Below are 55,273 nucleotides of genomic sequence, written 5' to 3' on the forward strand. Positions count from 1 at the left end.
CGATCTTGCGGCGGATGTCGCCCTGGATCTCGCGGCGAAGGTCACCCTCGGTGCGGAGGTTGGCGTCCACGTACTCGCGGATCTTGACCAGGTCCTCTTCGGCCAGGTCACGAACGCGGGTGTTCGGGTTCACACCCGTGGTGGCAAGGATCTCCTTGGACCGGGTGCGCCCGATACCGAAGACGTAGGTGAGGGCGACCTCCACGCGCTTTTCGCGCGGGATGTCAACACCTGAAACGCGTGCCATTCAATGGCTCCAGTTGTTATTTCGGGGGTCTTCCGCAGTGCCACTCCCGGCCGCCGACCGCTCCGAGGAAGGAGAGGTGGTACGTCCGGGTCCCCGGCCCCCGCCGGAGGTGTCGTCAGCCGTGGCTTGGACGGGCTCTGCGTATGTACGTATTACGTGCGTCGCGCGAAGTGCTGCGAGATGCAGGGGGTCGTGCGTCAGCCCTGGCGCTGCTTGTGGCGCAGGTTGTCGCAGATGACCATGACCCGACCGTGACGGCGGATCACCTTGCACTTGTCGCAGATCTTCTTGACGCTCGGCTTGACCTTCATGGGATGTCAGGTTCTCCGGGTCAGTGCCACCACTCTGCCGAAGCAGGGTGTGGGCAAGATCTACTTGTATCGGTAGACGATCCGGCCACGCGTCAGGTCGTACGGAGAGAGCTCCACCACGACCCGGTCGTCCGGGAGGATTCGGATGTAGTGCATCCGCATCTTGCCGGAGATGTGCGCGAGGACCTTGTGACCGTTCTGGAGTTCCACCTTGAACATGGCGTTCGGGAGGGACTCGATCACGGTGCCCTCAATTTCGATGGCACCTTGCTTCTTGGCCACGCTTCGCCTTTCGAATCGGCTACCTTGATCGACCCTCTGCCCCGTATGTGGACACACGGATGCACGAGAGCCGACGAGTCAGTCTACGTCAGCGGACCCCAAAAGACGAATCCGTCAAGTTTGCCCACCAGAGTAGATCCTTAGACCTGCCCGGGCGCGCGTTCTCGGCCCGGCGGGTCCGGGGCCGCCTCGATGCCGACCCACAAGCTTCGGCCCGCTGCGCCGGACTCCGTCCGTCGGGTCGGCGATCAGCCCAGCGGGTCCGGGGCCGCCTCGACGCCGTACTGCGCGAGCTTCGCGCGGCCGCAGTCGGGGGCCGTCAGGACCAGGGGGCCCTGCTCGGTGAGGGCGATCGAGTGCTCCCAGTGGGAGGACCAGGTGCCGTCCGTCGTGATGACCGTCCAGTCGTCCTGGAGAACCTCGGTCTGCGCCGTACCGAGCGAGACCATCGGCTCGATCGCCAGGCAGACGCCGGGTACGAGCTTGATGCCCTTGCCGCGCTTGCGCGCGACATAGTTCAGCAGGTGCGGGTCCATGTGCATCTCGGTGCCGATGCCGTGGCCGCCGTAGTCCTCGATGATCCCGTACTTACCGGTGGCGGGGCGGGGCTGGCGGCGGATGTAGGACTCGATCGCCTTCGAGATGTCGACGAGGCGGTTGTTCACCTTCATCGCGGCGATCCCGGCCCACATGGACTCCTCGGTCACCCGGGACAGCTCGATGAGCTCCGGAGCGTGACCGGTGCCGACGAACGCGGTGTACGCGGCGTCGCCGTGCCAGCCGTCGACGATCGCGCCGGCGTCGATGGAGATGATGTCGCCGTCCTTGAGGACGGTCTTGTCGTCCGGGATGCCATGGACGACGACCTCGTTGACCGAGGTGCAGATGGTCGCGGGGAACCCGCCGTACCCGAGGAAGTTCGACTTCGCACCGTGGTCGGCGATCACCTTGCGCGCGACCTGGTCCAGGTCCTGGGTGGTGGCACCGGGCACCGCCGCTTCCCGCGTGGCCGCGTGAATGGCAGCGACCACCAGCCCTGCCTCACGCATCTTCGCGATCTGCTCGGGGGTCTTGATCTGCACCATTACGCGGCGCCTCTCTGCATCGGACGGGTATCGAAGGGTGACGGGTGCTGCGGCGTACTCCACGATACGGCGCAAACAGAGCCGGCCGCGGCGCCCAAGGACGCCGCGGCCGGCCGTACAGCTACTACGGGTGTTTCCTCAGTCCTCGCCGGACTTCTTGAGGGCCTCCATCGCCCGCTCGGTCACGTCCGTGACCTTGCCGAGCGCGGAGATCGTGACCACCAGGCCCTGGGACCGGTAGTAATCGATGATCGGCTCGGTCTGCGTGTGGTAGACCTCGAGCCGGGTCCGGACCGTGTCCTCCGTGTCGTCGTCACGCTGATACAGCTCGCCGCCGCAGATGTCGCAGACACCCTCGGTCTTCGGCTGGTTGTACGTGACGTGGAAGACGTGCGAACCGTCGTTCCGGCAGATGCGGCGGCCGGCGATGCGCTTGACCACCTCGTCCTCGGGGACCTCCAGGTCCAGGACCGCGTCCAGCTTGGCGCCCTCGTCCTTGAGCATCGCGTCAAGGGCCTCGGCCTGTCCCACGTTGCGGGGGAAGCCGTCGAGCAGGAAACCGTTCGCGGCGTCCGGCTGGGCCATGCGGTCCTTGGCCATCCCGATGGTGACCTCGTCCGGCACCAGCTGGCCTGCGTCCATGTAGGCGCGGGCCTGCTTGCCAAGGTCAGTGCCCTGGCTGATGTTGGCGCGGAAGAGGTCGCCCGTGGAGATCTGCGGAATCGACAGGTTCTTGGCAAGGTACGCAGCCTGCGTTCCCTTGCCGGCACCGGGCGGCCCGACGAGGACGATTCGCATCAGCGGAGGAACCCTTCGTAATTGCGCTGCTGGAGCTGACTCTCAATCTGCTTCACGGTCTCCAGACCCACACCCACGATGATGAGGATGCTCGTCCCGCCGAACGGGAAGTTCTGGTTAGCGCCACCGAAGCCTGCCAACGCCATCGTCGGCACCAGAGCGATCAGACCCAGGTACAGCGAGCCCGGCCAAGTAATCCTGTTGAGCACGTAGCTCAGGTACTCGGCAGTAGGTCGACCAGCCCGGATACCCGGGATGAAGCCACCATACTTCTTCATGTTGTCGGCGACTTCCTCGGGGTTGAACGAAATCGCCACATAGAAGAAGGCGAAGAAGACGATCAACAGGAAGTACGCCGTGATGTAGTACGGGTGGTCGCCCTTGACGAAGTGGTCCTTGATCCATGTGGCCCAGCCCGCCGTGGAGTTGGAGAACTGGACGATCAGGGCCGGGATGTAGAGCAGCGAAGAAGCGAAGATGACGGGAATCACACCCGCCTGATTCACCTTCAGCGGGATGTACGTGGAGGTACCCCCGTAGGACCTGCGGCCGATCATGCGCTTCGCGTACTGCACCGGAATCCGACGCTGGGCCTGCTCGACGAAGACCACGAGGGCCACCATCACGAAGCCGACCAGGATGACGGTGCCGAACTCGATCCAGCCGTCGGCCAGCTTGCCGCTCTGCTTGATGGCCCACAGGGCGCCGGGGAAGCTGGCGGCGATCGAGATGAACATCAGGATCGACATGCCGTTGCCGATGCCGCGGTCGGTGATGAGCTCACCGAGCCACATGACGGCGGCGGTACCCGCGGTCATCGTGACCACCATGACGATGGTCGTGAAGATGGAGTGGTTCGGAACGATCTGGTCGGCGACCGGGCAGCCGCTGAACAGTGCACCGCTGGTGGCGGTGGCCACCAGGCCGGTGCCCTGGAGGATGGCGAGCGCGACGGTCAGATAACGCGTGTACTGCGTGATCTTGGCCTGGCCGGACTGCCCCTCCTTCTTGAGCGCCTCGAGTCGGGGAATAACCACGGTCAGCAGCTGAAGAATGATGCTGGCCGTGATGTACGGCATGATGCCGAGCGCGAAGATCGTGATCTGCAGCAGTGCACCACCGCTGAACATGTTCACCAGGCCGAAGAGGCTGTTGTTGCCCTTGCTTGCCTGGTCAACACAGGTCTGGACGTTCTCGTAGCTCACTCCCGGTACCGGGATGTGTGCCCCGAGCCGGTAGAGCACGATGATGCCGAGCGTGAAGAGCAGCTTCTTGCGCAGGTCGGGCGTCTTGAACGCCCGGGCGAACGCGGTGAGCACGGTGCCTCCTGCGACCCCCGCGCAGAGCGAGAGGTGACGGTCTTGAGGATCGACGAATACGTAACAGTCAAAGATTCCTGGGCGTGGGCCCAGGGGTTACCACAGCAACAGTGCTGGCCACCTTACCGGCGACCATGCCCCCCTAGGAACGACCAACCGGGGATGCCCCAAATAAGAGGCATCCCCGGTCGGATGTTCAGGCCATCGAGTTGTCCGAGTTGTCTCAGACGAGCTCAGTGACGGTGCCGCCGGCGGCGGCAATCTTCTCCTTGGCGGAGCCGGAGACGGCGTCAACCGAAACCTGCAGCGCCACGGAGATCTCGCCCTGTCCGAGGACCTTGACGAGGTGGTTGTTGCGCACCGCACCCTTGGCGACCAGGTCGGCCACGGTGACCTCTCCACCCTCGGGGTAGAGCGTCGCGAGCTTGTCCAGGTTCACGACCTGGTACTCGGTGCGGAACGGGTTCTTGAAGCCCTTGAGCTTCGGGAGACGCATGTGGAGGGGCATCTGGCCACCCTCGAAGCGCTCCGGAACCTGGTAGCGGGCCTTCGTGCCCTTGGTACCACGACCAGCGGTCTTACCCTTGGACGCCTCACCACGACCCACACGGGTCTTGGCGGTCTTGGCGCCCGGGGCAGGCCGGAGGTCGTGAGCCTTCAGCGGCTTGTTCTCCGCCATGTCAGTCGACCTCCTCAACCGTCACGAGGTGGCGGACGGTGTGAGCCATGCCGCGGAACTCGGGACGGTCCTCCTTGACAACCACGTCGTTCAGGCGCTTGAGCCCGAGCGAACGAAGGGTGTCGCGGTGGTTCTGCTTGCTGCCGATGTACGACTTCGTCTGCGTGATCTTGAGGCGAGCCATTACGCACCCGCTCCCGCACGTGCACGAAGCAGAGCCGCGGGGGCGACGTCCTCGAGGGGCAGACCACGGCGAGCCGCGATCTCCTCGGGACGCTGCAGGCCCTTGAGGGCCGCCACGGTCGCGTGCACGATGTTGATCGCGTTGGACGAGCCAAGCGACTTCGACAGGATGTCGTGAACGCCGGCGCACTCCAGAACGGCGCGCACCGGGCCACCGGCGATAACACCGGTACCGGGGGAAGCCGGCTTCAGCAGCACGACACCCGCGGCCCGCTCACCCGTGATCGGGTGAGGGATGGTGCCCTGGATACGCGGAACCTTGAAGAAGTTCTTCTTGGCTTCTTCCACGCCCTTGGCAATGGCCGCGGGAACTTCCTTGGCCTTGCCGTAACCGACACCGACGGTGCCGTCACCATCGCCCACCACGACCAGCGCGGTGAAGCTGAAGCGACGACCACCCTTCACAACCTTGGCGACGCGGTTGATCGCGACAACGCGCTCAACGTACGCGGTCTTCTCGGCGGCAGCTGCGCCGCCGTCACGGCCCTTCCGGTCCCGCCGCTCGCCGCCACCGGCACCGCTTCCGCGGCGCTGGGGTCCAGCCATTGGATTTACCTCTCTCTGTTACGTCCGCTGTGCGTAGGAACCGGGGCTTAGAACTTCAGCCCGGCTTCACGGGCGGCGTCAGCCAGAGCGGCAATCCGCCCGGCGTACTGGTTGCCACCGCGGTCAAACACGACGGCCTCGACGCCTGCAGCCTTGGCGCGCTCGGCGACCAGGGCGCCGACCTGCTTGGCCTGGGCGCTCTTGTCACCCTCGCCACCACGGATGGACACGTCCAGGGTCGACGCCGACGCGAGCGTGTGGCCCGCGATGTCGTCGATGACCTGAGCGACCATGTGGCGGTTGGAACGCGTCACGACCAAGCGGGGACGCTCCGGCGAACCGGAGATGTGCTTGCGGACGCGGATGTGGCGACGCTTGAGGGCAGCGCGCTTGTACGCGTCGCCCTTGGCGATCTTTACGCCGTATGCCATGGCTACTTACCAGCCTTTCCGACCTTGCGGCGGATGACCTCGCCGGCGTACTTGACGCCCTTGGCCTTGTACGGGTCAGGCTTCCGCAGCTTGCGGATCTTGGCCGCGGTCTCGCCGACCTTCTGCTTGTCGATGCCCTCGACGGAGAACTTCGTGGGGGACTCCACCTTGAAGGTGATGCCCTCCGGGGCCTCGATCAGGATCGGGTGGCTGTAGCCCAGGGCGAACTCCAGGTTGGAGCCCTTCGCCTGGACTCGGTAACCGACACCACTGATCTCGAGCGCCTTGGTGTATCCCTGGGTCACACCGGTGATCATGTTCGCCACCAGCGTGCGGGACAGGCCGTGAAGGGCCTTGTTCTGACGCTCGTCGTTCGGGCGGACGACGTTCAGGACGCCGTCCTCACCCTTGGTGACCTCGATCGGCGACGCAACGGTGTGCGAGAGGGAACCCTTGGGGCCCTTCACCGCGACCGTACGGCCATCGATGGTGACGTCCACACCGGCGGGAACCTGGATGGGGAGCTTGCCGATTCGCGACATTAGCTATTCCTCCGTTCCCGACTACCAGACGTAGGCGAGGACTTCCCCACCTACGCCCTTCTTCTGAGCCTGCTGGCCGGTCAGGAGACCGTGGGACGTGGAGATGATCGCCACGCCCAGGCCGCCGAGGACCTTCGGCAGGTTGGTGGACTTTGCGTATACACGCAGACCCGGCTTCGAGATTCGCTTGATGCCGGCGATCGAGCGCTCGCGGTTCGGGCCGAACTTCAGCTCGAGGACGAGGTTCTTGCCAACCTCGGCGTCCTCGACCTTCCAGCCCGTGATGAAGCCCTCCTGCTGGAGGATCTCCGCGATGTGCGACTTGATCTTGCTGTGCGGCATCACGACGGAGTCGTGGTACGCCGAGTTCGCGTTACGCAGACGCGTGAGCATGTCTGCGATGGGATCAGTCATGGTCATGAATTGGCCTTCGGCCTCTCTCGCCGGGGTTTCCTGTATGCGCCATCCCTCTCCCCACTCAGTGGCGGGACGGGTGCGGTGCGGGGACCTACGGCGTAGTAAGTCGGTCTTGGGCGGCAGGCGCCCAACCCCACAAGCCTACGGCATGTGAGGCCGGGCTCCTGCCGACCAGATGCTTACCGAGAGCTTCCGTCAATTCCCAACGCCCAGAGGGCGAAGAAGAATTACCAGGAACTCTTGGTCACGCCCGGCAGCTCGCCACGGTGAGCCATCTCACGAAGGCACACGCGGCACAGGCCGAACTTGCGGTAGACGGAGTGGGGCCGGCCGCAGCGCTGGCAGCGGGTGTACCCGCGAACGCCGAACTTCGGCTTACGGGCGGCCTTAGCGATCAGAGCCTTCTTCGCCACGGTCAGTTCTCCTTGAACGGGAAGCCGAGGTGACGAAGGAGGGCACGACCCTCGTCGTCATTGGTCGCCGTGGTGACCACGGTGATGTCCATGCCCCGGACCCGGTCGATCTTGTCCTGGTCGATCTCGTGGAACATGACCTGCTCCGTGAGACCGAAGGTGTAGTTGCCACGGCCGTCGAACTGCTTCGGCGACAGGCCACGGAAGTCACGGATACGCGGCAGCGCGAGCGACAGCGTACGGTCCAGGAACTCCCACATCCGGTCACCACGGAGGGTGACGTGGCAGCCGATCGGCTGACCCTCGCGCAGCTTGAACTGCGCGATGGACTTGCGGGCCTTGGTGACGGCCGGCTTCTGGCCGGTGATCGTGGTGAGGTCGCGCACGGCGCCATCGATCAGCTTGGAGTCGCGGGCGGCGTCGCCCACACCCATGTTGACCACGATCTTGACCAGACCGGGAACCTGCATGACGTTCTCGTACGAGAACTCCTCACGCAGCTTGCCAGCGATTTCCTCGCGGTAGCGCGTCTTCAGACGCGGCGCAGTGGTGGCAGTCATCAGATGTCCTCACCGGTCCGCTTGGCAACGCGGATCTTCTTGCCCTCGTCGTCAAAGCGGTAGCCGACGCGGGTGACGACCTTCTTGCCGTCCTTCTCCACGATCAGCTGAACGTTGCTGACGTGAATCGGGGCCTCGGTGGTGACAATGCCACCGGTCTGCGAGCCGCGAGCCGTCTGACCGGCCTTCGTGTGCTTCTTGACCCGGTTGACACCCTCGACGAGGACACGGTTCTGCACGGGATAGGCCACGATGACCTTGCCCTGCTTGCCCTTGTCCTTACCGGTGATGACCTGAACCAGGTCGCCCTTCTTGATCTTCATGCTTACAGCACCTCCGGCGCGAGCGAGATGATCTTCATGAACTTCTTCTCGCGCAGCTCACGGCCCACCGGGCCGAAGATACGGGTGCCGCGGGGGTCGCCGTCGTTCTTCAGAATGACGGCGGCGTTCTCGTCGAAGCGGATGTACGAGCCATCCTGACGACGACGCTCCTTGACGGTGCGAACGATGACGGCCTTGACGACGTCACCCTTCTTCACGTTGCCACCGGGGATCGCGTCCTTGACGGTGGCGACGATGACGTCACCGATGCCCGCGTAGCGGCGACCCGAACCACCGAGAACACGGATGGTGAGGATTTCCTTCGCACCCGTGTTGTCGGCGACGCGAAGTCGCGACTCCTGCTGGATCACGTCTATCTCCTGATCGTCTGCCGGTTCCCGGCGGGGTTCGGACCTGTGTGGATCCGAACCCCACCGAGCCTGGCGGAACTTGCCTGAGGGGAGTGCCCCTCAGGAATTACTTGGCCTTCTCGAGGATCTCGACGACGCGCCACCGCTTCGTGGCGGACAGCGGCCGGGTCTCCATGAGGAGGACACGGTCGCCGACGCCGGCGGCGTTCTGCTCGTCGTGCGCCTTGAGCTTGTTCGTACGGCGGATGACCTTGCCGTACAGCGCGTGCTTGACACGGTCCTCGACAGCGACGACGACGGTCTTGTCCATCTTGTCGCTGACGACCAGACCCTCACGGGTCTTGCGGAAACCGCGGTCGGTGTTCGTCTCAGTCACAGTCTTCTCGCTCATCAGGCGCTCTCCACCGTCTCGATGCCCAGCTCGCGCTCGCGCATCAGGGTGTAGATCCGGGCGATGTCCTTACGGACGGACTTGAGCCGGCCGTGGTTCTCGAGCTGACCGGTCGCCGCCTGAAAGCGGAGATTGAACAGCTCTTCCTTGGCCTCGCGGAGCTTGTTGAGGAGCTCCTCGTTGCCCAGCTCGCGCAGCTCGGACGCCTTGGTACCGGCCGACATCACGACTCACCTGCCTCGCGCCGAACGATCCGGCACTTCATCGGAAGCTTGTGAGCAGCGCGGGTAAGCGCCTCACGAGCAATCTTCTCGTTCGGGTAGGACAGCTCGAACATCACCCGACCGGGCTTGACGTTCGCGATCCACCACTCGGGAGAACCCTTACCGGAACCCATGCGGGTCTCGGCAGGCTTCTTCGTCAGGGGGCGGTCCGGGTAGATGTTGATCCAGACCTTGCCGCCACGCTTGATGTGGCGGGTCATCGCGATACGAGCTGCCTCGATCTGGCGGTTCGTCACGTACGCCGGGGTCAGCGCCTGGATGCCGTACTCGCCGAACGCAACCTGCGTGCCACCCTTGGACATACCGCTGCGCTTCGGGTGGTGCTGCTTGCGGTGCTTGACCCTACGGGGGATCAGCATTTCGGTCAGGCCTCCGTTCCGGTGCTCTCAGCCGGAGCAGCGGCGGCGGGAGCCTCGGCCTTGGGGGCCTCGGCTGCCGGCGCGGACTGCTGCGGCTTGCGACCGCGACCGCCACGCTCGCCACCACGGCCACCACGGCCGGCCGGGCGGTCAGCGCCGCCACGGGCCGGGCGGTTGCCAGCGCGGGCAGCAGCGTTCTCGGCGCGGACCTCGGCGATGTTCTTGACGTCGCCCTTGTAGATCCAGACCTTCACACCGATGCGGCCGAAGGTCGTCTTGGCCTCGAAGAAGCCGTAGTCGACGTTCGCACGGAGCGTGTGCAGGGGCACACGGCCCTCGCGGTAGAACTCCGAGCGGGACATCTCGGCGCCGCCGAGGCGGCCACCGCACTGGATCTTGATGCCCTTGGCGCCGGCCTTCATCGAGCTCTGCATGCTCTTGCGCATTGCACGACGGAAGGAGACGCGGGAGGAGAGCTGCTCGGCGACGGCCTGGGCCACCAGCTGAGCGTCCACCTCGGGGTTCTTGACCTCGAGGATGTTCAGCTGGACCTGCTTGCCGGTCAGCTTCTCCAGCTCGCCACGGATGCGGTCGGCCTCGGCGCCACGGCGACCGATGACGATGCCCGGGCGGGCGGTGTGGATGTCAACGCGGACGCGGTCGCGGGTGCGCTCGATCTCAACCTTCGAGATGCCGGCCCGCTCCATGCCCTTCGTCATCATGCGACGAATGGCGACGTCTTCCTTGACGTAGTCCTTGTACAGCTTGTCGGCGTACCAACGGGACTTGAAGTCCGTGGTAATGCCGAGCCGGAACCCGTGCGGGTTTACCTTCTGGCCCATTACCGGGTTCCTTCCTTGCTGCTGACGACCACGGTGATGTGGCTGGTCCGCTTACGGATCCGGTAGGCACGGCCCTGAGCACGCGGACGGAACCGCTTCAGGGTCGGGCCCTCGTCCACGTACGCCTCGCTGATGACCAGCGAAGAGGCGTCGGTGTGGTCGTAGTTGTGTGCAGCGTTGGCAATGGCGCTGTCAAGCACCTTGCCAACCGGCACGCTCGCGGCCTGCGGGGCGAAACGCAGGACCGCCTGAGCCTCCGTGGCATCCATGCCACGGATGAGGTCCACCACGCGGCGGGCCTTCATGGGCGTGACGCGGATGTACCGCGCCTGGGCCCTGGCTTCCATGGTTGTCCCTTCGGTGTAAGTCATAGTCAGTCACCCCGCGTTAGCGGCGCTTCGACTTCCGGTCGTCCTTGACGTGGCCGCGGAAGGTGCGAGTCGGCGAGAACTCGCCGAGCTTGTGGCCGACCATCGACTCGGTGACGAACACCGGGACGTGAATCTTGCCGTTGTGCACCGCGATGGTGTGACCCAGCATGGCCGGGACGATCATCGAGCGACGGGACCAGGTCTTGATGACGTTCTTGGTGCCTGCCTCGTTCTGTACGTCCACCTTCTTGATGAGGTGGCCGTCGACGAAGGGCCCCTTCTTGAGACTGCGCGGCATCTAAACCCGCTCCTAGCGCTTCTTGTTCGTCTTGCGGCGGCGGACGATGTACTTGCTCGATGCCTTCTTCGGCGAGCGAGTACGACCCTCCTTCTGACCCCACGGCGAGACCGGGTGGCGACCACCGGAGGTCTTGCCTTCACCACCACCGTGCGGGTGGTCAACCGGGTTCATCGCGACACCGCGGACGGTCGGGCGAACGCCCTTCCAGCGCATGCGGCCGGCCTTGCCCCAGTTGATGTTCGACTGCTCGGCGTTGCCGACCTCGCCGATCGTGGCGCGGCAGCGGGCGTCGACCAGGCGGATTTCACCCGACGGCATACGAAGGTGGGCCATGGTGCCCTCCTTCGCCAGCAGCTGCACGGAGGCACCCGCGGAACGGGCGAACTTCGCGCCGCCGCCGGGCCGCAGCTCGATGGCGTGGAGGGTCGTACCGACCGGGATGTTGCGCAGCGCCAGGTTGTTGCCGGGCTTGATGTCGGCGGCCGGGCCGTTCTCGACACGGTCGCCCTGCGACAGTCCACGCGGCGCGATGATGTAGCGCTTCTCGCCGTCCGCGTAGTGCAGGAGCGCGATGCGCGCGGTGCGGTTCGGGTCGTACTCGATGTGCGCGACCTTGGCCGGCACGCCGTCCTTGTCGTGACGACGGAAGTCGATCACTCGGTAGGCGCGCTTGTGGCCACCGCCCTGGTGGCGAACGGTCACACGACCGGCGTTGTTACGGCCGCCCTTGCTGTGCAGGGGGCGGACCAGCGACTTCTCCGGCGTGGACCGCGTGATCTCGACAAAGTCGGCGACGCTGGAGCCACGACGGCCCGGGGTCGTCGGCTTGTACTTGCGGATACCCATTTCTCAGTCCTCGTCCGATTTCGGACGATCCAGACCGCCCTTAGGCGGTCGGACCGCCGAAGATGTCGATACGGTCGCCCTCGGCGAGGGTCACGATGGCGCGCTTGGTGTCGGCGCGCTTGCCGAAACCGGTCTTGGTGCGCTTGCGCTTACCCTGCCGGTTGATCGTGTTGACCCCGGTGACCTTGACCGAGAAGACCGCTTCCACGGCCTGCTTGATCTGGGTCTTGTTGGAGCCGGGCGCGACGATGAACGTGTACTTGTTCTCGTCGAGCAGCGCGTAGCTCTTCTCGGAAACGACCGGCTTGACGAGAACGTCGCGCGGGTCCGTGAAGGTCTTGCTGGTTACGGTCGCCTCGCTCATCAGGCGTCGCTCCCTTCGGTCTCATCGGCCTTGGGGCCAGACACGAAGGACTCGAAAGCGGCCTGGGTGAAGACCACGTCGTCGGAGACGATCACGTCGTACGTGTTGAGCTGGCCCGGCTCCAGGATGTGCACCTGGGGCAGGTTGCGGGCGGACAGCCACGCGGCCTCGTCGGCGCGGTCGACGACCAGGAGCAGGTTCTTGCGCTCCGAGATCTTGCCGAACAGCGTCTTGGCTGCCTTCGTGGAGACTGCACCGTCGACCACGCCGGTGACGACGTGGATGCGGGAGTGGCGTGCCCGGTCGGAGAGGGCACCGCGCAGGGCGGCGGCCTTCATCTTCTTCGGGGTGCGCTGCGAGTAGTCACGCGGCTGCGGGCCGTGGACGACGCCACCGCCGACGAACTGCGGCGCACGGGTCGAACCCTGGCGGGCGCGGCCGGTGCCCTTCTGGCGGTACGGCTTGCGGCCACCACCACGGACTTCGCCGCGACGCTTGGTCTTGTGCGTGCCCTGACGGGCAGCAGCCAGCTGAGCGACAACGACCTGGTGGATCAGCGGAACGCTGGTCTTCGCGTCGAAGATCTCCGCGGGGAGCTCGACGGTACCGGCCTTGTCGCCTGCCGGCGAAAGGATGTCAATGGTGCTCATTACCTCAAGCCCCCTTGGCCGCGGTACGGACCAGGACGAGGCCGCCGTTCGGACCGGGGACTGCGCCCTTGATGAGGAGCAGACCCTTCTCCGCGTCAACCGCGTGGATGGTCAGGTTCTGGGTGGTGACGCGCTCGTTGCCCATGCGACCCGCCATGCGCATGCCCTTGAAGACACGGCCGGGGGTGGCACAGCCACCGATGGAGCCGGGCATGCGGTGCACACGGTGGGCACCGTGGGACGCCTTGCCACCCTTGAAGTTGTGGCGCTTCATCACACCGGCGAAGCCCTTGCCCTTGCTCTTGCCCGTGACGTCAACCTTGACGCCGGACTCGAACACTGCGGCAGTGACCTCCTGGCCCAGCGTGTACTCGCTGGCGTCAGGGGTGCGGAGCTCCACCAGGTGGCGGCGCGGGGTCACGTCGGCCTTGGCGAAGTGGCCCTTGAGGGGCTTGTTCACCTTGCGCGGGTCGATCTCGCCGAAGGCGATCTGGACCGACTCGTAGCCGTCGCTGTCGTTCGTGCGGACCTGGGTGACGACGCAGGGCCCGGCCTTGACGACGGTCACCGGGACAACCCGGTTGTTCTCGTCCCAGACCTGGGTCATGCCGAGCTTCTCGCCCAGGACGCCCTTAATGTTCTTAGCCATCTCGCGCGTCACCTCAGAGCTTGATCTCGATGTCGACGCCGGCCGGCAGGTCGAGACGCATGAGCGAGTCAACCGTCTTCGGCGTGGGGTCGAGGATGTCGATGAGGCGCTTGTGCGTGCGCATCTCGAAGTGCTCGCGCGAGTCCTTGTACTTGTGCGGCGACTTGATGACGCAGTACACGTTCTTCTCAGTGGGCAGCGGCACCGGGCCCGCGACCGACGCACCAGTGCGGGTCACCGTCTCGACGATCTTCTTCGCCGAGGAGTCGATGACCTCGTGGTCGTAGGCCTTGAGCCGGATGCGGATCTTCTGTCCCGCCATGGCTACTAGTAGTCCTGTCTCTCGTAACGCTCTGGAACCCGAGGGCTCTCGTAACCCCACCTCCGACCCACGCGGTCGGGCGTGTCGCATCCCCTCTACGCAGAACTCCCGAAGGAATTCCCAACCAAGGGGGTGCGGGCCATGAGACCGCGGAACCGGGGGCGGAACACCCACCGGGTGCCTGGTCGGCGCCCCACTGTCACTTCCCGGAAGATTCCCGTACGTCCGGCCCGCATGGGGCCGACGAGTACTGTGGGACTCGCTTCCAGTCCTCCCGGCGGGAGGCGCGCAGCATTGACACTCAACCGAGCAACCTGGTCAGTGTGCCATATGCGGCACGGCGCTGGCCAATCGGGCGGAGGATCTTACCCCCCGTGGCCGACCGGTCAAACGCAGCCGGACGTCGCCAGGGAGCTGCGGCGACGTCGACAGGTCCGCACACGCCCACTCCGGCCCGGCCCGCCACCGTGACCAACAGCACGCCGCACGCCCGTGACCGGGCCCGATCCGGCCTGCCGCACGGCCGCTGGAATACTCCGGCCATGGATACGATCACCAAGCCGGCCTGGACGCTGCGCCCGGCGGAACCGGCGGATCTCGAGGCCATGACCGAACTCCGGGCCCTCGTCATGCGCCCGGATCTGGAGCGCCTCGGCCGGTACGACGAACATCGCGTACGGCAACGGCTGCGGGACATCTTCGCGCCCGAGCACACCTCGGTCGTCCTCGCGGACGGCGAGTTCGCCGGCTGCGTCACCATGCGTCCGGTCGCGAACGGTTGGTGGCTGGAGAACTTCTACCTCTCCCCCGCGATCCATGGCCGGGGGATCGGCTCAGCCGTCCTGCGGACCCTGCTGGAGCGCGCCGACGAGGACGGGGCGGACGTCCGCCTCGATGTCTTGCAGGGCAGCGCGGCACGTCGGCTGTACGAACGTCACGGGTTCACGCTGGAGCACGAGGACCCGATCGATGTCTATCTGGTGCGCCGCTCCGGCGTGTAGCAGCGACACTCACCGTCAGCGCCCCGATCGCCGTCTAATCTGCCGCGGGAAGCGGCACCCGACCGGCCGCTCGGACGGGGTGAGCGGACGGAGTACGGCGCGTGACGGATCGATCCGGCCCTGAATGGGGCAGTGGCGGGGTGCGCCGGCGCAGCATCGTCCGAGCCGCCGCCGCAGCCGCTCTGATGGGCGTCGGCGCCTGTTCCGTACCGGCTCCGCGGCGCAGCGGTCCCATGGCGGACCCGGCCCCCGGCCTCCCGGTCGCCGGCCCCCGGCCGGCCCTGATGATGCAGATCCTCGCCCACCCGGACGACGACCTGTACTTCATGAACCCGGACACCCAGCAGGCCCTGGCCGCCGGGACCCCGCTGGTCTGTGTGTACCTCACCGCCGGTGAGGCCGCCGGCCTCAACAGGATCCCCGGCCGGGCACGGCCCGCCCCCGACAAGGCCGCGTACTCCTCGGCCCGGCACCAGGGGCTGCGCCAGACCTACGCGGCCCAGCTCGGACTGCCGATGTTCACCCGCTGGCACAAGTCCGTCCTCGGTCTGGCCGGCGGACATCGGGCGGAGATCAACACCCTGGTGGGCGGCGGCCGACGGGTCGAGCTGATCTTCCTCAATACGGCGATGCACATCGGCCGCGGCCGGCTCGGCCTGCCCAGCCTCTGGCACGACCGGGCGCTGAACCTGCGCACCGTCGTCGCCGCCGACTCACCGCTGGAGCGGGCGGGTGCGTACACGTACGACGGGCTGATCGATGCCCTCGTCGGGCTGCTCGACCGGTACCGGCCGACCGTCGTCCACACACTCGACCCGGACCCGGACATCCAGCACAGCACCGAGGCCGTCCGCCGGCAGGACATCGAGCAGCCCGGCTACTCCGACCACGCCGACCACACCGCGACCGCCTCGTTCGCCTGGGCGGCGCTGATCCGTTGGGTGGCCCGCGCGACCGAGGACGGCGGGGGCGTGCCGCGGTTCGTCACCACCGCCTTCCGCGGCTACTACAACCGGCACTGGCCGAAGAACCTGCCGGAAGGGGTGCTGAGGGAGAAGGCCGCGCGCCTGGTCCCGTACGGCGGCGAGGCCGACTGGCAGTGCGGGAACCAGGCGGGATGCGGTGACTACAACGTGGGCGGCGACCGGCCCCTGACCAACAGGAAGGGCTGGGTCCGCTCCACCCGCTACCGCTACCCCGGCCCCCGCCCCACCGTCTCCGCCGAATCGGACGGGCGGCTCGCCGTCTACGGGGTACTGGGGCTGCGGTTGGTGCGGTGGCGCGAGAGCGCCCCCGGCAGCGGGGTCTGGGACGGGCCCGACGATCTCGGCGGCGGGCCCTTCGCGCCGGTACTGGGCCAGGCCGTGACGGCGGACGGCAGGCTGCTCCTGTTCGGGCTGCGCTTCGCGGCGCTCGGCGGGCACGGGGCGGCGAACCAACGGGAGATCGCGCTCCTGGAACAGAGCTCCCGGGGCGGCGCCTTCCGCGCCTGGCGCGGACTGGGCAACCCGGAACCGGCACCGGACCGGGGCCGCCGGATCGGCGTCCCGGTGGCGGTGACCGCACCCGACGGGCGGGTCCATCTCTTCGTACGGAACGCCGACAAGGGCGTGAGCACACGGGTACGGGCCGCGTTCGGCCGGTGGGGCGAGTGGACGGACCTGGGCGGCGGCGAGGTCCAGGACGGGTTGAGCGCCGTGGTGGACGGCCACGGCCTGGTCCATGTCCACGGCGCCGGTCATCACGCGGTGCACCACTGGAGGCAGGAGACACCCGGAGCGCGGCTGACCGTCCAGCGGCAGATCGACGGGGCGCCGGTGCCGGGCGACGGGCCCGCCGCTCGCATCACCACGGACGGTTCCGTCGAACTGCTGTACCGGGCGGCGGCGCGGGCTCGGCTGACGGCCGTCACCGGGGGTGCGGCGGTGGAGCGGACGGACTTCGACGGGTACGGGCCGGTGAGCGTCGCCGACTCGCCGCTCGGGCCGGTGCTGCTGGGCCGCACCGAGGAGGGCCGGATCCAGTTGCGTACGAGCGAACGGCTGTCGGTACGCGTGGAAGGGCCGGTGGCACTGGACGGTCCCGCCCTGTACGTCGCGGGCCTGGGACGCCCGGCAGTCGTCGGCCTGGGCCCGGACGCCGCCCCCCGGCTCTGGCGTCCGTGACCGCGTGCACCGGGGAATGACGAAGGGCCCCGGTCCACCGCTTGCGCGGCGGGCCGGGGCCCTCCTCGGTGCTCTGTGCGGAGCAACCAGGTCAGACCGTCAAGTAATTACTTGAGGATCTTGGTGACCTGGCCGGCGCCCACGGTCCGGCCACCCTCACGGATGGCGAACTTCAGGCCCTCTTCCATGGCGACCGGCTGGATCAGCACGACGTTCATGACGGTGTTGTCGCCCGGCATGACCATCTCGGTGCCCTCGGGAAGGGTCACAACGCCCGTCACGTCCGTGGTACGGAAGTAGAACTGCGGGCGGTAGTTGTTGAAGAACGGGGTGTGACGGCCACCCTCGTCCTTCGACAGGATGTACGACTGGGCCTCGAACTCGGTGTGCGGCGTGACCGAACCGGGCTTGATGATGACCTGGCCGCGCTCGACGTCCTCGCGCTTGATGCCACGGAGGAGCAGACCGACGTTCTCACCGGCCTGGCCCTCGTCGAGCAGCTTGCGGAACATCTCGATGCCGGTGACCGTGGTGGTGGTCTTCTCCTGCTTGATACCGACGATGTCGACGGTCTCGTTGACCTTCAGGACACCACGCTCGATACGACCGGTGACGACGGTGCCACGACCGGTGATCGTGAAGACGTCCTCGATCGGCATCAGGAACGGCTTGTCGACGTCACGCTCGGGCTGCGGGATCGCCTCGTCGACGGCGGCCATCAGGTTCAGGACCGACTGGCCCCACTCCTTGTCGCCCTCGAGCGCCTTGAGCGCCGAGACCTTGACGACCGGCAGGTCGTCGCCCGGGAACTCGTACTCGGAGAGGAGCTCACGGACCTCGAGCTCGACGAGCTCCAGGATCTCCTCGTCGTCCACCATGTCGGCCTTGTTCAGGGCGACAACGATGTACGGAACGCCGACCTGGCGGGCCAGGAGCACGTGCTCCTTGGTCTGCGGCATCGGGCCGTCGGTGGCGGCGACCACGAGGATGGCGCCGTCCATCTGCGCCGCACCCGTGATCATGTTCTTGATGTAGTCGGCGTGACCCGGGCAGTCGACGTGCGCGTAGTGACGCGACTCCGTCTGGTACTCGACGTGCGCGATCGAGATCGTGATACCGCGCTGGCGCTCCTCAGGAGCCTTGTCGATCTGGTCGAAGGCCGAGGCCTCGTTCAGGTCCGGGTACGCGTCGTGCAGCACCTTGGTAATGGCGGCCGTGAGGGTCGTCTTACCGTGGTCAATGTGACCGATGGTGCCGATGTTGACGTGCGGCTTAGTCCGCTCGAACTTCGCCTTCGCCACTGGGTCCTCCTGTGGAGTGGTTCTGTACGCCTTGCTTCATCGGCGCCAGGTGATCTTTGCTGGGATGCCGGGGCCGGGGGCATTCACCGCATTGCTTGCGCTCTGCGGCGAATGCCCCACCAGGCTCCGGTGACAAGCCTAAAGCGTGAGCTCGGGAGAGTTACTCGCCCTTGGCCTTCGCGATGATCTCCTCGGCGACGTTCCGCGGAACCTCGGCGTAGGAGTCGAACTGCATCGAGTAGCTTGCGCGACCCGAGGTCTTGCTGCGGAGGTCTCCGACGTAGCCGAACATCTCCGAGAGGGGCACGAGGCCCTTCACGACGCGAGCGCCGCTGCGCTCCTCCATGGCCTGGATCTGGCCACGGCGGGAGTTGAGGTCACCGATGACATCGCCCATGTAGTCCTCGGGCGTGGTGACCTCGACGGCCATCATCGGCTCGAGGAGCACGGGGGACGCCTTGCGGGCACCCTCCTTGAACGCCTGCGAACCGGCGATCTTGAAGGCGAGCTCCGAGGAGTCGACCTCGTGGTAACCACCGTCGAGGAGGGTGACGCGAACGCCGACCATCTCGTAACCGGCCAGGATGCCGAACTGCATGGCTTCCTGAGCACCCGCGTCCACCGAGGGGATGTACTCACGGGGGATGCGGCCACCGGTGACCTTGTTGACGAACTCGTAGGACGCGTCGCCACCCTCGATGGGCTCAAGGGCGATCTGCACCTTCGCGAACTGGCCGGTACCACCAGTCTGCTTCTTGTGCGTGTAGTCGATGCGCTCGACGGCCTTGCGGATCGTCTCGCGGTACGCGACCTGCGGCTTGCCGACGTTCGCCTCGACGCGGAACTCGCGCTTCATGCGGTCGACGAGCACCTCGAGGTGAAGCTCGCCCATACCACCGATGATGGTCTGGCCGGTCTCCTCGTCGGAGTGCACCTGGAAGGACGGGTCCTCCTCGGAGAGGCGCTGGATGGCGACACCCAGCTTCTCCTGGTCACCCTTGGACTTGGGCTCGATGGCGACCTGAATGACCGGCGCCGGGAAGTCCATGGACTCCAGGATCACCGGGTTCTTGTCGTCACACAGCGTCTCACCGGTGGTGGTCTGCTTCAGGCCCATGACGGCGATGATGTCACCGGCGCCCACCGACGCGATCTCCTCACGCTTGTTCGCGTGCATGCGGTAGATCTTGCCGATGCGCTCCTTCTTGCCCTTGACCGAGTTCAGCACCGCGGTGCCGGCCTCGAGGCGACCGGAGTAGATCCGGACGAAGGTGAGCTTGCCGAGGTGCGGGTCGCTAGCGATCTTGAACGCCAGGCCGGAGAACGGCTCGTCGTCCGAGGGCTTGCGCTTGACGACAACCTCGGGGTCCTTGACGTCGTGGCCCTCGATGGCCTCGACGTCCAGGGGGGAAGGCAGGTAGCGGACGACCGCGTCGAGCAGGGGCTGGACGCCCTTGTTCTTGAACGCCGTGCCACAGAACACCGGGGTGACGGTGACGGAGCCCGCGCCGCCCTTCGATGCGAGGGTGATCCGACGGATCGCCTCGTGCAGCTGCTCCTCGGTGGGCTCGACGCCCTCCAGGTACAGCTCCATCATCTGGTCGTCGTTCTCGGAAACGGCCTCGAGCAGCTTGCCGCGCCACTCCTGAGCCGCCTCGATGTGGGTGTCCGGGATGTCGACGGTGTCGTACATCTCGCCCTTGATGGCCTCTTCCGGCCACACGAAGGCCTTCATCGACACGAGGTCGACGACGCCCTTGAAGTCGGCTTCGGCACCGATGGGGAGCTGCATGACGAGCGGGACCGCACCGAGGCGGTCGACGATCATGTCGACGCAGCGGTGGAACTCGGCACCCGTGCGGTCGAGCTTGTTGACGAAGCAGATACGCGGCACGCCGTAGCGGTCCGCCTGACGCCAAACGGTCTCGGACTGCGGCTCGACGCCGGCAACACCGTCGAACACGGTGACAGCGCCGTCGAGGACGCGGAGCGAACGCTCCACCTCGACGGTGAAGTCGACGTGACCCGGGGTGTCGATGATGTTGATGGTGTGGTCAACATCATTGAGCGGCCAGTGACAGGTCGTCGCGGCGGACGTGATCGTGATGCCGCGCTCCTGCTCCTGCTCCATCCAGTCCATCGTGGCAGCGCCGTCGTGGACTTCACCGATCTTGTACGAAACACCGGTGTAGAACAGGATCCGCTCAGTGGTGGTCGTCTTGCCCGCGTCGATGTGGGCCATGATCCCAATGTTGCGGACCTTGGCCAGGTCAAGCGAAGTGGTGGCCATAAGGCTCAATCTTCTCTCGGTCTCGATGTGGGTAGCGACTACCAGCGGTAGTGCGCGAAGGCCTTGTTGGACTCGGCCATCTTGTGGGTGTCCTCGCGCTTCTTGACGGCAGCGCCAAGACCGTTGGAGGCGTCGAGCAGCTCGTTCATGAGGCGCTCGGTCATCGTCTTCTCGCGGCGGGCGCGGGAGTAACCCACGACCCAGCGGAGCGCGAGGGTGGCGGCGCGACCGGGCTTGACCTCGATCGGCACCTGGTAGGTGGCGCCACCGACACGGCGGGACTTGACCTCGAGCGAGGGCTTGACGTTCTCAAGCGCGCGCTTCAGCGTGATGACCGGGTCGTTGCCGGTCTTCTCGCGGAGGCCTTCCATGGCGCCGTACACGATCCGCTCGGCAGTGGAACGCTTGCCGTTGAGCAGGATCTTGTTGATCAGCGAGGTGACAAGAGGAGAACCGTAGACCGGGTCGATGATGACCGGGCGCTTCGGGGCGGGGCCCTTACGAGGCATTCTTACTTCTCCTTCTTGGCGCCGTAGCGGCTGCGGGCCTGCTTGCGGTTCTTGACACCCTGGGTGTCAAGGGAGCCGCGGATGATCTTGTAACGAACACCCGGCAGGTCCTTCACACGGCCACCACGCACGAGCACGATGGAGTGCTCCTGCAGGTTGTGTCCCTCACCCGGGATGTAGGCCGTGACCTCGATGCCGGAGGTCAGACGCACACGCGCGACCTTACGGAGTGCCGAGTTCGGCTTCTTCGGGGTGGTCGTGAACACACGCGTGCAGACGCCGCGGCGCTGGGGCGAACCCTCGAGCGCGGGCGTCTTGTTCTTCTCGACCTTGTCCTGCCGGCCCTTCCGGACCAGCTGCTGGATCGTAGGCACTACTTCTCCGGTTTCTGTGTGCCGTTCGTGAAACTAACCTGGAACGTCGCCGACCCACGCGGTCGGGTGTGTCGAATGCTGCAGGCTTCTGCCCTGGGGCAGAAGGGGCGCAGATTGCGGTGGCCAAAGACAGGCTCGCCATGCGGTTGAGGACACGCACACGAGCCCAGGCACACCCCAGGCACAAGGTCTGAGCGTACCTACCTCACGGACTCCGGTCAAAACAAATGCTGTCCACGACGACGGGGCCGCGCGTGACATTCCCGACAGTACCTCTGTTCCGGTACCGACGGGCAACGCCGCAGGGCGGCCACCCCGTACGAAACGGAGTGACCGCCCTGCGGACGGGACATGCGCCTTACTGGTTGTACGGACCGTAGTCGTAGTCCTCCAGCGGAACGGCCTGGCCGGAGCCCGTGCCGAACGGCGAGTAGTCGATGTCGTCGTAGCCGACGGCCGAGTACATCGCGGCCTTGGCCTCCTCGGTCGGCTCGACCCGGATGTTGCGGTAGCGGGACAGGCCCGTACCGGCCGGGATGAGCTTACCGATGATGACGTTCTCCTTGAGGCCGATCAGGGAGTCCGACTTGGCGTTGATCGCCGCGTCGGTCAGAACCCTGGTCGTCTCCTGGAAGGACGCCGCCGACAGCCACGACTCGGTGGCGAGCGAGGCCTTGGTGATACCCATCAGCTGCGGACGGCCGGAGGCGGGGTGACCGCCCTCGGTGACCACACGACGGTTCTCGGTCTCGAACTTCGAGCGCTCGACGAGCTCGCCCGGCAGCAGCTCCGCGTCGCCGGACTCGATGATCGTCACCCGGCGCAGCATCTGCCGGATGATGATCTCGATGTGCTTGTCGTGGATCGACACACCCTGCGAGTTGTAGACCTTCTGGACCTCGCCGACCAGGTGGACCTGGACCGCGCGCTGACCGAGGATCCGCAGCACGTCGTGCGGGTTGGTGGCACCCACGGTGAGCTTCTGGCCCACCTCGACGTGGTCGCCCTCGCCCACCAGCAGACGGGCACGCTTCGAGATCGGGAACGGCGTCTCGTCGCTGCCGTCGTCCGGGGTGACGACGATCTTCTTGGTCTTCTCGGTCTCCTCGATACGGATGCGGCCGGCCGCCTCCGAGATCGGGGCGACACCCTTGGGCGTACGGGCTTCGAAGAGCTCGACGACTCGGGGCAGACCCTGGGTGATGTCGTCACCGGCCACACCACCGGTGTGGAAGGTACGCATCGTCAGCTGGGTACCGGGCTCACCGATGGACTGGGCGGCGATGATGCCGACCGCCTCACCGATGTCGACCAGCTTGCCGGTGGCGAGCGAGCGTCCGTAGCAGAAGGCACAGGTGCCGACCGCGGACTCACAGGTCAGGACCGAACGGGTCTTGACCTCCTCGACGCCGGCGCCCACCAGGGCGTCGATCAGGACGTCACCGAGGTCGACGTTGGCAGGCGCGATGACCTTGCCGTCGACGACGACGTCCTCGGCGAGCATGCGGGCGTAGACCGAGGTCTCGACGTCCTCCGTCTTGCGGAGCACACCGTCCGCACCCTTGACGGCGATCTTCAGCTTGAGGCCACGGTCGGTGCCGCAGTCCTCCTCGCGAATGATCACGTCCTGCGAGACGTCCACCAGACGACGGGTCAGGTAACCCGAGTCGGCGGTACGCAGGGCGGTGTCCGCCAGACCCTTACGGGCACCGTGCGTGGAGATGAAGTACTCCAGAACGGTCAGGCCCTCACGGAACGACGCCTTGATGGGACGCGGGATCGTCTCGTTCTTCGCGTTCGACACCAGACCACGCATACCCGCGATCTGACGCATCTGCATCATGTTTCCTCGGGCACCCGAGTCAACCATCATGAAGATGGGGTTCGTCTTCGGGAAGTTCGCGTTCATCGCCTCGGCAACCTCGTTGGTCGCCTTGGTCCAGATCGCGATGAGCTCCTGCGTGCGCTCGTCCTTGGTGATCAGACCGCGCTCGTACTGCTTCTGGACCTTCTCGTCCTGCGCCTCGTAGCCTTGGACGATGGCCTTCTTGGCCTCCGGCACGACGATGTCCGAAACGGAGACCGTGACGCCGGAACGGGTCGCCCAGTGGAAACCGGCCGCCTTCAGGTTGTCGAGCGTCGCCGCCACGATGACCTTGGGGTAGCGCTCGGCCAGGTCGTTGACGATCTCGGAGAGCTGCTTCTTGCCCACCGAGTAGTCGACGAACGGGTAGTCCTCGGGCAGCAGCTCGTTGAAGAGCGCGCGGCCCAGGCTCGTACGCAGCCGGAAGGTGTCACCCGGCTGGTACTCCGGCTCGCCCTCTTCAGCGACCGGCGGCACCCAGCCGCGCGGCGGGATGGTGCCCACCGGGAAGCGGATGTCGACCTGCGTCTGGAGCGAGAGCTCCCGGGCGTCGAAGGCCATGATCGCCTCGGCGGTGGAACCGAACGCTCGGCCCTGACCGATGACCTTGCGCTCCTCCTCGTCCGTGGTGAGGAAGAACAGGCCCAGCACCATGTCCTGGGTCGGCATGGTGACGGGACGACCGTCGGCCGGCTTCAGGATGTTGTTCGAGGACAGCATCAGGATGCGGGCCTCGGCCTGCGCCTCCGCGGAGAGCGGCAGGTGCACGGCCATCTGGTCACCGTCGAAGTCCGCGTTGAACGCGGTGCAGACGAGCGGGTGGATCTGGATGGCCTTGCCCTCGACCAGCTGCGGCTCGAAGGCCTGGATGCCGAGGCGGTGCAGGGTCGGTGCACGGTTCAGCAGCACCGGGTGCTCGGCGATGACCTCTTCGAGGACGTCGTACACCACGGTGCGGCCACGCTCGACCATGCGCTTGGCCGACTTGATGTTCTGCGCGTGGTTCAGGTCGACCAGGCGCTTCATCACGAACGGCTTGAAGAGCTCCAGCGCCATGGCCTTCGGCAGACCGCACTGGTGCAGCTTCAGCTGCGGACCGACGACGATCACGGAACGCGCGGAGTAGTCCACACGCTTACCGAGAAGGTTCTGACGGAATCGACCCTGCTTGCCCTTGAGCATGTCGCTCAGGGACTTCAGCGGGCGGTTACCCGGACCGGTGACCGGGCGACCACGGCGGCCGTTGTCGAACAGCGCGTCGACGGCCTCCTGCAGCATCCGCTTCTCGTTGTTCACGATGATCTCGGGGGCACCGAGGTCAAGGAGACGCTTGAGGCGGTTGTTGCGGTTGATCACACGGCGGTACAGGTCGTTCAGGTCGGAGGTCGCGAAGCGGCCACCGTCCAGCTGCACCATCGGACGCAGGTCCGGCGGGATGACCGGCACGCAGTCGAGCACCATGCCCTTGGGGCTGTTGCTGGTCTGCAGGAACGCGGAGACGACCTTGAGGCGCTTGAGCGCACGGGTCTTCTTCTGGCCCTTGCCGGTACGGATGATCTCGCGGAGGCGCTCGGCCTCCTCGTTGAGGTCGAAGGACTCCAGGCGCTTCTGCAGGGCAGCGGCACCCATGGAGCCGTCGAAGTACGTGCCGAAACGGTCACGCAGCTCGCGGTAGAGCAGCTCGTCGCCCTCGAGGTCCTGGACCTTGAGGTTCTTGAAGCGGTTCCACACCTCGTCGAGACGGTCGATCTCGCGCTGCGCACGGTCGCGCAGCTGCTTCATCTCACGCTCGGCACCTTCGCGCACCTTGCGGCGCACGTCGGCCTTGGCGCCCTCGGCCTCGAGCTCGGCCAGGTCGGTCTCGAGCTTCTTGGCACGAGCCTCCAGGTCGGAGTCGCGACGGTTCTCGACCTGCTGACGCTCGACGGAGACGTGCGCCTCCAGCGAGGGCAGGTCACGCGTACGGCGCTCCTCGTCCACGAACGTGATCATGTACGCGGCGAAGTAGATGACCTTTTCGAGGTCCTTCGGCGCGAGATCAAGCAGGTAGCCGAGGCGCGACGGAACGCCCTTGAAGTACCAGATGTGAGTGACGGGAGCGGCAAGCTCGATGTGGCCCATGCGCTCACGACGCACCTTGGCGCGCGTGACCTCCACGCCACAACGCTCACAAATGATGCCCTTGAAGCGGACACGCTTGTACTTGCCGCAGTAGCACTCCCAGTCCCGGGTCGGACCGAAGATCTTCTCGCAGAAGAGTCCGTCCTTTTCGGGCTTGAGCGTGCGGTAGTTGATGGTCTCCGGCTTCTTCACTTCGCCGTGCGACCAGGTCCGGATGTCGTCCGCGGTGGCAAGGCCGATCCGCAGCTCGTCGAAGAAGTTGACGTCGAGCACTTGTCGTCAATCCCTCTTTCGGGGTCGAGTCTCAATCAATGGTCTGAACGGGTCCGGGGCAGGGCCGGGGCCTCATGAGCGAGGCCCCGGCCAGACCCGTCAGACCTCTTCGACGCTGCTCGGCTCGCGCCGGGACAGGTCGATACCGAGCTCCTCCGCCGCGCGGAAGACGTCCTCGTCCGTGTCACGCATCTCGATGGACATGCCGTCCGAGGAGAGCACCTCCACGTTGAGGCAGAGCGACTGCATTTCCTTGATGAGCACCTTGAAGGACTCGGGGATGCCCGGCTCGGGGATGTTCTCGCCCTTGACGATGGCCTCGTAGACCTTCACGCGGCCGGTCACGTCGTCGGACTTGATCGTCAGCAGCTCCTGGAGGGCGTAAGCGGCGCCATATGCCTCCAGCGCCCACACCTCCATCTCACCGAAGCGCTGTCCACCGAACTGAGCCTTACCACCCAGCGGCTGCTGGGTGATCATGGAGTACGGGCCCGTCGAACGAGCGTGCAGCTTGTCGTCGACGAGGTGGTGGAGCTTGAGGATGTACATGTACCCGACCGAAACCGGGTCCGGGAACGGCTCGCCGGAGCGGCCGTCGAACAGGTGGGCCTTGCCGGAGGGCTGCACCAGGCGGTCGCCGTCGCGGTTCGGGATCGTGGCCTCGAAGAGACCGGAGATCTCGTCCTCGCGCGCACCGTCGAAGACGGGCGTGGCGACGTTGGTGCCGGGGGCGACCTGGTCGGCGCCGATGGCCTGCAGGCGCTTGGCCCACTCGTCACCGAGGCCGGAGACGTCCCAGCCACGGCTGGCGAGCCAGCCGAGGTGGATCTCCAGGACCTGTCCCGGGTTCATTCGGGACGGGACACCCAGCGGGTTGAGGATGATGTCGACCGGGGTGCCGTCCTCCAGGAACGGCATGTCCTCGATCGGGAGGATCTTCGAGATGACGCCCTTGTTGCCGTGACGGCCGGCGAGCTTGTCACCATCGGTGATCTTGCGCTTCTGCGCGACGTAGACGCGGACCAGCTGGTTCACGCCCGGCGGCAGCTCGTCGCCCTCTTCGCGGTCGAAGACGCGGACGCCGATGACCTTGCCGATCTCGCCGTGCGGGACCTTCAGCGAGGTGTCGCGCACCTCGCGCGCCTTCTCACCGAAGATCGCGCGGAGCAGGCGCTCCTCGGGGGTCAGCTCGGTCTCACCCTTGGGCGTGACCTTGCCGACGAGGATGTCACCGGCGACGACCTCGGCACCGATACGGATGATGCCGCGCTCGTCGAGGTCGGCGAGGACCTCTTCGGAGACGTTCGGGATGTCCCGGGTGATCTCCTCCGGGCCGAGCTTGGTGTCACGGGCGTCGACCTCGTGCTCCTCGATGTGGATCGAGGAGAGGACGTCGTCCTGCACGAGGCGCTGCGACAGGATGATCGCGTCCTCGTAGTTGTGGCCCTCCCACGGCATGAACGCCACGAGCAGGTTCTTGCCGAGCGCCATCTCACCGTTCTCGGTGGCCGGCCCGTCGGCGAGGACCTGGCCCTCGATGACCCGGTCGCCCTCGGAGACGACGACCTTCTGGTTGACCGAGGTGCCCTGGTTGGAGCGCGAGAACTTGGCGATGCGGTACGTGGTGTACGTGCCATCGTCGTTGGTGACGGTGATGTAGTCCGCGGAGACCTCCTGGACGACACCGTCCTTCTCGGCCTTCAGGACGTCACCGGCGTCGGTGGCGCAGCGGTACTCCATGCCCGTGCCGACGAGCGGGGCCTCCGACTTAATCAGCGGCACCGCCTGACGCATCATGTTCGCGCCCATGAGGGCACGGTTGGCGTCGTCGTGCTCCAGGAAGGGGATCATCGCGGTGGCGACGGACACCATCTGGCGCGGCGAGACGTCCATGTAGTCGACGTCGTCGCCCGGGATGTAGTCGACCTCTCCGCCACGACGGCGGACCAGGACGCGGGGCTCGGTGAACCGCATGTCCTCGGAGAGCGTCGCGTTCGCCTGGGCGATCACGAAGCGGTCTTCCTCGTCGGCGGTGATGTAGTCGACCTCGTCGGTGACCTGGCCGTCGACGACCTTGCGGTACGGCGTCTCGATGAAGCCGAACGCGTTGACACGTCCGTACGAGGCGAGCGAACCGATCAGACCGATGTTCGGGCCTTCAGGGGTCTCGATCGGGCACATGCGTCCGTAGTGGGACGGGTGCACGTCACGGACCTCGAAGCCGGCCCGCTCACGGGAGAGACCACCCGGGCCAAGCGCCGACAGACGGCGCTTGTGGGTGAGACCCGACAGCGGGTTGTTCTGGTCCATGAACTGCGACAGCTGGCTGGTGCCGAAGAACTCCTTGATGGAGGCGACGACCGGCCGGATGTTGATCAGGGTCTGCGGCGTGATCGCCTCGACGTCCTGAGTCGTCATGCGCTCACGCACGACGCGCTCCATACGGGCCAGACCCGTACGGACCTGGTTCTGGATGAGCTCGCCGACGTTACGCAGACGACGGTTGCCGAAGTGGTCGATGTCGTCGGTCTCGACGACGATCGAACGACCGGACTCACCGACCGTCTCGGTCTCCCCGGCGTGCAGCTTGACCAGGTACTTGATGGTCGCGATGACGTCGTCGGAGGTGAGCACGCCGGCGTCCAGCGGCTCTTCGGCGCCGAGCTTCTTGTTCACCTTGTAGCGGCCGACCTTCGCGAGGTCGTAGCGCTTCGGGTTGAAGTAGAGGTTCTCGAGCAGCGTCTGAGCAGCCTCGCGGGTGGGCGGCTCGCCCGGGCGCAGCTTGCGGTAGATGTCGAGCAGCGCGTCGTCCTGGCCCTGGGTGTGGTCCTTCTCCAGGGTGGCGCGCATGGACTCGTACTCGCCGAACTCCTCGAGGATCTGCTCGGTGGTCCAACCGAGAGCCTTCAGGAGGACGGTCACGGACTGCTTGCGCTTGCGGTCGATACGGACACCGACCATGTCGCGCTTGTCGATCTCCATCTCCAGCCAGGCACCCCGGGACGGGATGATCTTGGCGGAGAAGATGTCCTTGTCGGACGTCTTGTCGATCGAGGAGTCGAAGTAGACACCCGGCGAGCGCACGAGCTGCGACACGACGACACGCTCGGTGCCGTTGATGACGAAGGTGCCCTTGTTGGTCATGAGCGGGAAGTCGCCCATGAAGACCGTCTGGGACTTGATCTCGCCGGTCTCGTTGTTGGTGAACTCGGCCGTGACGAAGAGCGGGGCGGCGAACGTGAAGTCGCGCTCCTTGCACTCGTCGATCGAGTTCTTCGGGGGCTCGAAGCGGTGGTCGCGGAACGTAAGCGACATCGACCCGGAGAAGTCCTCAATCGGTGAAATCTCCTCGAAGATCTCCTCCAGGCCGGACTTGGTGGGGACGTCTTGTCCACTGTCCAGAGCAGCCTCGACGCGAGCCTTCCAGGCGGCATTGCCGAGGAGCCAGTCAAAGCTCTCGGTCTGCAGCGCGAGGAGGTTCGGAACCTCGAGGGGCTCCTTGATCTTTGCAAAAGAGATGCGCAGCGGGGCGGTGCTGGCACCGTTGTTCGTATTCGCGGTCGAGGCGTTGCGCGAGGCGGCCAAGAGGGGGTCCTTCCGAGGGCTCGGACTCACTACGCGCGTACCGGTCCCAAGTTGGACACGGTGACGGAAATCCCAGGTCAGGGACGATCAGTCATCGGTGTTCAAACATCGGGCATGCCCCTGGTGACGGGCAGGAGGCAGCTAACAGGCAGCGCAAAGGGTCAGTGTAGCCAAACGGCACACTGATGTCCAGTCCGGGTTCTCAGAGACCCTCGAAGCTCGCAACAGCTGTTCTCAACACCTATGAATCGCCCTCGCGCGGATGCGCTCTTCTTTACTGCCCTCTTCGCCAACGATCCATGCATCGGATCCGGATCGAGTGACGACGCGTCCTGAGAATTGCGCGCCGCGTGCGGTTCGTCAAGGCCCCCCTGCCGGACAGAGCCCCGAGACCCTCATCCGCCGCCTCTCGGCACCGGCCGCAAGCCCCCGTCGGAGGCGTACGGCGAAGATCACCATACTCGTCAGCCACGGAAGAGCAAGGCGAGCGCCTCGGGTACGCCGAAGGGCGACCACCCGGATGGGTGATCGCCCTTCGCGATGAGACGTCCGTGCCGTGCGGCACGAGCAGTCCAGACGAGTCAGAAGACTCGCAGGGTCACTTGACCTCGACCGAGGCGCCAGCGGCCTTGAGGGACTCGGCAGCCTTCTCGGCGGCCTCCTTCGCGACCTTCTCGAGGACCGGCTTCGGGGTGCCGTCGACGAGGTCCTTGGCCTCCTTCAGACCCAGGGAGGTCAGCTCACGCACGACCTTGATGACCTGGATCTTCTTCTCGCCGGCGCCGGTGAGGATGACGTCGAACTCGTCCTGCTCCTCGACGGCCTCGGCGGCGGCAGCAGCGCCACCGGCGGCGGCAACGGCGACCGGAGCGGCAGCCTTGACGTCGAACTTCTCCTCGAACGCCTTGACGAACTCGGAGAGCTCGATGAGGGTCAGGGTCTCGAACTGCTCGAGCAGCTCGTCCTGGGACAGCTTCGCCATGATGGCGTCCTTCCACTAAGTCGGCAGGTGCCGGGTGTATATGAAGGCGGGCGTACGGGCCCGCTGCGAGCCGTGGGGCGGAGTGTTACTCCGCCACCTCGGCGTCGGCGGGAGCCGGCGTACCGGCACCGCCCTGCTCGACCTTGGCGCGAAGGGCGTCCGCAGTGCGGACGAACTCCGACAGAGGGGCCTGGAAAGTCGCCGCGGCCTTGGCCATCGACGCCTTGATTCCACCGGCCACCTTGGCGAGCAGAACCTCGCGGGACTCGAGGTCCGCAAGCTTCTTGATCTCATCGGCGGACAGCGCCTTACCGTCAAGGACACCGCCCTTGATGATGAGGTTCGGGTTGTCCTTGGCGAAGTCACGAAGACCCTTCGCCGACTCCACCGGGTCACCGGTGACGAAGGCAACCGCCGTCGGGCCTGCGAACAGGTCGTCCAGCGTGTCGATCCCGGCCTCGTTGGCCGCAATCTTGGTCAGCGTGTTCTTCACCACGGCGTACTGGGCGTTCTCACCGAGCGAACGGCGCAGCTGCTTGAGCTGTGCCACGGTGAGACCCCGGTACTCGGTCAGCACAGCGGCGTTCGAGCTGCGGAACTGGTCCGCGAGCTCGGCTACCGCGGCAGCCTTGTCGGGCCTTGCCATGAGCGTCGGCCTCCTTCCGGGTGATGAGGACCGCTCAGAAGGGGCCGGGAAAAACGAAACGCCCCAGCACAAGTGCCAGGGCGCAGCTCGACCGGACAAAGTCCGGGAGCGTTCCACAGTCACCTGCGCAGGTCGTCCGCACTCAACGGATCCTTCGGTCACTGCACCCTCTTGCGAGAACACAGCAACGACCAGCGGTCTTTGGCTTCTGTAGGAGAGTACGCGACCGGGGTCGCGCCGAGCAAATCCGTCCCGGTTCGGGCGGTGCGGGAGGTTTAAGAAGTGCCCGCAGCGCTGCCCTGCCGCCGCTCCAGGGGCTTCTGGAGGTCGACGATGTGGGAGGCCGGGGCTCCTCGACGGTGACGTCGGTGCGGCCGGCCTGGCCAGGGCGTCGCAGGAGTGACGGATCCAGCGCCTGCCTGCCTGCCCGGCGAGCGCCTCGCCCATGTCGGCGGACTCCGTACGGTCGCCTCACGCCGACGCACGGCGCGGACAGCCACTGCTGCGCACGAGAACGAGGACGGGCCCCGCACCTCGAAAGGTTGCGGGGCCCGCCCATGTCACACGAGACGCGGCTTTCGTACGAGCGCGGAGGCTCAGACGGCGGCCGGGTCCTCCTCGACGAGGAGGTTACGGGTGCGGTTGGCGTCCAGCGGGATGCCGGGGCCCATCGTGGTGGCCAGCGTGGCCTTCTTGATGTAGCGGCCCTTGGCGGCGGACGGCTTCAGACGGAGGATCTCCTCCAGCGCCGCGGCGTAGTTCTCGACCAGCTTCGTGTCATCGAAAGAGACCTTGCCGATGATGAAGTGCAGGTTCGAGTGCTTGTCGACGCGGAACTCGATCTTGCCGCCCTTGATGTCGTTGACAGCCTTCGCGACATCGGGGGTGACCGTACCGGTCTTCGGGTTCGGCATCAGACCACGCGGACCGAGCACGCGGCCGAGGCGGCCGACCTTGCCCATGAGGTCCGGAGTGGCGACGACGGCGTCGAAGTCCAGACGGCCCTTCGCCACCTCGTCGATGAGCTCGTCGGCGCCGACGATGTCGGCGCCCGCGGCTTCCGCGGCCGCAGCACGGTCACCGGTCGCGAAGACCAGGACCCGGGCGGTCTTGCCGGTGCCGTGCGGGAGGTTCACGGTGCCACGGACCATCTGGTCGGCCTTGCGCGGGTCTACACCCAGGCAGAACGCGACCTCGACGGTGCCGTCGAACTTGGTGCTGGCGGTGTCCTTGGCGAGACGGACGGCCTCGAGGGGGGCGTAGTTGCGCTCCCGGTCGATCTTGGCGTCCGCAGCGCGGAGGTTCTTGCTGCGCTTCACTGCTGCTCCTGTGGTTTCAAGTGTGGAGGCGTGGTGCGGGCCAGCGCTTGGCCCTACCACTGAGGGACTACGGGGCTGATCAGCCCTCGACCGTGATGCCCATGGAACGGGCGGTGCCGGCGATGATCTTCGACGCGGCGTCCAGGTCGTTGGCGTTCAGGTCGGGCAGCTTGACCGTGGCGATCTCGCGGACCTGGGCGCTCGTGAGCTTCGCGACCTTGGTCTTGTGCGGCTCGCCGGAGCCCTTGTCCACACCTGCGGCCTTGAGGATGAGCTTGGCAGCCGGCGGGGTCTTCGTCACGAAGGTGAAGGAGCGGTCTTCGTAGACCGTGATCTCCACCGGCACGACCATGCCACGCTGCGACTCGGTCGCGGCGTTGTAGGCCTTGCAGAACTCCATGATGTTGACGCCGTGCTGGCCGAGCGCGGGGCCGACCGGCGGGGCCGGGTTGGCCGCACCGGCGTTGATCTGGAGCTTGATAAGCCCCGTGACCTTCTTCTTCTTGGGAGGCATTGCTCTCTCCGGGTCCTAGTGAGAGTTTTTCGCCATCATCCGGATCATCCGGATGCAGGCATACCGCACAACGATAACGGGTATAGCTGCGCGACCAAAAACCGAGCAGGTCAGACAGGCTGTAGAGCCTGTCTGACCTGCTCGGTAGGCATGTGTCCAGAAGTCGGCGAAAACCGTCAGTTCTTCTGGATCTGGTCGAAGCTGAGCTCGACCGGGGTCTCGCGACCGAAGATCTCGACGAGGCCCTTGACCTTCTTCGAGTCGGCGTTGATCTCGTTGATCGTCGCCTGCAGCGTCGCGAACGGGCCGTCGGTGACGGTGACCGAGTCGCCCACCTCGAAGTCCAGCACCTGGACCTCGACCTTGCGGGACGGAACCGGCTTGCCCTCGGCCTCTGCGGCCTCGCGGGCGGCCTTCTCCTCGGCCTCCGGGGCGAGCATCTTGACGATCTCGTCCAGGGTCAGCGGGTACGGGTCGTAGGCGTTGCCCACGAAGCCGGTGACACCGGGCGTGTTACGCACGACGCCCCAGGACTCGTTCGTCAGGTCCATGCGCACCAGGACGTAACCCGGGAGCTTGTTCTGACGGACGTTCTTGCGTTCGCCGTTCTTGATCTGGACGATCTCTTCCTCGGGCACTTCGGCCTGGTAGATGAAGTCCTCGACGTTGAGCGAGACGGCGCGCTGCTCCAGGTTGGCCTTCACACGCTTCTCGTAACCGGCGTACGTGTGGATGACGTACCACTCGCCGGGGAGACCGCGGAGCTCGTCACGCAGAGCGGTGACGGCGTCGACCGGAGCGGCCGGCTCGGCCTCTTCCTCGGTCTCGTCGTCGCCCTCGGCGGCCTCGTCCTCGCCGGACTCCTCATCGGAGTCGGCCGCAGCGGCCTCGTCCTCGACGTTCACGGCGGCCTGCTCGGCGGGCTCACCCGCGGCGTCGGCGTCGGCAGCTTCGGCCTGGTCCGGCTCCACAGCGTCAGCCGCCTCGACGATCTCGGCCTCGGCCTCGGCGGACTCGAAGGCGCCCGCCGTCGGCTCGACGGCGTCGTTCAGGTTCGGGTCAGACACGGTGGCTGCTTCTTCCTGGATACATATGGGTGGAACATGCGAAAGGGGCGCCCATGAGGCGCCCTCCGCGGGATCAGCCGAAGACGTACTTGATGACCCGCTGGAATCCGAAGTCAATCACGGTCACAAGACCAATCATGACGACCACGAAAACAATCACCACGGACGTGTACGTCGTCAGCTGATTGCGAGTCGGCCAGACAACCTTGCGCAACTCGGCGACGATCTGGCGGTAGAACAACGCGAGGCGACCCATGGGGCCCTTCTTTCCGCGCTTGCCGCCCTTCCGAGTCCTCTTCTTCGACTCGGGTACTTCATCCTCGGCATCAGGCATGTCGATGGAGCCCACGGCGTCCGTCACGCTTCTCACCTGATTCCGGGTCATGGCCGTGCCGCGCCCGGTGGAGCCGCACGGCGGTGCATTGAAGTACGTACATGCGCACACATCCTGGCGAAGGAGTGTGTAGCAGGGCCGGAGGGACTTGAACCCCCAACCGCTGGTTTTGGAGACCAGTGCTCTACCAATTGAGCTACGACCCTTTGTGGTTTCCACCAACCTACCGCATCTTCCCCGATGCTCCGGGTGCAGGAACGGTGCGGCTGGTGAAGGCCAACGACAGGTGAGTGTACGTGCTCAGCGGCCTGGCGTCGAACAGATAGCTCCGGACAACTCCTGTCCGGTTCTTGTCCGCATGCTGTCCGGGTGCTGTCCGGTCCCTGAAACCCCTGTGCCGACAGGGATTGCGGTCTGGGAGCATGGGGCCCATGAGCGCTGCAACTTCTCCCTCCGAGCGCCGGGTCTCCGCCCGCATCGGTGCAATCTCCGAGTCCGCCACTCTCGCCGTCGACGCCAAGGCCAAGGCCCTCAAGGCCGCCGGCCGTCCGGTGATCGGCTTCGGTGCCGGTGAGCCCGACTTCCCGACCCCTGGCTACATCGTCGACGCCGCGGTCGAGGCCTGCCGCAACCCGAAGTACCACCGCTACACCCCTGCGGGCGGGCTCCCCGAGCTCAAGGCCGCCATTGCAGAGAAGACGCTGCGCGACTCCGGTTACCAGGTCGACGCCTCCCAGATCCTGGTGACCAACGGCGGCAAGCAGGCCATCTACGAGGCGTTCGCCGCGATCCTCGACCCGGGCGACGAGGTCATCGTCCCGGCGCCGTACTGGACCACCTACCCCGAGTCGATCCGTCTCGCCGGCGGTGTCCCGGTGGAGGTCGTGGCCGACGAGACCACCGGCTACCGGGTCTCCGTCGAGCAGCTGGAGGCGGCACGCACCGAGCGTACGAAGGTCGTCCTGTTCGTCTCCCCGTCGAACCCGACCGGTGCGGTGTACAGCGAGGCCGACGCCAAGGCGATCGGTGAGTGGGCCGTCGAGCACGGCCTGTGGGTGCTCACCGACGAGATCTACGAGCACCTGGTCTACGGCACCGCGAAGTTCACGTCGCTGCCCGCGCTCGTGCCCGCTCTGCGTGACAAGTGCATCGTGGTCAACGGTGTCGCCAAGACGTACGCGATGACCGGCTGGCGCGTGGGCTGGCTCATCGGCCCCAAGGACGTCGTCAAGGCCGCGACCAACCTGCAGTCGCACGCCACCTCCAACGTCTCCAACGTCGCCCAGATCGCCGCGCTGGCCGCCGTCTCGGGGAACCTGGACGCGGTCGCCGAGATGCGGACCGCCTTCGACCGCCGTCGGCAGACCATCGTGCGGATGCTCAACGAGATCGACGGCGTGCTGTGCCCGGAGCCCGAGGGCGCGTTCTACGCGTACCCGTCGGTGAAGGCGCTGCTCGGCAAGGAGATCCGCGGCAAGCGCCCGGCCACCTCGGTCGAGCTGGCGGCCCTGATCCTGGACGAGGCCGAGGTCGCGGTCGTTCCGGGCGAGGCCTTCGGCACGCCGGGCTACCTGCGGCTTTCGTACGCACTGGGCGACGAGGACCTCGCCGAGGGCGTGTCGCGGCTCCAGAAGCTGCTGGGCGAGGCGAAGGACTGACCTCCCGCCCCCGCTCAGGTGCCCCCCGGCCGAGGCCGGGGGGCACCTTTTTTGTGCACATTTTCGATCGTGCTGTCGTACGGGCTTGCGTTCGAGGATCAACTCGATGGGGAATCCCGCTACCGCGACAGCCCACGGGTGCGGCAGGATCTTCGAATGGAGCGTGACGTACGGCTGTTGCCCAAGGCCCATCTGCACTTGCATTTCACCGGGTCGATGCGGCCCACGACGCTGCTCGAACTCGCCGACAAGTACGGCGTACGGCTGCCCGAGGCACTGACCGGTGGCGAGCCGCCCAGACTGCGGGCGACGGACGAGCGCGGCTGGTTCCGCTTCCAGCGGCTCTACGACATCGCCCGGTCCTGCCTGCGGGCGCCCGAGGACATCCAGCGACTGGTGCGCGAGACGGCCCAGGAGGACGTCGCGGACGGCTCCGGCTGGCTGGAGATCCAGGTCGACCCCACCTCGTACGCCCCGCTCCTCGGCGGGCTCATCCCGGCGATCGAGATCATCCTGGACGCGGTGGACTCCGCGGCGCGCGAGACCGGGCTCGGGATCCGTGTGGTGATCGCGGCGAACCGGATGAAGCACCCGCTGGACGCGCGGACGCTGGCCCGGCTCGCGGTGCGGTACTCGGACCGGGGGGTCGTCGGCTTCGGACTCTCCAACGACGAGCGGCGCGGAATGGCGCGCGACTTCGACCGGGCCTTCGCCATCGCCAGGGAGGGCGGGCTGCTGGCGGCCCCGCACGGCGGCGAACTGGCCGGCCCATCGAGTGTGCGGGACTGCCTGGACGACCTCGACGCGGCCAGGATCGGTCACGGCGTCCGGGCCGCCGAGGACCCACGGCTGCTGCGCAAGCTGGCGGAGCGCGGGGTGACCTGCGAGGTGTGCCCGTCGTCGAACGTGGCCCTGGGCGTCTACGAGAAGCCTGCGGACGTACCCCTGCGCACTCTGTTCGAGGCCGGCGTGCCGATGGCGCTCGGCGCGGACGACCCGCTGCTCTTCGGGTCCCGCCTCGCCGCACAGTACGAGCTCGTACGGCACCACCACGCGTTCACCGACGAGGAGCTGGCGGAGCTGGCACGGCAGTCGGTGCGGGGGTCGGCGGCGCCCTCCGACGTACGGGCGCGGTTGCTGGCGGGGGTCGACGACTGGCTGGCAAAGCCGGCCGGCTAGCCGCCGCCGCCTCCGGGCACCCCTGTGGGGGCCCGGGCCGGCCTTGTGCGTGGGCTCAGGCCTGTGTGCCGATCCCGTGCAGCACCGTCCGCGCGACGGATGCGGCGAATTCGTCCAGAGACTGCGGTGGCCGGCCCTCCTCCGTCGCGTCGTACGCGAACGCGCGCTGGACACAGGCGCCGAGCAGCAGCGACGCGGCCGCGTAGGTGTCGGCGCCGGGCCGTACGCGGCCGGCCGCCTGTTCGCTGCGGAGATAGCCCGCGACGCCCCGGATCGGTATGTGCGGGCCGGTGCCGAGCTCGCGCATGGCCGCGTCGTGGCGGCTCTTGAGCCGCGGCTCGGCGTAGAGCGAGGCGGCGATCGGGAAGCTCTGGGCGTAGAAGAGCGCGGCCTCGCGGGCGATGTCGGTGAGATTCTCCTCGACGGTCCGCTCCCCCGCCCCCGGGTCGGCGGTCAGCCGCCGCAGCAGCGGGTTGAGCTTGGGCAGCCGTTCCTTGAGCACGGCCACGAACAGTTCTTCCTTGCTGGGGAAGTGCTTGTAGAGCGCCGCCTCCGAGCAGCCCGCGGCCCGGGCGATCTCCTTGGTGGTGGCCCGTGCCAGGCCGATGGTGAGCATCAGCTGGTGGGCGGCGTCGATGATGCGGCCCCGGGCCGGCTTCTGCTCCATGGGCACTCCAATGAGGCTTGACGCGTGGTGAGTATCCACTCACTCTAGGGGTGAGTGAATACTTACCCACCCCAGGAGGGTGCGCAATGAGACTCACGGTGTTCGGCGCTACAGGCGGCATCGGCCAGGAGATCGTCCGCCAGGCCGTGACGGCGGGCCACGAGGTGACGGCGGTGGTCCGCGATCCGGCGCGGCTGCCGGTTCCGCTCGCCGACGTCACGGTCCACACCACCGCGCGGATCGACGATCCGGAGGGGCTGCGCGAGGCGGTCGCCGGTCGGGACGCGGTGCTCTCGGGGCTCGGCTCGCGCGGCCGGAAGGCCGACGGGATCGCCGAACGGCTCACCGGCTCGGTGATCCGGGCGATGGAGGCCGAGAGGACGCGACGGCTGCTCGTGGTGAGCGCGGCCCCGGTCGCGCCCGAGCCCGCGGACGACCCGCTGCTGGACCGGATGATGCTGAAGGCGATCGGCGCGATCCTCAAGGAGGTCTACGCCGACCTGACCCTGATGGAGGGTGCGCTGGCCCGCAGCGCCACGGACTGGACGTCGGTGCGGCCGCCGAAGCTCACCAACGGGCCGCTGACGGGGAGGTACCGGACGGTCTACGGCAGCAACCCGCGCAGCGGCAGGTCCATCTCGCGGGCCGATGTGGCACACGCGATGCTGGCGCTGATCGACGATCCGGCTGCGGTCAAGCAGGGCGTGGGCGTGGCGTACTGACGCCACTGCCCCCCGGCGTCCCCGAAAGCTCGGAAGGCGGGGACCTCAGAGGCTGACGCCGACCGTCACCGGTTCATTGACGAGCGTGACGCCGAAGACCTCGTGGACGCCTGCCACGACCTCGCGGGCCAGCGCGAGCAGATCCTCGGTGGTCGCCCCGCCGCGGTTGGTGAGGGCGAGCGTGTGTTTGGTGGAGATACGGGCGGGGCCGGTGCCGTACCCCTTGGTGAAACCGGCCCGGTCGATGAGCCAGGCCGCCGAGGTCTTGGTGTGTCCCCCGTCCGCCGGGAAGGCGGGGGGCGTCACCTCGGGGCCGAGCCGGTCCTTGGCGCGGGCGAGGAACGCCGCGTACTGCGCGCCGTCGAGGATCGGGTTGGTGAAGAAGGAGCCCGCCGACCAGGTGTCGTGGTCCTCCGGGTCGAGCACCATGCCCTTGCCGGCGCGCAGCCGCAGCACGGTCTCGCGGGCGGCCGTCGCAGGCACCCGTTCGCCCTGCTCGACGCCCATGGCGCGGGCCGTTTCGGGGTACTTCAGGGGCGCGGAGAGACCACCCGCGTCTTCCAGCTCGAACCGGACACGCAGGACCACGAAGCGGTCGGGTTCGGCCTTGAAGCGACTGTGCCGGTACGAGAATGCGCACTCGTCATTCGGGATGGTGACCGTTTCGCGGGTGTACCGGTCGTAGGCGACGACCTCCGTGATGGTCGACGCCACCTCCTGGCCGTACGCACCGACGTTCTGGATCGGCGTCGCGCCCGCGGAGCCGGGGATTCCGGCCAGGCATTCGATACCGGCGAGACCGGCCTCGACGGTCCGGGTGACGGCGTCCGTCCACACCTCTCCGGCGGCCAGTTCCAGCGCCGTGCCGACCAGCTCGAACCCCTTGGTCGCGATGCGCAGGGCGGTGCCGTCGAAGCCCTTGTCGCCGATGACCAGGTTGCTGCCGCCACCGATGACGAGGAGCGGCGTACCGCTGTCGTCGGCCTCGCGCACGGCTGCGACCACCTCGGCGTCGGTCGTCGCCGTGAGGAGGCGGGCCGCGGGGCCGCCGAGCCGGAAGGTGGTCAGGGGGGCGAGGGGGGCGTCGTGGAGTTCCTGCACGGGGACAAGAGTACGGTCCGTGACCCCGCCGCTCGGGCGGGGCCACGGACCGCGTACGCAGAGGGCCATGGATCAGGCTGCGACCGGGGCCCGCCCCTCGGCGGGCTCCGCACCCGCCATCGGGTCCGACTCCGGGTCCACCGCGGGCGCCGGTGCGGTGCGGCGCCCCGGGATCAGCAGGGCGGCGACCGCGGCGAGTACCACCGCCCCGGCGCCGATCCAGATTGCCGGAACGGTCCCGTCCGTGAAGGACTGCGCGGAGCCGTAACCGCCCTGCGCCGAGAAGACCGAGGCCAGTACCGCGACACCGAGGGCGCCACCGACCTCGCGCAGGGAGTTGTTGGCGCCGGAGGCGATGCCCTGCTCGGCGGGGCGGACGCTGGACATCACCAGGCTGGCGGCCGGCGCGAAGTAGAGCGCCATTCCGATGCCGCCGATCATCAGGGCGGGCAGCTGGGCCGTGTACGGGGCGTCGGGGGCGATGATCATGGCGAAGAGGGCCAGTCCCACGGCCTGGAGCGCGAGGCCGGTGACGACGACCGGACGGCCGCCGAACCGGTCGGAGAGATATCCGGCGATCGGGGCGACCAGCATCGGCATGCCCGTCCAGGGCAGCATCCGCAGCCCGGCCTCGCTCGGCGAGTAGCCCAGCACGCCCTGGAAGTACTGGCTGAGGAGGAAGATCGAGCCGAACATCCCGAGGAACATCAGCAGGCCGGCCATGTTGATCCCGAAGAAGCCGCGGTTGCGGAAGAGCCGCATGGGCAGCATCGGGTTCTTCGCGTGAAAGCCGTGGTGGATGAATCCGCCGATCAGCGCGGTACCGGCGATCAGCCCGGTGAGGACCGTGGGGCTGGTCCAGCCGTCGGCGTTGGCACTGACCAGCCCGTAGACGATGCCGAAGAGGCCGCCGCTGACCAGGAGGGTGCCGGGGATGTCGAGCCGGGCGTTCGGGGCGTACGACTCCGCCAGACGCAGCCGGGCCAGCGGCAGCAGAACCAGGCCGATCGGCACGTTCAGCCAGAAGATCCACTGCCAGGACAGGTGCTCGGTGAGGCTGCCGCCGATCAGGGGCCCGCTGGCGACGGCAAGTCCGGTGACGGCGCTGAAGATGCCGAGCGCCATGCCGCGGCGGGCGGCGGGCACGGCGGCCGTGAGCAGGGTGAGCGTCAGCGGCATCATGATCGCCGCACCCACCCCCTGGACGGCCCGGAAGGCGATCAGCTCATTGATCCCGGACGACAGGGCCGCGGCGGCGGAGGCGCCGGTGAAGACGGTGAGCCCGGCGAGGAAGAGCCGCCGCCGGCCGAACCGGTCACCGAGGGCCGCACCGAGCATCAGCAGCACGGCGAAGGTCAGGGTGTACGCGTTCACCGTCCATTCGAGCTCCGCCAGTTCGCCGCCGAGGCTCTTGCGGATGGAGGGCAGGGCGGTGGTGACGACGAGATTGTCGAGCGCGGCCATGAAGCCGGCGACGCTGGTGATGACGAGGGCCCAGACCGCTCCTGAGCGGCCGGTGGTGTGCTGGCTCACTGCTCCCCCTGAGGGTTAGTTATTGATGACTAACTTTGATGGGCAGAAAACCGGGCCGAACCCGGGTCGCACTGTTCAGACGGTCGGCCGCGCCGAGGGATAGAAACCGGCCCAGACCCGGTGGTCGGGCGGGAAGCCGAGCGAGGCCAGGGTGTTGATGAGCATGCCGTACGCGAGGAATGTCGTGGTCTCGCCGATGTCGGCGCCGAGCGCGAGGTGGATCTCGTCCCACATCTGCAGCCAGCCGGCCCGCACCGACTCGCCGAACTCATGGTCCCCGGCGGCCTCGGCCGCGGCGATGGCCGCGTACATCTGCATCTGCAGCAGCAGCTTGTCGGGGTCGTCGACGATGAGGCGCTGATACGCCGCCGCCATGGCCTGGAGCGCTTCCTCGCCCTCCAGGCCGTCACCGGCCTCGGCGAAGACCTTCCGGGTGTCCGCCAGGCAGCGGTCGGAGGCGGCGAGGAACATGGCCTGCTTGCTCGGGAAAAGGCGGAAGAGGTACGGCTGCGAGACGCCGACCCGCTTGGCGATCGCCTCCGTGGAGGTGGCGTTGTACCCGCCGCGGGCGAACTCGGCGACCGCCGCGAGGATGACGCTCTCGCGCCGCTCTTCTGCACTCATCCTGGCCATGCGGCTAAGTTAGTACTCAATCACTAACTTGGTCAAGCGGTATGCGACGGCACTCGGAAAGCCGCACAAGGAGCCGACGCGTAAGGGGCACCCACCCAAAGGCGGATGCCCCTTACGCACAGATCGACTCAGCGGCTCAGGCGAGCTGCACAACGGCGCGGGACATGCCCAGCACCTTCTTGCCCTCACTCATCGCCGTCAGGTCCACCCGCACCTGGTTGTCGTCCAGCAGGGCGGCCACCTTGGCGCTGACCTCGACCAGCGCACCCTTGTCGTCGTTCGGCACGACGACCGGCTTGGTGAACCGCACCCCGTACTCCACGACCGCACCCGGGTCCCCGACCCAGTCCGTGACCACCCGGATCGCCTCGGCCATGGTGAACATGCCGTGCGCGATCACATCCGGCAGCCCGACCTCACGCGCGAACTTCTCGTTCCAGTGGATCGGGTTGAAGTCACCGGAGGCACCCGCGTACTGCACCAGCATCGCGCGGGTCACCGGGAACGACTGCGCCGGCAGCTCCGTACCGACCTCGACCGACTTGTACGCAACCTTCGCCGTCATCACGCCTCCTCGGCGGCGCGCGCCACCAGCTTCGTCCACGCGGTCACGACATGCTCGCCGGCCTCGTCGTGGACCTCGCCACGGATGTCGAGGATGTCGTTGCCCGCGAGGGACTTGATGCCCTCGATCGTCGAGGTGACCGTCAGCCGGTCCCCCGCCCGCACCGGACGCACGTACGCGAACTTCTGGTCACCGTGCACCACACGGCTGTAGTCCAGACCCAGCTGCGGGTCCTGCACCACCCGCCCCGCGGCCTTGAATGTGATCGAGAAGACAAAGGTGGGGGGCGCGATCACATCGGAATGCCCGAGCGCACGGGCAGCCGCCGGATCCACGTACGCCGGATTGGAGTCGCCCACCGCCTCGGCGAACTCGCGGATCTTCTCCCGGCCGACCTCGTACGGCGCGGTGGGCGGATAGGTCCGCCCCACGAAGGACTGGTCGAGCGCCATGGGCTCGCTACCTCCTGATGGAAAGACGAATGGGCCGAGGAGCAGCCCTGCACAGAACAGCCCTATACAACGACACGAGGCCGCCCCCAGTGGGGACGGCCTCGTGTACGAGCCTGATTCAGCGGGTTTCGCGGTGCGCAGTGTGCGAGTTGCAGCGCGGGCAGTGCTTCTTCATCTCAAGACGGTCCGGGTTGTTACGCCGGTTCTTCTTGGTGATGTAGTTCCGCTCCTTGCACTCCACGCAGGCCAGCGTGATCTTCGGGCGGACGTCGGTGGCAGCCACGTGAGTGCTCCTTGGACGGACGGATGGACGGATGAACGCAAAAAAGAGTAGCCGATCGAAGGACCGACCCCACAATCGGCTACCGTAAGTAGCGGTGACCGGACTTGAACCGGTGACACAGCGATTATGAGCCGCTTGCTCTACCGACTGAGCTACACCGCTTTGATGCCGGATCCCCCCGCCGTGAGGCGGGGTTCCCCGATCACCAGAGCCCCAATACGGAATCGAACCGTAGACCTTCTCCTTACCATGGAGACGCTCTACCGACTGAGCTATTGGGGCGAGCGATGAAGACATTACACGGTCCCTCGCCGATCGCCCAAATCCGTTTCGGAGCCCCCCACCGAGACGTAGATCGCCACCGCCCCGATCCCTTTGATCAGCCACTCGTCCCCAGCCCGTCGAAGACCGGACCGGCCACCTGATCAGCGACTTGATCCACCCCCGGCCACCCCCGGTCCGGGCACCGCACCGACCGCCCCGGCCGCCCACACCCGCCCCGTGGCCCGCACCAGGCCACACCGGTACGACTATTTCGCCCCTGCTCGAACCGGGACGAACACGCCCCTAGGCTCGACTCACTCTGCGTGATCTTGCAACCCATCCAGGAGCACGATGCCCGACAGCCAGCCACGGCAGCCGGACGACCCCGCCGCCGACCTCGCCAGCACCACCGAAGCCACCCCGCTGGTGCTGTGCGGCGCCCGTCTCACCGACGGCCGCATCGTGGACGTACGGCTCGGCGGCGGCCGCATCGAAGCTGTCGGAACCACAGGCAGCCTGACCGCACCCGGCGCCCGCGTGGACCTCCGCGGCTACCTCCTGCTCCCCGCCCCCGCCGAACCCCACGCCCACAGCGACACCGCGCTCACCGCCGACAGCGCGGGCCCCCACAGCCGCGGACCCGCCTCGCACCACCCCGAGGACATCCAGCGCCGCGCCACCGAAGCCGCCCTCCTGCAACTCGGCCACGGCGCCACCGCACTGCGCTCACACGTACGGATCGGCGACGCAACCGGGCTCGCCCCGCTCGAAGCGATACTGCAGGCACGCCACTCACTGCGCGGACTCACCGACCTCACCCCGGTCGCCGTACCCCGCCTGCTCACCGGAACCGCGGGCGCCGACAGCCTCGCGATGCTCCGCGACGCGGTGAAGATGGGGGCCGGCGTCGTCGGCGGCTGCCCCGACCTCGACCCCGACCCGGCCGGATACGCCGAAGCCGTCCTGGACATCGCCGCGGAACACGGCTGCCCCGTCGACCTGCATACGGACGGTGACGATCCCGCCCGCCTCACCCGCCTCGCCGCCATGGCGGCCGGCCTGCGGCCCGGAGTCTCGATCGGCCCGTGCGCCGGCCTCTCCCACCTCCCCCCGCAGACCACGATCCGCGCCGCCGATCAGCTCGCCGCCGCCGGAGTGACCGTCATCTGCCTCCCCCAGGGCGGCTGCTGCGCGGCGGAACGCCGGGGCACGGCACCGGTACGGCTCCTGCGCGCGGCCGGAGTGCGCGTCGCGGCCGGCAGCGGGGCACTGCGCGACGTCGCCAACCCGGTCGGCCGAGGCGACCCGCTGGAGGCCGCCTACCTGCTGGCCTCACAGAGCGGACTACGGGCCGAGGACGCGTACGACACGGTGTCCACCGCCGCCAGAAAGGCCATGGGGCTGCCCGAAGTGCGCGTCGAAGCAGGCTTCCCCGCCGAACTCCTCGCCGTACGCGGCGAACGACTCCCGGGCGTGCTCTCCCTCGCATACAGCCGGATCGTCGTGCACCGCGGACGGGTAGTGGCACGCACGAGCGCGGTACGCGAGTACTGCGACTCGGAGACCGTCGTGGCCCTCGACCTGCCGCGCCAGGGACGACCGGATTCCGGTCCGGGCGGCGGGCCTTGAGCGGGGCGGCGCGCTGCGGCGTACGGTCGTGACCATGCGCATTGTCATCGCAGGTGGACATGGTCAGATCGCGCTGCGGCTGGAGCGGCTGCTCGCTGCGCGCGGAGATGAAACGGCAGGCATCATCCGCAATCCGGAACAGAGCGAGGACCTCCGGGCGGCCGGTGCCGAACCGGTCGTCCTGGACCTCGAATCGGCCACCGTGGAGCAGACGGCGGAGGTCCTGCGCGGCGCCGACGCAGCGGTCTTCGCAGCCGGCGCGGGGCCCAACAGCGGTACGGAACGCAAGGACACGGTGGACCGCGGCGCCGCAGTGCTCTTCGCGGACGCCGCGGAACGGGCCGGCGTACGGCGCTACATCGTGGTGTCGGCGATGGGCGCCGATCCGGACCACCCGGGCGACGAGGTCTTCGACGCGTACCTGAGGGCCAAGGGCGCCGCCGACATGTACGTACGTTCCAGGACGGCACTCGACTGGACGATCCTGCGCCCCGGAATGCTGACGAACGACGCAGGCACCGGCCAGGTCCAGATGTCCGTCTCGACGGGACGCGGACCGGTGCCGCGCGACGACGTGGCGGCAGCACTGCTGGAACTGCTGGACACCCCGGCGACGGCCGGCCTGACGCTGGAACTGATCTCGGGGGGCGTGCCACTGACGGTGGCGGTGAAGGACGTCGCGGGGAACTGAGGGGACGGCTGCGCGGCTCCGGGTTCCCGGAACCCGTTCGACGGTGATCAGGCACGATCACCGTCGAACGCTCTCCGCACGCCCCTCGCCAACTCTTGATCGCACGGGCATTCTTGGGCCGAACGAGCGACCACCCGCGTCCGCGCGACGACGACCGCCCACTGGGGCCGGGCGTCGGGGTAGCGGCCCTCACCGCGGACACCACTCCCCCGGCGCCAAGCTGTCCAGCCGGGACTTCGCTACCTGTCTGCCGACAGCGGTGGGGCGCCCCCGAGCTCCCCGCAGACACCGCCGGTTCGTCGCGCGTCGCTTGCGTGGGGACGAACAGGCCGCGCGCGAACTCCGCGTGACCAGACTCAGGCTTCATCTGGCTGTTCCAGGACGAGTTGTTCCACCCGTTCGGGGATGCCCGAGCCTGTGAGGGCAGCGACACGATGCTGCCGGGGATGGTCTCGGCCGGGGGCGTGCCGATCCCCGCCGACGCCTCGGACATCCGCTACGTCACCCGGAAGGGCCTCGCCCAGGTCTCCTCCTTCGTGAGTGACCGGATGCCGGACTACCTGCACCGCGCTGGAATCGTCCCGGCAGGGGAACCCCTGCTCGACGACGAGAACTACGGCAGCACGTACGGGCTCGGTGAGGATGAAGGCGAGCTCCCCGCTGGAAGTTCAATGCTGTCCGAGGACAAGTGGGCGAGGGAGGCGGTGTCTTGTTCGAGCCCTCGGCATGCAGATGGGCCGAGCTACACCGTTGCAGTACTAGAAGCCGGCCTGGATGCGGGACTGAACGCTGGACTCGTCGACGGGCGGGTCGAAGCCGGCCTCGATGCGGGTCTGGATGCCGAAGTCGTCGACGGGCGGGTCGGTACTGCCTCTCGTGCTGACGCCGTCAGGGTCCTCCCTGGCGCGCACGTCGGCGCCCCAGTCTCCGCCATCGCCCCAGTCTCCGCCACCGCCCCAGTCCCCGCCATCGCCCCAGTCCTCGCCACCATCCCAGTCCCCGCCACCATCCCAGTCCCCGCCACCATCCCAGTCCCCGCCATCGCCCCTGGTGTCGTCGTCGCCCCGGTCGGTAATCCCTCTTCCGTTGACGCTGTCAGGGTCATCGTCCAAGGCGACCACGTCTTGCTGTAGCGCTACCGGTGCAGCCACGGCAGCCGCCGGCACTGCCAGGCCGCCACCGGCCAACACCATGGAAGCCGTGACCACCACAAGCCGACGATTGCAAGAATGCTTGGTCATCGGAATTCTCTATTCGGTATTGCGGGGCTCTGTATTCACCCGCGTCGAAAGCTCGGGTATTCACAGCTCCCTGTTGCCCGGGTTCACCGAGGCGGGACCTGCTTCCAACCAACCAGGACCGGAAGCCTCCCGGCACGTCACGACAAGACGTGGCTTGACAATCGAAAACCGGCGGCGGTCTGTTGGGCGCTGACCGCCGGTCTGCGCAGTACCAAACCCTGGCACAGCCGCCGATGCCACCCGTGCGTGCAGGCAACACGTACGGCCAGGGCGAGCAGTTCGTCGCACGTCACCTGCCAGGCGTGCAGTGCTACGCACTCCGGCTCTTGGTCGCGTCGTGAACGCGCTCCGATTCAGCCTCGATCCCGGTTCATCCGAGATCTTCTGATCGGGCAATTGTACCGCTTTACAAGCTCGATCAGCAGGCCTGCTCATCTGCCTGCGCCCCCTGTTTCTCGGGGGACACGGCCTATTCAGAGGCGGGGTACCGGCGGTGCGAGGTGAGACGAGCCGCCATTTCGGCACCCCCCCAGGCGCGTCCAGAGCATCCAGAAACCCCCGCTGACTGCGGGGGGCGACGGCGTCGACTACGACCAGCTCGGCTCGCTCGGCCCGATGCTGAACGCCGTGGCGCTGTGGACCACGCGGTACACCCACGCTGCGGTCGTGTCACGCGGTCACTTTGGCAATGAACGCGGCGAGGTTCTCCACGGTCCGCTGGACCTTCTCCTCCAGGGTGAGGGACTCGTGGAGGCGTGCGCCGATGCCTGCGTCCTTCTTCCCGCGTACATACAGGGAGCAGGCCAGGTCGCTGCACATGTAGACGCCGACCGAGTTGCCCTGCTGCCCTGCCTTCCCGGACCTCGGCGCGACCATCAGGGAGACGCCCCCGGTGTGGGTGGTCACGCACACCGAGCACATGCTGCGCCGCATCTGCCAGGAGCCGACGTCGGAGGAGCGCAGCTGGACACCGACCGGTCTGCCGTCCAGTTCGATCACGAGGTAGGCCCGGTCGGGGGCCTGAGGATCTCGCCAGCCCAGGAAGTCCAGGTCGTCCCAGCACTGCTCGGCCAGGTCACGGGGGACGGACAGGCGCTTGACCTCGCCCTTGGTGCAGTTCACAAACGCGGCACGGATCTCTTGCTCAGCCAGTGGCTTCATAAAGGACACGCTAATTTGCCTAATCAGATTAGGCAAGCGCATAATCGTTGATGCCAGGGATGAGAAGCGATTCGGAGGATGACCATGGGACGGGTAGGCCGGGTAGGACTGACCACGGAGCGCCTGGTCCGGGCGGGGGCAGAGCTGGCCGACGAGGTCGGTTTCGAGCAGGCCACCCCCGCGGAACTCGCCCGGCGGTTCGGTGTCAAGACCGCGAGCCTGTACTCGCACGTGAAGAACGCCCACGACCTCAAGACCAAGATCGCCCTGCTCGCCCTGGAGGAACTCGCCGACCAGGTCTCCACCGCGGTGGCCGGACGGGCAGGCAGAGACGCCCTGACCGCTTTCGCGAACGTCTACCGCGACTACGCCCTCAAGCACCCGGGGCGCTTCGCCGCGGCCCAGTTCCGGCTCGATCCGCAGACGGCGGCCGCCAGCGCGGGCGTTCGGCACGCCCAGATGACGCGGGCGATCCTGCGCGGATACAACCTGGCCGAACCGCACCAGACGCACGCGGTGCGGCTGCTGGGCAGCGTCTTCAGCGGATACGTCGGCCTGGAGACCGCCGGCGGCTTCAGCCACAGCACCCCTGACTCGCAGGAGAGCTGGACCGAAATCCTCAACGCGCTCGACGCCCTGCTGCGCACCTGGCCCACCACCTCCCGACCAACCCTTCCGGGCGCCTCTGCCAACTGACCCTCCTGATCGAAGAGACCGACGAGATGAACGCCGAGCACGACTGGACCACCACTCCCATCACCGCCGGCCTCCTGCGCGGCGCCCTCGACCTGGAGCGCACCGAACGCGGCATACTGCCCCACCGGTTGCCCGCGCGCGCCCGGCAGCAGATCCCCGACGGCCAGCTGGCCATGGCGGAGTCACAGCCCTCCGGAGTACGGCTGGCCTTCCGCACCCGGGCCACCGCCGTCGAGCTGGACGTCGTGGCCACCAAACGGGTCTACGTCGGAGCGCCGCCACGCCCCGACGGGGTGTACGAGCTCCTCGTCGACGGGCGGCTCGCGGGCCGGGCCGGCGCGACCGAGGGCGACACCCTCACCATCGACATGGCCTCCGGGACCGCACAAACTCGTCGCGGGCCGGTGGAGACCCTGCGCTTCACCGACCTGCCGGACGAGGAGAAGGACGTCGAGATCTGGCTGCCGCACGACGAGACCACCCAGCTGGCCGCCCTGCGCACCAATGCCCCCGTCCACACACCACTGCCCAGCGGCCGCAAGGTCTGGCTGCACCACGGCAGTTCGATCAGCCACGGCTCCAACGCTGCCACCCCAACCGGGATCTGGCCCGCCCTTGCCGCAGCTCTGGGCAAGGTGGAGCTGGTCAACATGGGATTCGGCGGCAGCGCTCTGCTCGACCCGTTCACCGCCCGCACCATGCGCGACACCCCCGCCGACATGATCAGCATCAAGATCGGCATCAACATCGTCAACGCCGACCTGATGCGGCTGCGCGCGTTCGGCCCGGCCGTCCACGGTTTCCTCGACACCATCCGCGACGGCCACCCCACCACCCCGCTGCTGGTCGTCTCGCCCATCTACTGCGCCATCCACGAGAACACGCCCGGACCCAGCGCCCCGGACCTCAGCGCGATGAGCGAGGGGCGGCTGCGGTTCGTGGCCACCGGCGATCCCGCGCATAGCGCCGCCGGGAAACTGACCCTCACGGTGATCCGGGACGAGCTGGCCCGCATCGTCCGGCAGCGTGCCGCCACCGACCCGAACCTGCACTACCTCCACGGCCTCGACCTCTACGGCGAGGCCGACCACGCCGAACTGCCGCTGCCCGACGATCTGCACCCGGACCCCGCCACCCACCAGCTCATCGGCGAACGCTTCGCCCACCTCGCCTTCGGCGGCGGCCCATTCACCTCCGAGAAGGAGCAACCCGCACGCGGCGGGCCAACCCGGTCAGAGTTGGGTTGAACATCCTCTGGCCGGTCTCAGTCGGCGATGGCTCGGCGGCAGCGATTTACCCGTCCTGGCCGTCCCTCCCCTTCCTGCCCTGATGACCATGTCTACCGATATGACCGTCTTCCCCGTGTCGCCCGGGCTTGCCGTCCATTCCTGGCGGGCCGGAGGGGCCGCGCGGACCGGGGGGACCGGACGGACCGGGGGAGCTGGGCTCGACGCGGTGCGCCTGCAGGTCGATGTGCTGTGTCTGCAGATCGTCGATCTGCATTTGGTGGGCGACGAGTGCAGCCGACTGCGCGACGAGCACGAAGATCAGCACGGCGCCGAGCACAAGGGGGCGCCACGGCCTACGCGGCGTTTCGCTTACGCTGCTCACATCACTCCTCGCGGTGCGTGACGGCGAAAGATTAAGTGGCGAGGATCTGGAGGAGGCGGACCTCCTCGTCGAGTGCCTGCCCCGCGGCGGCCTCACAGGCCCCGAGTTTGCGAGGCGAAGCGCGACCTCACGGTTCGCCGGCACCGTGACTGCGAGTACCCCCGTCCGGTCACGGAAGGGTTGAACATCTTCTAGCGCATGACGGAGGGGCTGCCCGGGAGGGTTCTGTCGTCAGCCTCCCCACGGCGACTCCGGGACTCAGTCGGTGACGGCTCGGCTACAGCGTCTTGACCGTCCTTCCCGTCCTTGCCCGGCGGGCCATCCCGCCCATCCCTGCCGTCCCGCCCGTTCTGCCCGTCCTGCCCGTCCTTCCCGTCCTTGCCCGGCGGGCCGGGGGGGCCGGACGGACCAGGGGGGCCGGACGGACCGGAGGCACTGGGCTCGACGAGGTGTCCCTGGAGGTCGATGTGCTGCGTCTGCAGCTCGTCGATCTGCTCTTGCTGGGCGACGATCGCAGCCGACTCCGCGATGAGCGCGACGATCAGCGCTGCCCCGAGCACAAGGGGGCGCCACGGTTTACGCAGCATTTCAGTTACCCTGCCCACGTGATGCCTCACTATGCGTGACGGCGAAAGTGTAAACGACGAGGATCTGGAGGAGGCGGACCTCCTCATCGAGTGTCTGCCCCGCGGCGACCTCGGCACGGGGGTTGCACGGCCATCAGCTCGGGCCGCCTGCCGGGGGAAGGCGAGAGGACTCCGCTCGCGTCTGGGCTGCTCCGAGTGCGAGTGAGTGGCACACGAACGCAGTAGCCACGGAACATGAAGAACCGCCGACCGCCCCGCCGGACACGCCCTGCATCACACTCGCCACTCCAGGGATGCGTCAGGCGGCGTAGTCCTCGAAGCCGTGGTCAGCCGACGCCGTTCGTCGCTGCGCGAGCCGGCCTGAGACGCGTGGGCCACCGTTCACGGCGTCGCCCTCTCGGACCGTGCGGATGTGCTCGAACCCCTGCTGGAGGTAGTACCGCTGTAACGCCTCATTCGTTGCCCACGCACCGAGACGGAACCAGTTGGCTGCGGGCGCCTTCGGTGTCGTCCGGCAGCGTGTGACGGTTCGCGGCAGCGGCTGCGAGGTCGCCTGGGCAAGGTAACAGCGTCGCGCAATGCTCACCTGCGCAACACGAGGAGGGAGGCGGGCACCCCGAAGGATGATCCGCCTCCCGAACCACCGGAAGGGGCAGGCGCGTTGCGTACGGCCCTACTTTCCGGCCCACTTCCCGCTCGTGGCGATCGACTTCAGCTGCTGCATGGTCAGCGCGGGTGTCTGCCGCGTGGCCTTCGCGTTCTGGGACCCGGAGTTGAACGCGGACACCACGACCCGGAGGCCGTCCGTACGGATGGTGTCGGCGGTCCACATCACCACGCCCGCACCGCCCTTCTCGCCCGGGCCCTGATGTGTGACGACCTTCGTCCCGTCCGGCAGTACCTCCGCCCCGGACCCGAACAGCTCCCCCTCCACGTCGGACATGTTCGGCTGCACATTGATCTGCACCAGGCTCGCGCCCTTACCGTCATTCACGACGACGTACGCGTATCCGTCGTCACCGCGCTCGGAGGCTACCTTCGCGGACACGGGCAGCAGCGACTTGAGCTTCCTCAGGATCGCCTGGCCGTCCTGTCCCTGCGCCGGCGGCTGCTGTACCGGCTCCGGGGCCGCCTTTCCCAGAGCGTTCATCACGGGCCGCCACTCGTCGGAGATGACGAGTTCCTTCAACTGCGCGACAGTGAGCGGTGGTTCGGCCCGCGAAACGGCGGCGCCCTTCTCTGCGGGCGCGTTCCACTCGCTGACATCGACCGTGTAGCCGTCGGGGGTCACGAGATAGGCGTGCCACCACTTGGTGTCCACGCGCTTGTCAGGGTATTCGTACCCGCGCAACACCATCAGGCGCGAACCGTCGGCGAGCGTCTCATTCCGGCAGGAGTCGTACGGCACGAAGGTCTTGCCGGGGCATTCGAGCTGCTGCTCCGCCTCCGTGCCGTCCGGATCGACGGCGCCGACGCTCACGCCGATCGCAGCTTTGCCCTTGCCGTCGTCGAAGACGAGGTGCGCCAACGGCCCGACCCGGTCGGCCGTGCCGCGCCCTGCCTGCCCGCTGACCTTCCCCTCCGGCAGCAGCTCCTCCAACGTCTCGATCACCTGCTGCGCCGAGAGCTGCGGCCCCTTGCCGGGCGACGACTTCGTCGAAGGGCCGGTCTCCTGCGCCTTCGGCTGCGTGGCCACGCCCGCCCCGCCCTGTCCCGAGCCGTCGCCGAACGCCCCTGCGGTGGAAGCGCTTCTTTGGACTGCTCCGACCCGCACGTGCGCATGCCGGAAACCTCGTCGCACGCCGTACCTCGACGCAGAACAATTCCAGGCATGGGGACGGACATGCACGGGTTCATCGAGTGCCGCTGGGATCGCTGGCTGGACGAGGACGACCGCAGCTGGTTCGGGGCCATCGACCTCGCGCATCTCTACAACGGGCGCTCCTACGTTGCCTTCGGGTCCCTGTTCGGTGTCCGTGACATCACCTCTTTCCGCCCACTCGCCGATCACCGCGGTCTCCCTCCTGACGTGTCGCGGGAGGCCCTCGCCGACTTCGGGTCCTGGGGCTCGGCCGTATCCGGCGCGTCCTGGATCACCTGGGCGGAGCTGGCGGCCGCGGACTGGGACGAGGTCGCGAACGAGGTCGATGTCTGCGTTCACGAGTACCGCCGGAGCCCTGACGGCACCTGGGAGATGCACGGCCAGAACTCCAGCCTGACCCGGTTCGCCGAGCTCTCCGGCCTCACCGACTCCCATGATCTCCACCGGGCGGGCAGCATCTTCCCCGAGGGCACCGAGTGGCCGGACAGCGACCGCCTCTTCCGCATCGGCCGCCTCCAACGGAGGCATGCCGTGCCGGACAGCGACTGGGGTGCCGTCCGGTCGGTGATGCGCACGCTGGCGAACCTGCACGGCGACGAGGGCGTCCGCCTGGTCGTCTGGTTCGACGGCTGACACCACCAGATCTGAGCCCGATGGCCGGCTGCGTCGAGCAGGTTGGCCGACGCTTTCAGCTGGGCACGATCGGACGGGCTGCCCCGGACTCGGGAGCACCCCCTCTGAACTGGGCCTTGGCCCGGCTGTGGCGGACCTGCGGTGGCACCACTGTCACGACGGTTTTCAAGACCGCCTTGCCAGGTCAGCGTTCAGCCCGTGGCCTCGGACCAGGCTCCAAAGCGGTCTGATCGACCGCAGGTGACCCAGCCCTGCGCGTATGCGCCCATGGCGGGTGTCATGTGGTGAGAGAGCCGCAGCAGAGGGCGGCGAGGCCGCGGAACGCTGGACAGGGTCTGAAGCCCCGGGCTGGGTTCTCGTCCCATGCCCCCGCGGCGCACGCTTTTGTCAGTTCGCGGTCTTGAGGAAGACCGTCAAGCTTCCCAGGAGCATGGTGGTGCCCTGCTCGGCGAGGTCGCGCTCGCCGGCGGTGTCGCAGGTCTGGGCCACCACGATGCGAGTCTGGTGAGCACTCTGCTCGGCAAGTTCGACGGTCATGACCGCTGGCTCGTTCTTCCCGGGTACGTCCATGCCGACCACCAGACGCCGGTTCTCATCGACCTCGGAGTAGGAGCCGGTCAACGGGAACTGCCCGCCGTCCGGGGTGACCATCGTCGCCTTCCACGTCCCACCCGGCCGCACGTCCATCTCGACGGACCCGGGGGCCGCATAGGCCCACTGCGCGTAGGAGTCCGCAGTGGTCCAGGCGCTCCACACCGCCGCCACAGGAGCCTCCAACGTCCGCTCCAACGTGTAGGAGAAACCCTCGGCCGTCCTCTGTTCCGTGGTCATCTCGCACTCCCTGTCTCGCTCTTGCTCGGGTTGTCGCACTGTAGACAAGGGCCGGCCCCAAAAGTCATCGGTCTCCCGCGCCTTTCCTGAGCAGGCACCGATAACAGCGCCGGATCAGCATCGGCCCCCTTGACCAACCTCTCTCCCGGACATGCAAATCACCCGCAGGGCTGCGGCAGACGCACGCAGGCCGCATCCACTCGTTATTGCTAGGAGTTCTGCGTGTTTGTGGTGAGGACGTCCGGCCGAAGCGCGGCAGTCGACGACGACCGCCGTGAGTTCAGCCTCCTGGGCAAGCGGCAGGTCAGCGGGCTGGCCCTTGCACGCCCGGTTACCACGGGCGTCCGGTCCCGCGCGGTCCTGGAACTGCAGCAGAACTACGGCGGTCTGCGGTTCAGGGCTCTGGTGGGTGGCGAGTTCGCGCCGGGAGAGGGCGACCGGCTGGCCTGGCGGGTCAGGTTCTGGGAGACGGTCCGGCCTGCTCCACAGCAGGGGCTGCTGCGCGGTGCGCTGCTGCCGGGCCTGCCCGAAGGGCTGGATCATGCTGCGGCGGCCGGTCTGCACGCAGACCTCAACAGCGGGGCTCTACCAGCCGGCCGGCTGGTGATCGATCGGGCGGGCTACGACCAGGAGTCCTCCCCGGTGCTGTTCGCGACGGCCGCCGAGCTCCTGCTGCACATCCTGCTGGCGGGCACCTTCGGATCGCCTGCGGAGCCGGTCATCAGGTCCTGGGTGACCACCGGTCGAATTCCGTTGGCGCTGCCCAGAGTTGATGTTTAGGCGTAGGCGTGGTCGATCCAGTGCCGTGCATGGCCTGGAGCCCACGACGCCATGATCCGCCGGACAGAACCTGGTAGGACCGGGCAGCTTGTCGGGAGGGGGCGCGCCTCCTCCCGGAGTGATCGCCGACGGTGGTGATCAGCGGCCTGTGTGCCGTCGTTGCCGTCAGGGTTGGCATCACTCACGGATCACTGATGGCTGCACCGCCGCGCAAGCGGAACGGTCCGCAAAACCCTTGGCCAT

63 protein-coding genes, 3 tRNA genes and 1 pseudogene (1 of these 67 running past the window's edge) are annotated in these 55,273 nt (G+C 67.4%); 11 read left to right on the plus strand and 56 right to left on the minus strand.

The genetic code is table 11. From position 1 onward, the window contains the following. From rpsM to rpsJ, 27 genes are all read right to left on the minus strand, one after another. Positions 1-247: the 5' portion of a 30S ribosomal protein S13 gene (rpsM, locus tag OHA88_RS20835; protein ID WP_014047799.1), read on the minus strand. Its footprint begins 134 nt before the window's first position; 247 of the gene's 381 nt are visible here — the first part of the coding sequence; the start codon lies at positions 245-247; its stop codon lies beyond the left edge, outside the window. Positions 248-444: 197 nt separating this feature from the next. Then, positions 445-558, minus strand: a complete 114-nt coding sequence (rpmJ, locus tag OHA88_RS20840; RefSeq protein ID WP_003956441.1) for a 50S ribosomal protein L36 — start codon at positions 556-558, stop codon at positions 445-447. Between the two features lie 60 nt (positions 559-618). Next, positions 619-840, minus strand: a complete 222-nt coding sequence (infA, locus tag OHA88_RS20845; protein WP_003956442.1) for a translation initiation factor IF-1 — start codon at positions 838-840, stop codon at positions 619-621. Between the two features lie 248 nt (positions 841-1,088). Further along, positions 1,089-1,925, minus strand: a complete 837-nt coding sequence (gene map / locus OHA88_RS20850) for a type I methionyl aminopeptidase (RefSeq protein WP_326605298.1) — start codon at positions 1,923-1,925, stop codon at positions 1,089-1,091. A gap of 138 nt (positions 1,926-2,063) precedes the next feature. After that, positions 2,064-2,723: an adenylate kinase gene (locus OHA88_RS20855; protein ID WP_030977966.1), complete on the minus strand. Its 660-nt coding sequence runs from the start codon at positions 2,721-2,723 to the stop codon at positions 2,064-2,066. Next, positions 2,723-4,042, minus strand: a complete 1,320-nt coding sequence (secY, locus tag OHA88_RS20860) for a preprotein translocase subunit SecY (RefSeq protein WP_030914158.1) — start codon at positions 4,040-4,042, stop codon at positions 2,723-2,725. Before secY ends, OHA88_RS20855 begins: the two co-directional genes overlap by 1 nt. Before the next feature lie 223 nt (positions 4,043-4,265). Then, a complete protein-coding gene (gene rplO / locus OHA88_RS20865) occupies positions 4,266-4,721 on the minus strand; it encodes a 50S ribosomal protein L15 (protein ID WP_018550610.1) in 456 nt (151 codons plus the stop codon). Between the two features lies 1 nt (position 4,722). Continuing rightward, a complete protein-coding gene (gene rpmD, locus OHA88_RS20870) occupies positions 4,723-4,905 on the minus strand; it encodes a 50S ribosomal protein L30 (protein WP_030914154.1) in 183 nt (60 codons plus the stop codon). Further along, positions 4,905-5,510 (minus strand): 30S ribosomal protein S5, encoded by a 606-nt coding sequence (gene rpsE, locus OHA88_RS20875; RefSeq protein ID WP_030977962.1) that lies wholly within the window; start codon positions 5,508-5,510, stop codon positions 4,905-4,907. Before rpsE ends, rpmD begins: the two co-directional genes overlap by 1 nt. A gap of 47 nt (positions 5,511-5,557) precedes the next feature. Next, a complete protein-coding gene (gene rplR, locus OHA88_RS20880; RefSeq protein ID WP_030914149.1) occupies positions 5,558-5,941 on the minus strand; it encodes a 50S ribosomal protein L18 in 384 nt (127 codons plus the stop codon). 2 nt (positions 5,942-5,943) lie between these two features. Next, positions 5,944-6,483 (minus strand): 50S ribosomal protein L6, encoded by a 540-nt coding sequence (rplF, locus tag OHA88_RS20885; RefSeq protein ID WP_267003005.1) that lies wholly within the window; start codon positions 6,481-6,483, stop codon positions 5,944-5,946. 21 nt (positions 6,484-6,504) lie between these two features. Further along, complete coding sequence (gene rpsH / locus OHA88_RS20890; protein WP_005313538.1) at positions 6,505-6,903, minus strand: 30S ribosomal protein S8; 399 nt, start codon at positions 6,901-6,903, stop codon at positions 6,505-6,507. A 224-nt stretch (positions 6,904-7,127) separates the two neighbouring features. Next, positions 7,128-7,313, minus strand: coding sequence for a type Z 30S ribosomal protein S14 (locus OHA88_RS20895; protein WP_003948630.1), 186 nt, complete (start codon positions 7,311-7,313; stop codon positions 7,128-7,130). Positions 7,314-7,315: 2 nt separating this feature from the next. Then, on the minus strand, positions 7,316-7,873 hold the full coding sequence (rplE, locus tag OHA88_RS20900; protein ID WP_006126888.1) for a 50S ribosomal protein L5: 558 nt from the start codon (positions 7,871-7,873) through the stop codon (positions 7,316-7,318). After that, positions 7,873-8,196 (minus strand): 50S ribosomal protein L24, encoded by a 324-nt coding sequence (gene rplX / locus OHA88_RS20905; protein WP_266982596.1) that lies wholly within the window; start codon positions 8,194-8,196, stop codon positions 7,873-7,875. Before rplX ends, rplE begins: the two co-directional genes overlap by 1 nt. Positions 8,197-8,198: 2 nt before the next feature. Then, positions 8,199-8,567 carry a 50S ribosomal protein L14 gene (gene rplN / locus OHA88_RS20910; protein ID WP_003966950.1) on the minus strand — a complete coding sequence of 123 codons (369 nt, stop codon included), beginning with the start codon at positions 8,565-8,567 and terminating at the stop codon, positions 8,199-8,201. Positions 8,568-8,673: 106 nt separating this feature from the next. Next, positions 8,674-8,958, minus strand: a complete 285-nt coding sequence (gene rpsQ / locus OHA88_RS20915; RefSeq protein WP_030977953.1) for a 30S ribosomal protein S17 — start codon at positions 8,956-8,958, stop codon at positions 8,674-8,676. Further along, positions 8,958-9,182, minus strand: a complete 225-nt coding sequence (gene rpmC, locus OHA88_RS20920; protein WP_015035581.1) for a 50S ribosomal protein L29 — start codon at positions 9,180-9,182, stop codon at positions 8,958-8,960. Before rpmC ends, rpsQ begins: the two co-directional genes overlap by 1 nt. Continuing rightward, a complete protein-coding gene (gene rplP, locus OHA88_RS20925) occupies positions 9,182-9,601 on the minus strand; it encodes a 50S ribosomal protein L16 (RefSeq protein ID WP_014047785.1) in 420 nt (139 codons plus the stop codon). The genes rpmC and rplP overlap by 1 nt, the downstream gene beginning before the upstream one ends. 5 nt (positions 9,602-9,606) lie before the next feature. After that, positions 9,607-10,443, minus strand: coding sequence for a 30S ribosomal protein S3 (gene rpsC / locus OHA88_RS20930; RefSeq protein ID WP_030914139.1), 837 nt, complete (start codon positions 10,441-10,443; stop codon positions 9,607-9,609). Beyond that, positions 10,443-10,790, minus strand: coding sequence for a 50S ribosomal protein L22 (gene rplV / locus OHA88_RS20935; protein WP_004571827.1), 348 nt, complete (start codon positions 10,788-10,790; stop codon positions 10,443-10,445). The genes rpsC and rplV overlap by 1 nt, the downstream gene beginning before the upstream one ends. A gap of 40 nt (positions 10,791-10,830) precedes the next feature. Then, positions 10,831-11,112 (minus strand): 30S ribosomal protein S19, encoded by a 282-nt coding sequence (gene rpsS / locus OHA88_RS20940; protein WP_003966956.1) that lies wholly within the window; start codon positions 11,110-11,112, stop codon positions 10,831-10,833. A 12-nt stretch (positions 11,113-11,124) separates the two neighbouring features. Beyond that, positions 11,125-11,961, minus strand: a complete 837-nt coding sequence (rplB, locus tag OHA88_RS20945; RefSeq protein WP_267003009.1) for a 50S ribosomal protein L2 — start codon at positions 11,959-11,961, stop codon at positions 11,125-11,127. Positions 11,962-12,001: 40 nt separating this feature from the next. Beyond that, positions 12,002-12,325, minus strand: a complete 324-nt coding sequence (gene rplW / locus OHA88_RS20950; protein ID WP_030914135.1) for a 50S ribosomal protein L23 — start codon at positions 12,323-12,325, stop codon at positions 12,002-12,004. After that, positions 12,325-12,975 carry a 50S ribosomal protein L4 gene (gene rplD / locus OHA88_RS20955; RefSeq protein ID WP_030914133.1) on the minus strand — a complete coding sequence of 217 codons (651 nt, stop codon included), beginning with the start codon at positions 12,973-12,975 and terminating at the stop codon, positions 12,325-12,327. Before rplD ends, rplW begins: the two co-directional genes overlap by 1 nt. 4 nt (positions 12,976-12,979) lie before the next feature. Beyond that, positions 12,980-13,624 (minus strand): 50S ribosomal protein L3, encoded by a 645-nt coding sequence (rplC, locus tag OHA88_RS20960; RefSeq protein WP_030914132.1) that lies wholly within the window; start codon positions 13,622-13,624, stop codon positions 12,980-12,982. Between the two features lie 13 nt (positions 13,625-13,637). Beyond that, positions 13,638-13,946, minus strand: a complete 309-nt coding sequence (gene rpsJ / locus OHA88_RS20965; protein ID WP_003948644.1) for a 30S ribosomal protein S10 — start codon at positions 13,944-13,946, stop codon at positions 13,638-13,640. Between the two features lie 542 nt (positions 13,947-14,488). Between rpsJ and OHA88_RS20970 the strand changes: the two genes are divergently transcribed. Together OHA88_RS20970 and OHA88_RS20975 are read left to right on the plus strand one after the other, a co-directional pair. Next, positions 14,489-14,947 carry a GNAT family N-acetyltransferase gene (locus OHA88_RS20970; protein ID WP_328626634.1) on the plus strand — a complete coding sequence of 153 codons (459 nt, stop codon included), beginning with the start codon at positions 14,489-14,491 and terminating at the stop codon, positions 14,945-14,947. Positions 14,948-15,048: 101 nt separating this feature from the next. Next, on the plus strand, positions 15,049-17,112 hold the full coding sequence (locus OHA88_RS20975) for a PIG-L family deacetylase (protein WP_443044259.1): 2,064 nt from the start codon (positions 15,049-15,051) through the stop codon (positions 17,110-17,112). 107 nt (positions 17,113-17,219) lie between these two features. On the opposite strand, the gene tuf is transcribed toward OHA88_RS20975, so the two are convergent. The 13 genes from tuf to OHA88_RS21040 form a co-directional block, all read right to left on the minus strand. Further along, positions 17,220-18,413, minus strand: a complete 1,194-nt coding sequence (tuf, locus tag OHA88_RS20980) for an elongation factor Tu (protein WP_328626635.1) — start codon at positions 18,411-18,413, stop codon at positions 17,220-17,222. 160 nt (positions 18,414-18,573) lie between these two features. Continuing rightward, positions 18,574-20,703, minus strand: a complete 2,130-nt coding sequence (fusA, locus tag OHA88_RS20985; protein ID WP_326628053.1) for an elongation factor G — start codon at positions 20,701-20,703, stop codon at positions 18,574-18,576. Between the two features lie 38 nt (positions 20,704-20,741). Further along, complete coding sequence (gene rpsG, locus OHA88_RS20990; RefSeq protein WP_030977935.1) at positions 20,742-21,212, minus strand: 30S ribosomal protein S7; 471 nt, start codon at positions 21,210-21,212, stop codon at positions 20,742-20,744. A gap of 2 nt (positions 21,213-21,214) precedes the next feature. After that, on the minus strand, positions 21,215-21,586 hold the full coding sequence (rpsL, locus tag OHA88_RS20995) for a 30S ribosomal protein S12 (protein WP_003948652.1): 372 nt from the start codon (positions 21,584-21,586) through the stop codon (positions 21,215-21,217). Between the two features lie 358 nt (positions 21,587-21,944). Then, positions 21,945-25,844 carry a DNA-directed RNA polymerase subunit beta' gene (locus OHA88_RS21000; protein ID WP_030977930.1) on the minus strand — a complete coding sequence of 1,300 codons (3,900 nt, stop codon included), beginning with the start codon at positions 25,842-25,844 and terminating at the stop codon, positions 21,945-21,947. A gap of 99 nt (positions 25,845-25,943) precedes the next feature. Then, the gene (rpoB, locus tag OHA88_RS21005; protein ID WP_267003021.1) at positions 25,944-29,429 is read right to left on the minus strand and encodes a DNA-directed RNA polymerase subunit beta; all 3,486 of its coding nucleotides are present in this window, start codon (positions 29,427-29,429) and stop codon (positions 25,944-25,946) included. 598 nt (positions 29,430-30,027) lie between these two features. Next, a complete protein-coding gene (rplL, locus tag OHA88_RS21010; protein WP_030914109.1) occupies positions 30,028-30,411 on the minus strand; it encodes a 50S ribosomal protein L7/L12 in 384 nt (127 codons plus the stop codon). 85 nt (positions 30,412-30,496) lie between these two features. Continuing rightward, a complete protein-coding gene (gene rplJ, locus OHA88_RS21015) occupies positions 30,497-31,057 on the minus strand; it encodes a 50S ribosomal protein L10 (RefSeq protein WP_030914107.1) in 561 nt (186 codons plus the stop codon). Between the two features lie 596 nt (positions 31,058-31,653). Then, positions 31,654-32,376 carry a 50S ribosomal protein L1 gene (gene rplA, locus OHA88_RS21020; protein WP_267003026.1) on the minus strand — a complete coding sequence of 241 codons (723 nt, stop codon included), beginning with the start codon at positions 32,374-32,376 and terminating at the stop codon, positions 31,654-31,656. Between the two features lie 79 nt (positions 32,377-32,455). After that, the gene (gene rplK / locus OHA88_RS21025) at positions 32,456-32,890 is read right to left on the minus strand and encodes a 50S ribosomal protein L11 (RefSeq protein ID WP_030914099.1); all 435 of its coding nucleotides are present in this window, start codon (positions 32,888-32,890) and stop codon (positions 32,456-32,458) included. 176 nt (positions 32,891-33,066) lie between these two features. Then, positions 33,067-33,957, minus strand: a complete 891-nt coding sequence (gene nusG, locus OHA88_RS21030; protein WP_267003029.1) for a transcription termination/antitermination protein NusG — start codon at positions 33,955-33,957, stop codon at positions 33,067-33,069. A 73-nt stretch (positions 33,958-34,030) separates the two neighbouring features. After that, positions 34,031-34,318: a preprotein translocase subunit SecE gene (secE, locus tag OHA88_RS21035; protein ID WP_267003030.1), complete on the minus strand. Its 288-nt coding sequence runs from the start codon at positions 34,316-34,318 to the stop codon at positions 34,031-34,033. Positions 34,319-34,424: 106 nt separating this feature from the next. Then, positions 34,425-34,497: transfer RNA gene (locus OHA88_RS21040), tRNA-Trp, on the minus strand. 225 nt (positions 34,498-34,722) lie between these two features. Here OHA88_RS21040 and OHA88_RS21045 point away from each other — a divergent pair. Both OHA88_RS21045 and OHA88_RS21050 read left to right on the plus strand, forming a co-directional pair. After that, positions 34,723-35,949: a pyridoxal phosphate-dependent aminotransferase gene (locus OHA88_RS21045; protein ID WP_267003032.1), complete on the plus strand. Its 1,227-nt coding sequence runs from the start codon at positions 34,723-34,725 to the stop codon at positions 35,947-35,949. 156 nt (positions 35,950-36,105) lie between these two features. Next, positions 36,106-37,128: an adenosine deaminase gene (locus OHA88_RS21050; protein WP_328626636.1), complete on the plus strand. Its 1,023-nt coding sequence runs from the start codon at positions 36,106-36,108 to the stop codon at positions 37,126-37,128. 55 nt (positions 37,129-37,183) lie between these two features. On the opposite strand, the gene OHA88_RS21055 is transcribed toward OHA88_RS21050, so the two are convergent. Then, complete coding sequence (locus OHA88_RS21055; RefSeq protein ID WP_328626637.1) at positions 37,184-37,795, minus strand: TetR/AcrR family transcriptional regulator; 612 nt, start codon at positions 37,793-37,795, stop codon at positions 37,184-37,186. A gap of 86 nt (positions 37,796-37,881) precedes the next feature. Between OHA88_RS21055 and OHA88_RS21060 the strand changes: the two genes are divergently transcribed. After that, the gene (locus OHA88_RS21060; protein WP_328626638.1) at positions 37,882-38,517 is read left to right on the plus strand and encodes an NAD(P)-dependent oxidoreductase; all 636 of its coding nucleotides are present in this window, start codon (positions 37,882-37,884) and stop codon (positions 38,515-38,517) included. Positions 38,518-38,562: 45 nt separating this feature from the next. Here the strand turns inward: OHA88_RS21060 and OHA88_RS21065 are convergent, their stop codons facing one another. From OHA88_RS21065 to OHA88_RS21100, 8 genes are all read right to left on the minus strand, one after another. Continuing rightward, positions 38,563-39,618, minus strand: a complete 1,056-nt coding sequence (locus tag OHA88_RS21065; RefSeq protein ID WP_326628062.1) for a UDP-N-acetylmuramate dehydrogenase — start codon at positions 39,616-39,618, stop codon at positions 38,563-38,565. Positions 39,619-39,690: 72 nt separating this feature from the next. Further along, entirely contained in the window at positions 39,691-41,151 is a 1,461-nt protein-coding gene (locus OHA88_RS21070; protein WP_328626639.1) for an MFS transporter, read from the minus strand. 75 nt (positions 41,152-41,226) lie between these two features. Then, the gene (locus OHA88_RS21075) at positions 41,227-41,775 is read right to left on the minus strand and encodes a TetR/AcrR family transcriptional regulator (protein WP_328629749.1); all 549 of its coding nucleotides are present in this window, start codon (positions 41,773-41,775) and stop codon (positions 41,227-41,229) included. Positions 41,776-41,920: 145 nt separating this feature from the next. Continuing rightward, positions 41,921-42,349 (minus strand): MaoC family dehydratase, encoded by a 429-nt coding sequence (locus tag OHA88_RS21080; protein ID WP_328626640.1) that lies wholly within the window; start codon positions 42,347-42,349, stop codon positions 41,921-41,923. Continuing rightward, positions 42,349-42,801: a MaoC family dehydratase N-terminal domain-containing protein gene (locus tag OHA88_RS21085; protein WP_328626641.1), complete on the minus strand. Its 453-nt coding sequence runs from the start codon at positions 42,799-42,801 to the stop codon at positions 42,349-42,351. The genes OHA88_RS21080 and OHA88_RS21085 overlap by 1 nt, the downstream gene beginning before the upstream one ends. Positions 42,802-42,919: 118 nt before the next feature. Beyond that, entirely contained in the window at positions 42,920-43,084 is a 165-nt protein-coding gene (gene rpmG, locus OHA88_RS21090) for a 50S ribosomal protein L33 (RefSeq protein WP_003956487.1), read from the minus strand. 89 nt (positions 43,085-43,173) lie between these two features. After that, positions 43,174-43,246, minus strand: a tRNA-Met gene (locus OHA88_RS21095). Positions 43,247-43,293: 47 nt separating this feature from the next. Then, positions 43,294-43,366, minus strand: a tRNA-Thr gene (locus OHA88_RS21100). Positions 43,367-43,699: 333 nt separating this feature from the next. Here OHA88_RS21100 and OHA88_RS21105 point away from each other — a divergent pair. After that, on the plus strand, positions 43,700-44,977 hold the full coding sequence (locus tag OHA88_RS21105; protein ID WP_328626642.1) for an amidohydrolase family protein: 1,278 nt from the start codon (positions 43,700-43,702) through the stop codon (positions 44,975-44,977). A gap of 34 nt (positions 44,978-45,011) precedes the next feature. Further along, a complete protein-coding gene (locus OHA88_RS21110) occupies positions 45,012-45,668 on the plus strand; it encodes an SDR family oxidoreductase (RefSeq protein ID WP_267003052.1) in 657 nt (218 codons plus the stop codon). Between the two features lie 758 nt (positions 45,669-46,426). Here the strand turns inward: OHA88_RS21110 and OHA88_RS21115 are convergent. Together OHA88_RS21115 and OHA88_RS21120 are read right to left on the minus strand one after the other, a co-directional pair. Next, positions 46,427-46,909: a hypothetical protein gene (locus tag OHA88_RS21115; RefSeq protein WP_328626643.1), complete on the minus strand. Its 483-nt coding sequence runs from the start codon at positions 46,907-46,909 to the stop codon at positions 46,427-46,429. A 669-nt stretch (positions 46,910-47,578) separates the two neighbouring features. Further along, complete coding sequence (locus OHA88_RS21120) at positions 47,579-48,070, minus strand: FBP domain-containing protein (protein ID WP_328626644.1); 492 nt, start codon at positions 48,068-48,070, stop codon at positions 47,579-47,581. 84 nt (positions 48,071-48,154) lie between these two features. Here OHA88_RS21120 and OHA88_RS21125 point away from each other — a divergent pair, with 84 nt between their 5' ends. Both OHA88_RS21125 and OHA88_RS21130 read left to right on the plus strand, forming a co-directional pair. Continuing rightward, the gene (locus OHA88_RS21125; RefSeq protein ID WP_328626645.1) at positions 48,155-48,766 is read left to right on the plus strand and encodes a TetR/AcrR family transcriptional regulator; all 612 of its coding nucleotides are present in this window, start codon (positions 48,155-48,157) and stop codon (positions 48,764-48,766) included. A 26-nt stretch (positions 48,767-48,792) separates the two neighbouring features. Next, positions 48,793-50,013 carry a GDSL-type esterase/lipase family protein gene (locus OHA88_RS21130; RefSeq protein ID WP_328626646.1) on the plus strand — a complete coding sequence of 407 codons (1,221 nt, stop codon included), beginning with the start codon at positions 48,793-48,795 and terminating at the stop codon, positions 50,011-50,013. 46 nt (positions 50,014-50,059) lie between these two features. Here the strand turns inward: OHA88_RS21130 and OHA88_RS21135 are convergent, their stop codons facing one another. From OHA88_RS21135 to OHA88_RS21150, 4 genes and pseudogenes are all read right to left on the minus strand, one after another. Beyond that, positions 50,060-50,377: a hypothetical protein gene (locus OHA88_RS21135; protein WP_328626647.1), complete on the minus strand. Its 318-nt coding sequence runs from the start codon at positions 50,375-50,377 to the stop codon at positions 50,060-50,062. A 191-nt stretch (positions 50,378-50,568) separates the two neighbouring features. Beyond that, positions 50,569-50,964 carry a hypothetical protein gene (locus OHA88_RS21140; protein ID WP_328626648.1) on the minus strand — a complete coding sequence of 132 codons (396 nt, stop codon included), beginning with the start codon at positions 50,962-50,964 and terminating at the stop codon, positions 50,569-50,571. A 298-nt stretch (positions 50,965-51,262) separates the two neighbouring features. Further along, positions 51,263-51,454, minus strand: a pseudogene (locus OHA88_RS21145) (GNAT family N-acetyltransferase); the annotation flags it as partial. A gap of 183 nt (positions 51,455-51,637) precedes the next feature. Further along, positions 51,638-52,660, minus strand: coding sequence for a hypothetical protein (locus tag OHA88_RS21150; protein WP_328626649.1), 1,023 nt, complete (start codon positions 52,658-52,660; stop codon positions 51,638-51,640). A 135-nt stretch (positions 52,661-52,795) separates the two neighbouring features. On the opposite strand from OHA88_RS21150, the gene OHA88_RS21155 reads away from it, so the two are divergent. After that, positions 52,796-53,419 (plus strand): hypothetical protein, encoded by a 624-nt coding sequence (locus tag OHA88_RS21155; RefSeq protein ID WP_328626650.1) that lies wholly within the window; start codon positions 52,796-52,798, stop codon positions 53,417-53,419. A 387-nt stretch (positions 53,420-53,806) separates the two neighbouring features. On the opposite strand, the gene OHA88_RS21160 is transcribed toward OHA88_RS21155, so the two are convergent. Beyond that, entirely contained in the window at positions 53,807-54,250 is a 444-nt protein-coding gene (locus OHA88_RS21160; RefSeq protein ID WP_328626651.1) for an SRPBCC family protein, read from the minus strand. Positions 54,251-54,472: 222 nt separating this feature from the next. Here OHA88_RS21160 and OHA88_RS21165 point away from each other — a divergent pair, with 222 nt between their 5' ends. Then, positions 54,473-55,030: a hypothetical protein gene (locus OHA88_RS21165; protein WP_328626652.1), complete on the plus strand. Its 558-nt coding sequence runs from the start codon at positions 54,473-54,475 to the stop codon at positions 55,028-55,030. Positions 55,031-55,273 lie beyond the last annotated feature (243 nt).

Origin of the sequence: Streptomyces sp. NBC_00353 (genome assembly GCF_036108815.1) — a bacterium.
Classification (GTDB): domain Bacteria; phylum Actinomycetota; class Actinomycetes; order Streptomycetales; family Streptomycetaceae; genus Streptomyces.

Coding starts and splice junctions, on each gene's coding strand:
- rpmJ (WP_003956441.1), bottom strand. CDS start 558: ATGAAGGTCAAGCCGAGCGTCAAGAAGATCTGCGACAAGTGCAAGGTG.
- map (WP_326605298.1), bottom strand. CDS start 1,925: ATGGTGCAGATCAAGACCCCCGAGCAGATCGCGAAGATGCGTGAGGCA.
- OHA88_RS20855 (WP_030977966.1), bottom strand. CDS start 2,723: ATGCGAATCGTCCTCGTCGGGCCGCCCGGTGCCGGCAAGGGAACGCAG.
- rplO (WP_018550610.1), bottom strand. CDS start 4,721: ATGGCGGAGAACAAGCCGCTGAAGGCTCACGACCTCCGGCCTGCCCCG.
- rpmD (WP_030914154.1), bottom strand. CDS start 4,905: ATGGCTCGCCTCAAGATCACGCAGACGAAGTCGTACATCGGCAGCAAG.
- rpsE (WP_030977962.1), bottom strand. CDS start 5,510: ATGGCTGGACCCCAGCGCCGCGGAAGCGGTGCCGGTGGCGGCGAGCGG.
- rplR (WP_030914149.1), bottom strand. CDS start 5,941: ATGGCATACGGCGTAAAGATCGCCAAGGGCGACGCGTACAAGCGCGCT.
- rplF (WP_267003005.1), bottom strand. CDS start 6,483: ATGTCGCGAATCGGCAAGCTCCCCATCCAGGTTCCCGCCGGTGTGGAC.
- rpsH (WP_005313538.1), bottom strand. CDS start 6,903: ATGACCATGACTGATCCCATCGCAGACATGCTCACGCGTCTGCGTAAC.
- rplE (WP_006126888.1), bottom strand. CDS start 7,873: ATGACTGCCACCACTGCGCCGCGTCTGAAGACGCGCTACCGCGAGGAA.
- rplX (WP_266982596.1), bottom strand. CDS start 8,196: ATGAAGATCAAGAAGGGCGACCTGGTTCAGGTCATCACCGGTAAGGAC.
- rpsQ (WP_030977953.1), bottom strand. CDS start 8,958: ATGAGCGAGAAGACTGTGACTGAGACGAACACCGACCGCGGTTTCCGC.
- rpmC (WP_015035581.1), bottom strand. CDS start 9,182: ATGTCGGCCGGTACCAAGGCGTCCGAGCTGCGCGAGCTGGGCAACGAG.
- rplP (WP_014047785.1), bottom strand. CDS start 9,601: ATGCTGATCCCCCGTAGGGTCAAGCACCGCAAGCAGCACCACCCGAAG.
- rpsC (WP_030914139.1), bottom strand. CDS start 10,443: ATGGGCCAGAAGGTAAACCCGCACGGGTTCCGGCTCGGCATTACCACG.
- rplV (WP_004571827.1), bottom strand. CDS start 10,790: ATGGAAGCCAGGGCCCAGGCGCGGTACATCCGCGTCACGCCCATGAAG.
- rpsS (WP_003966956.1), bottom strand. CDS start 11,112: ATGCCGCGCAGTCTCAAGAAGGGGCCCTTCGTCGACGGCCACCTCATC.
- rplB (WP_267003009.1), bottom strand. CDS start 11,961: ATGGGTATCCGCAAGTACAAGCCGACGACCCCGGGCCGTCGTGGCTCC.
- rplW (WP_030914135.1), bottom strand. CDS start 12,325: ATGAGCGAGGCGACCGTAACCAGCAAGACCTTCACGGACCCGCGCGAC.
- rplD (WP_030914133.1), bottom strand. CDS start 12,975: ATGAGCACCATTGACATCCTTTCGCCGGCAGGCGACAAGGCCGGTACC.
- rplC (WP_030914132.1), bottom strand. CDS start 13,624: ATGGCTAAGAACATTAAGGGCGTCCTGGGCGAGAAGCTCGGCATGACC.
- rpsJ (WP_003948644.1), bottom strand. CDS start 13,946: ATGGCGGGACAGAAGATCCGCATCCGGCTCAAGGCCTACGACCACGAG.
- OHA88_RS20970 (WP_328626634.1), top strand. CDS start 14,489: ATGGATACGATCACCAAGCCGGCCTGGACGCTGCGCCCGGCGGAACCG.
- fusA (WP_326628053.1), bottom strand. CDS start 20,703: ATGGCCACCACTTCGCTTGACCTGGCCAAGGTCCGCAACATTGGGATC.
- rpsG (WP_030977935.1), bottom strand. CDS start 21,212: ATGCCTCGTAAGGGCCCCGCCCCGAAGCGCCCGGTCATCATCGACCCG.
- rplL (WP_030914109.1), bottom strand. CDS start 30,411: ATGGCGAAGCTGTCCCAGGACGAGCTGCTCGAGCAGTTCGAGACCCTG.
- rplJ (WP_030914107.1), bottom strand. CDS start 31,057: ATGGCAAGGCCCGACAAGGCTGCCGCGGTAGCCGAGCTCGCGGACCAG.
- rplK (WP_030914099.1), bottom strand. CDS start 32,890: ATGCCTCCCAAGAAGAAGAAGGTCACGGGGCTTATCAAGCTCCAGATC.
- OHA88_RS21045 (WP_267003032.1), top strand. CDS start 34,723: ATGAGCGCTGCAACTTCTCCCTCCGAGCGCCGGGTCTCCGCCCGCATC.
- OHA88_RS21050 (WP_328626636.1), top strand. CDS start 36,106: ATGGAGCGTGACGTACGGCTGTTGCCCAAGGCCCATCTGCACTTGCAT.
- OHA88_RS21055 (WP_328626637.1), bottom strand. CDS start 37,795: ATGGAGCAGAAGCCGGCCCGGGGCCGCATCATCGACGCCGCCCACCAG.
- OHA88_RS21060 (WP_328626638.1), top strand. CDS start 37,882: ATGAGACTCACGGTGTTCGGCGCTACAGGCGGCATCGGCCAGGAGATC.
- OHA88_RS21075 (WP_328629749.1), bottom strand. CDS start 41,775: ATGAGTGCAGAAGAGCGGCGCGAGAGCGTCATCCTCGCGGCGGTCGCC.
- OHA88_RS21080 (WP_328626640.1), bottom strand. CDS start 42,349: ATGACGGCGAAGGTTGCGTACAAGTCGGTCGAGGTCGGTACGGAGCTG.
- OHA88_RS21085 (WP_328626641.1), bottom strand. CDS start 42,801: ATGGCGCTCGACCAGTCCTTCGTGGGGCGGACCTATCCGCCCACCGCG.
- OHA88_RS21105 (WP_328626642.1), top strand. CDS start 43,700: ATGCCCGACAGCCAGCCACGGCAGCCGGACGACCCCGCCGCCGACCTC.
- OHA88_RS21110 (WP_267003052.1), top strand. CDS start 45,012: ATGCGCATTGTCATCGCAGGTGGACATGGTCAGATCGCGCTGCGGCTG.
- OHA88_RS21115 (WP_328626643.1), bottom strand. CDS start 46,909: ATGACCAAGCATTCTTGCAATCGTCGGCTTGTGGTGGTCACGGCTTCC.
- OHA88_RS21120 (WP_328626644.1), bottom strand. CDS start 48,070: ATGAAGCCACTGGCTGAGCAAGAGATCCGTGCCGCGTTTGTGAACTGC.
- OHA88_RS21125 (WP_328626645.1), top strand. CDS start 48,155: ATGGGACGGGTAGGCCGGGTAGGACTGACCACGGAGCGCCTGGTCCGG.
- OHA88_RS21130 (WP_328626646.1), top strand. CDS start 48,793: ATGAACGCCGAGCACGACTGGACCACCACTCCCATCACCGCCGGCCTC.
- OHA88_RS21140 (WP_328626648.1), bottom strand. CDS start 50,964: ATGCTGCGTAAACCGTGGCGCCCCCTTGTGCTCGGGGCAGCGCTGATC.
- OHA88_RS21155 (WP_328626650.1), top strand. CDS start 52,796: ATGGGGACGGACATGCACGGGTTCATCGAGTGCCGCTGGGATCGCTGG.
- OHA88_RS21160 (WP_328626651.1), bottom strand. CDS start 54,250: ATGACCACGGAACAGAGGACGGCCGAGGGTTTCTCCTACACGTTGGAG.